The following is a 45,338-nucleotide window of genomic DNA, read 5'->3' as shown; positions in this document are numbered from 1 at the left end:
CGCCAACTGATCAAAACCAGTCGGCCGACTAAATCCCCGGGATGAAGGGGTCCTTTTTGCACGCCGATCACCCCACGAAGGGGGTGCCTATTGCACGCTGATCCTCACCCTTGAAGCGAAGTATCCGGCGCTGGAGCGGGATCACGACGCATGGCACGACGACGAGGCTCGTGTTGCGCGGGACGATCTGATGACGCTGGCGCGCTTCTGCCGGGATATGAGGGTGGTGAACGGACCAGGCTGGATGGCCGGGCCGGATGCATCGGGTGATTTCAAACCTGAGGAGCGGGCCGAGTATCAACCCGTGATCGAGCAGCGGCGCGACCGCCTTGTGAATCGGCTCAAGGAAATGGAACGGGCATGAGGAACGCGCTGATCGTCTTTCTGGTCGCGATGCTGATCTGGTTCGGTGTCACGATCGTCCGGCTGGAGAACTACCGCTACGCTGCCAGCCTCGGGATGTGCGATCAATACATAGGGCTGTCGCTGCATCGACGGGATGCCTGCCTAAACGGCAAAGAGACGCGGACGAACTGGGTCTACAATCTGCTCTATGGGTTGCGGTTGATTTGAACGGGTAACAGGGCGGCAAGGTGATAGCGGCAAGCGGGTGCGATGACGGTGGCTGTATCTCTGGAGGGTCGAGATGCTCTGTTTCGTATCCCCTGGCTGGAGGGCATCAGCCGCAACGGTTACACTCACATGAACGAACGGCCGAAGTCGGGGCGCTGAAAAGGCGCTTCAAATGACCGCAAGGGGGTGACGGCTGACCGGCAGCTTCTACGTCGTCCACAGTGCCTCATGGACGTGAATGAGCGTCGGCTTCCGGGGACGGAAAATTCGACCCGGAATGACGACAAATGGGCGCACATTTGCCGGTCGGAAAACATCAATTTCGGTCGCTAGCCGCGCGCTCTGGCGCTGATGCTGTGAAAATCGGCACCGAGTGGATACGCCGCCGTAGGCCGTGCTCAACAATCAATCACTGTAGGATCGGCCAGGCGTCTGACAACCGCCGCAAAAGTGTTTTCCGTCAGGAGTTGCCTTGGCCCTTGGGCGCTTCCGGATTTTCGCGTCGCTGCAATTCGTTCTCGACCGCCTCGCGGATGAACAAGGCGAGCCTGCGGTTGCCAACAAGCGCCTCGATACGACGGATCGTGTCGGTAGTTAGCCTGATCGTCGTCGGCTTCATTCCAAGTGGCGGGCGTCCCATCGACTTGTCGCTATCGGGTAGAATCTCAATTTCCAAATCAAACCTATTGACGCCACCGTTTATTTGAATATACGCCATCGTTTAATGATTAAACGATGGCGTATATGATGCACCGGCCTTTCTCGAAGTGCTAGTGCGCGACCGGCATCGCGAATCATGTGGGAGTGCCGGGACCGTTCCGTATCCGCCCCGGCATATCTCGCCCTCTTGCAATGGATGCGGAACGGAGGTGCATATGCTTGTCTCCAAATCCCGCCGCGCCCTGCTGCGCGGATTGGCTTTCGCGCCGGTTGCCGCGTCGGCGATCGCCTCACCCTGGGGTGGCGCACTGGGGGCGCTTCACCAACAGTATGAAGACGAACCCGCGACACTGGAGCGGACGAAAGAGGGCCGAAGCATGAGCCGCTTCCGCTATCACAATGCGGAACGGTGGATGACTACGCTGGAAGCGGATTTCCTCACCGAGCCCCGACTTACAAAGGAAGCGCTGCATCAGGCTGGTTTCGTGACCCAGCAAGCCCTGTGCGCCTATCTACTGGACATGGGCTTTGCCGATGGGTGGAACGCCAGCCACATCAAGCAGGACATCGCCAAGGCACTTGCCTACTCCAATGCGTGCGGCTTTGGCCATGACTGCGCTGACATGGCGCGGCTGGCTGCGGTTCTCTCGCCCTATTGGAAATGGGGCTATCACTACGCTGATTGGGAGGAAAACCGGCCCCGCACGGGCGGCTTCATTCACGCCACGATCACGCCCCTTGTGCGTACCTTGGTGGATCGCGTGCATGATCTGACGGGCCACCCGCGCCCGAAGGGTTGGCAACGTCGCCGACGGGAGGCGCGGTCATGATGCTGCGCACCGACGCCGATCATCTGCCCGCGCCGATCCGGGAGGAACTTCTTCACGTCACGACTATCCTGTTCGAGGCATTCGAGGAGACGACCAAGGGCCGATGCACTGAACATTTCCGGACGGGCCGCATCCTTACCCTGATCCTGCACGGTCCCCATGCTGAAAAAGATTGGGAAGATGTTGCGCCGGGGGAAGCGTTCCGCCTGCTGGCGATCGTCAACTACCCACGCCTTGCCCGCAGCGAACGCGATTGGCGACTGGTGCGTGATCGGCTTCGTCGCGCATGGGAGCATGGCGAAATTACCCGTCCGGTTCGGCTATCTGTGGAGAGCCTTGAGCGGATGAACGGCGCTCTTGTTGAAGGCGTCCCGCATTTCGTCACCATCGCCGAACAGGGAATCGGACTCTACCAGATGGTGGGCTTGCAGTTGAAAGAGCCGCGCCGCCTGCCAGCGCGAGAACGGGCTATCCGGGGTGTGGCTGAGTTTATCCGGTGGCATAATCTCGGAACCGGATTTCTGGCTGGCGCGGCTTTCTATCGGAACCGGGGCGATGCGCCGATGGCGGCGCTGATGTTGCATCAGGCGTGCGAGCATTTCTATCTGTCCGTCTTGTGGTCGATCAGCCTGCACGCGCCGCGCACCCATGCGTTGGATGAACTGCGAGAGGCAGCGGAAGCGCTTGACCCGCGCCTGTGTTCGGCATGGCCGCGCGACAGTCGGTTCGAGCGCCGCGCGTTCGGCTGCATCCGCCGCGCCTATGTCGAAGCGCGCTATGGGCGATCCTACCGCATTTCGGGCGAGGAACTGGCATGGGCATTCGCGCGGGTAGAGATATTGCAGGAACGGGCAGCGTCCGCCGTTGCGGAACATCAAGCCTCACTGGCAGCAAGCCTGCCAGCGCCGATGCTTCCGCCACCCGCCGGGCTGACGGCAGCGATAGCCCTTTACCGGCCCGCTCGCCGCGCAAACATGCTACAACGGACATGGCGGATCGTGCGACTTGCCGCCCCGCCGCAGGGCCGATGGAATCCGCTCGTTCGAGTTCGCCGGTTCTGGCGCTCCGAAAGGCTCATGGACTGGGTTGACCATCTGCCCTTGGCGATTGTCTGCCTGTGCTTCTTCATAGCTGGCGCGGAGGCAACGCTATGGCGTTTAAGGTCCGCGCAAGCCGTCCGCTCCGGACCCGCCGACCTGTCCGCCGTGCTGGACTTCGACGTGCGCGCGGACACGGTGCTTGGCGCGGTGATGGACGTTGCGCAAAGGGCGGGATACCGGGTCAAGGCCAATGAAGACATTTGGACTATGCGGTGGACCGGGGCCTATCGCGCCAAGGCGACGACCTTCGACGCGCTGGCGGACGTTCTCTATGGCTCCGGCCTGTGCCCTGCGATCCGCGAGAGCGTTATCACCGTGCGCTATTGCGACAAGAGCAGCCCGCCCATGGCGGCGATGGTCGAGTATCAGGCACAACCGGACAGCAATGTGCGCTTGTCGGTTTCGCGCTAACCGCCGTCCTGTTCCGCCTCAAACGCCCGCTTGCCTTTGCGCTTCCAGAGGGCAAGCGCGTTGGCGCGTTCTTCACCGCGTAATCTGTCGGCAACGGTGAGAAACGCGCCGTAAAGCGTGGCGCGATCATCATCAGTCAGATCGACTAGCCCCGCCTTAATGACGAGGCCGCCCAGTTCGATTAGGTGCCGCGTGCGTTCGCGGCGTGCGACAGCCCAGTCCCGCATGTCGGTTCGTGCCCTTTGTGCCTCAAGCCGATGTCGCGCCGCCGTCGAGCGGGAGAGTGCCGCTCTGCTGGCCAGAAGGTCCGCCCGCAGACTTTGCGCCTTTGCCGAGAAAGAAGCCTGCGCCCGCCTTGCGCCAGCCCTCCTTTGTAGCGGCGTCTTTCACCGTGACGACATGGAGCAGCGCCCCGGCCAGTATATCGGCTTCAAGTGCGTCGGCCCCGGTCGCCGTCACCAGTTCGCCAAGTTGCCTCACACGCCGTTCCTTGAGCGCCTTTGCCTTGTCGGCGAGGGCTTTGAGTTCCGAATCAAAATCGCGGGGTTTGCGCATCGCAAAGTCTCCATTGAGTGTCGATGGCCCTATGATAAGATGATCCAGCCCGCCGCGCAGTAGAGTCGCCGGGACAGCCTGACACCGCCTAGTCCCGTCCGAGAAATTTTCGAGAAGGGCGCGCTTATACGTCGTGCCGACGTGCGCTTGAGATAGTAAATGGACGATCGTTATGGCGATCTTCCATTTCTCCGTCCAGGTCGTTGGCCGCGCGCAAGGGCGCAGCGCCGTCGCGGCGGCGGCTTATCGTGCTGGCGAACGCTTGCACGACGAGCGCCTCGACCGCGACCATGACTTCACGAACAAGGCGGGCGTCGTCCACTCGGAAATCCTCCTGCCCGAAGGTGCGCCCGAACGCTTCTCGGAGCGCGCGACCCTCTGGAACGAGGTCGAGGCGACCGAGAAGCGCAAGGACGCGCAGCTTGCCCGCGAAGTCGAGTTCGCCATTCCGCGCGAGATGACGCAGGCGCAGGGCATCGCGCTGGCACAGGATTTCGTCCGCGCCGAGTTTGTCGATCGCGGCATGATCGCGGACCTGAATGTGCATTGGGATATCGGCGCGGATAAGCTGGCGAAGCCCCATGCCCATGTCATGCTCACCATGCGGGAGGTAGGCGAGGAAGGTTTCGGGCAGAAGGTCCGCGACTGGAACCGCACGGAATTGGTGGAGCAATGGCGTGAGCGCTGGGCGGATCATGTCAACGCCCGTCTTGCCGAACTGGATATTGATGCCCGCATAGATCACCGATCTTTCGAGGCGCAGGGCATCGACCTTGAGCCGCAAGACAAGATCGGCCCCGCCGCATCGCGCATGGGCGAGCGAGGGCTGGAGTCCGAGCGGATCGAAAATCACCGTGAGATCGCGCAGCGCAATGGCGATCGGATCATCGCTGATCCTTCCGTGGCGCTCAATGCGATCACTCACCATCAGGCGACGTTCACGACGCGCGATCTTGCGATGTTCGTCCACCGGCACAGCGACGGCAAGGATCAGCATGACCGCGCGATGGGCGCCGTGCGCGCCTCGCCCGACATGATCGCCCTGGGCAAGGACGGGCGCGGCGATGATCGGTTTACCAGTCGCGACATGATCGAAACCGAGCAGCGGTTGCAGCGCGCCAGCGAATTGATGGCGGAGCGCGAACGGCATCGCACGAACGAGAAGGCGCGCGAGGCGGCGTTGATCAGCGCGGAAGGGCGCGGATTGTTGTTGTCGGGGGAGCAGCGCGCGGCGTTCGAGCATGTGAACGGTAATCGGGATTTGAGCATCGTCGTGGGCTACGCAGGCACCGGCAAGAGCGCGATGCTGGGCGTGGCGCGGGAGGCGTGGGAGCGATCAGGATTCGAGGTGCGCGGCGTGGCGCTGTCAGGCATCGCGGCGGAGGGGCTGGAGAACGGCTCCGGCATCGCCTCGCGCACCATCGCCAGCATGGAATATGGCTGGGCGCAGGGCCGCGACCTTCTGACCGCCCGCGACGTGCTGGTGATCGATGAGGCGGGCATGGTCGGCACGCGCCAGATGGAGCGCGTGCTATCCCATGCAGCCGACGCCGGGGCCAAGGTCGTGCTGGTCGGCGACGCCGAGCAGTTGCAGGCGATCGAAGCGGGCGCGGCGTTTCGCGCGATCCATGAACGGCATGGCGGCGTCGAGATCACCGAAATCCGCCGCCAGCATGAGGACTGGCAGAAGGACGCGACCCGCCACCTTGCGACCGGCAGGACCGGCGAAGCGATCCGGGCCTATGCCGATCACGGCATGCTCCATGCCGCCGAAACCCGCGAGCAGGCACGCGCGGACCTGATCGACCGTTGGGACGCGGCGCGGCAGGCCGAACCCGACAAAACGCGGATGATCTTTACCCACACCAATGACGAGGTGCGCACGCTCAACGAGATGGCGCGCGATAGGCGGCGCGAGGCGGGCGAACTGGGCGACGACGCCCGCGTGAAGACCGCGAACGGCGACCGGGACTTTGCATCCGGGGATCGCGTCATGTTCCGGCGCAACGAGCGCAGCATGGAAGTGAAGAACGGTACGCTGGGGACCATCGAGCGGGTGAACCAGCAGAGCATGACCGTGCGCACCGATGACGGGCGTTCTGTGTCGTTCGACCTCAAGGACTATCGCGACCTCGACCATGGCTATGCCGCCACGATCCATAAGACGCAGGCCGTCAGCGTCGATCGCACCCATGCGCTCGCCACGCCGGGAATGGATCGGCACGGAACCTATGTCGTCCTCACCCGCCACCGCGACGGCGTGGACTTCCATTATGGGCGGGACGACTTCAACGACGAGTCCCGGCTTGTCCGCACCCTGTCCCGCGAACGCGCCAAGGACATGGCTAGCGATTACGAGCGCCGCGACCCCGCACAGCAATTCGCTGAGCGGCGCGGTATAAGCTTTGGCGAGCGCGTTGCAGGGATCGTCAGACCCGTGGTGGAGAAGGCACGCGGCATCTTCGACGGCTTGCGCCTCTCACTGCCCGGTCAGGATCGCGGGCCGCCGCCCACGCCCGAACGGGGCATGTTCGATGGCCTAGACCTTGGCCGTTTCGTTTCCGCGCCGGTCCATGATCCAGCCCGACAACAGCAGCGCGAGCATGACCCGCAGCCTATGCGCGCGGGCTTGCGCGGCGCTGTCGAGCGCTACGCCAAGGCCGTGGACGCTATCCGGCAGACCCGGGCGCAGGGCATAGATGCCATGCCTCACCAGCGCGAGGCGCTGAAGAAGGCGCGTGAAGCCCTCGACGCGATCCGGCCTGAAGGTTCGACCGATCTGACCAGCGCGTTCCGCAACGGCCCGGAACTTATCCGCGAGGCGGCGAAAGGGCGCGGTCATGACGCTGTGCGGGCGATGCAGGCGGAGGCGGAAATTCGCATCGACCCCTTCCAGCGCGCCGACAGGTTCGTGGAGGGCTGGCAGCAGTTGCAGCGCCAGCATCAGGAGCTTGTGCGCGACGGCAATTTCCGGGCGGCGAAGACCACGGCGCAGCACATGGGCGACATGGCGAAAAGCCTTGAGCGCGACGCCCAGCTTGAATCTGTGCTGGGCCTCCGTAGCCGCGAGCTTGGCCTTGAGGTCGGTCAGGACATGGGCCGCAGCATCGGCCGCGACCTCGCCGCTTCCATCCCCTTCGATCATGGCCGCGACATCAGCCGTGGCATGGAACGCTAGAACAAGGAGAAGTGCATATGGACGAACAATCCCTGTTGAACGGGCCGGAACCCCAACCGCCGACCGGCACGGCGGCGGAGGCGTTCGCGCACCTGGCGGCGCGTGTGGAGGCGCTGGAGCAGCGGCTTGACGGGCGTCTGGCGGTGATCGCCCGCGCGCTTGAGCATATCGCCGTCGAGAGGCAGAGCATCGAGGTTCCCGACTACAATCCCACGCTCACCAAGATCAACGCCGCCATGGCCGAGTTCGCCAGGCATATGAAGGCGTTTTCGCAGTCCGAAGCGCTCAGCATGACCCCGGAGAGCATGGCGGAACGGATCATAGTAGCGGCGGAAGCAGTACGCGAAACAGACAAGGCATCCATCAAGCAGGCGCAGGCGCTTCTGCGCGAGGCCCATGCCGACCAGGCGCGGGCCATCGGTGCTGTCCGCACCAAGGACCGGCAACGCCGGCACTTGGTCTATACCGGCATAGGCACGGCGTTGGCCGTCTCTGTCCTCTGGCTGGCCTATCCGGGATGGGCGGCGAGCCTTGCACCCCAAAGCTGGCACTGGCCCGAACGGGTCGCGGCCCGCACGATGGGGGAGCCATCGCCGTGGGAAGCGGGCATTCGCCTGATGCAGGCCGGCAACCCGGAAGATTGGCAAGCCATCGTAGACGCCGCCGACATGGCGCGCGAGACGGGCGCAGCCAGGCAGCCAGGCAGCCATGCGGGCAATGCAACTGGAAGCGGAAATCCGCATCGACCCGTTCCAGCGTGCCGACCGCTTCATAGAGGGCTGGCAGCAATTGCATCGCGCCCATGGGAAACTGGTGCGCGACGGCAATTTCCGGGCTGCGAAAACCACCGCGCAGCACATGGCGGACATGGCAAAGAGCCTTGAGCGCGACGCCCAGCTTGAATCCGTGCTGGGGCTACGCAGCCGCGAGCTTGGCCTTGAGATCGGCGAGGGTCTCGGCCGCAGCATCGGCCGCGACCTCGCCGCTTCCATCCCCTTCGATCATGGCCGCGACATCAGCCGCGGCATGGAACGCTAGACGAGGAGAGTAGATCATGGACGACCATAGCCTGCCCAACGAGCCGGAATCCGCTCGCAGGCCGGAACGGCGGCAGAGGTGTTCGCGCACCTGGTGGCGCGCGTGGAGACGATGGACGGGCGGCTTGATGGGCGCTTGGCGGTTATCGCCCGCGCCCTTGAGCATATCGCCGTCGAGAAGCAGAGCATCGAGGTTCCCGACTACAACCCGACGCTTGGCCGGATCAATGCCACGTTGGCCGACCTCGCCAAGCGCATAAAGGCGGTCGAGCAATCGGAGGCGTTGCGGATTACGCCGGAGAGCATGGCCGAACGGATCGCGGCGGCGGCGGAAGCGGCGCGCGAGGCCGACAGGATCGCCCTTAAGGAATTGCGGGAGCTTAACCGGCAGACAATTGCCGCCATGAACAGGGTTATCGGCAAGGTTCGCACTAGGCAGGAACAGCGGTGGCATATCCTCTATGCCATCGGCGGCACAATCCTCACCATATCGCTCCTGTGGCTGGTCCATCCGGGATGGGCAGCGAACATCGGCCCGCAAAGCTGGCTCTGGCCCGAACGGGTCGCGCGCCGAACGATGGGCGAGCCGACGCTATGGGATGCGGGCATTCGCATGATGCGAGCTGGAAACCCGGAAGGTTGGCAGGCCATCATTGACGCCGCCGATATGCGTCAGACGAACCGTGACGCAATCGCCGTGTGCGAGATGGCAGCGGAAAAGGCGAAGGAGCCGGTGCGATGCACGATCAAGGTAGGGCGTTAGCCAGTGGAGCGTTTGCTGATAAGCCGCGAAGTTGACCGCCCGCTACGACGCTATTGGGGAGCGTGCACCCGATGGCTTCGCTATACGCCAAGCGGAGACATGGAACCTTTGTCCGAGCTTGTCGTGCAATCGATCAGTTCGCCTAGGTTTTTCGCGCACTCGAATTTAGGCGGTGACAGACACGACACTGCGGTAGCGATCATTACATTCCCGAGTCCAGCCGATAGATGACGAAGAAGGCCAGCCGAGTTTCGACCAACGGGACTGCGAAAGCTCGAAGCCTGTGCGTGGGAATCAGCGATGATCCAGCCCCTGAAGAATCGCTTCTTCCTGCCACTATCACAATTACTTAGCCAAAATATAACGAAGTGCGATCTAGGTTTTTTCGAATTGACCGGAGCGATCATTTGCATAAGCTCCTCTTGCCGCATTCTAGGCGGCGGTCAGATGAGGAGTTGCTAGATGAAACCCGACATCGAACCCAAAGAAGCGTCGTCCGAACAGGCAGAGCGGACCCTCGCCACGCGAACGGCAAGGGAACTGGATTTTAATGAGCTCTGCGAGATTGCCGGTGGGGCAACCTGCTCTACAATCCTCTCCCCTGGCGACCAATGTGACGATTGGGCGCAGCCCTAATCATTCGGAGGGTTCACGACGAGCAGTCGTGAACCCTCTCTTATTCCTCCAATCGGACCGGATGACCATGGTATCCAGAATACGCCTATGGATTGCGATAGCAGTTCTATCAATGGGAAACGAAGGTCTTGCCGCCGTCGACACACCATCAAGGTCATCCGATTGCGAAGAAAACTTTTGCTTCATGGAGCATTTTTACAATTCAGACCCTTTAAGGATTAAGCGCGAACTTGAAGAGCGCAAGAAGATCGCGACTGAAAATGCCATAAGATCATTAAGGTCGTCTGATATTTCGGTTACTGATTTGAAACCCGGTTGTTATGCGGATAGCGAATGCGTTCGCTTGATGTACGCAGACAGGATTTACGACATATACCCGAGTTGGGCAGAGTTACAGTCTGATAACTCAGTCATTAATCTGTATTTTAAGGGATACATGGATGCGGTTGAAGGATTGGAGGCAACCTTTCCAGCAGATCGGAAATTAAAGACGGATAGTTATTTGGACAGACTTGTAGCTCCGGAGCAAATCCTCCGAAACCTGTTTGGAAAAGGAGATCTCTCGGCGGAAACGGGACTCACGCCGAAACAGGTCAAACTCATTAGGACGAAGCTCTTTCTTGAGATTGATAAGAGAGATGCAAAAAATAGAACAGAATTGGATGATTTGATAAAAAGGGTAGGCTTTCCCAAGCAAAGTGAATTTGGTTTTGATGCCGTCAAGAATGCATTCCTTGTTGTCCAGCATTCCAGCGACATAGAGTATCAATATAAAAAGCTGCTGGACATCGAGAAGAATGTCAAAATTGGCGAGTTCCCCGAGCGCTTATACGCCCTTCTTTTTGACAGAGTTCAGCTTGCTCTGACCGGTAAGCAGCGATACGGGACACAATTTTTGTGTCGGGCAGGCAAATACGTCGTCGCCCCGCTTGAGTCACCCGGTACGGTTGACGAGATACGGTCAAAGGCAGGCCTTGGTTCGCTGAGCCAGTATGCCGCTCAGCTACCGCCAGGGTGCTGAATATCGGCATGCGATCCCTCTATAGAGACGAGTATGTAGCCGCTCGCGCCGACGGTTATTCCGGCCAACCTTTGGTCGTCACAAGTGCCGGAAGTTGGAGGGGCACGCTGGCCGTTTGCGGGGTCGCTCTTCTGGCAGCAGCAATTGCATTGATGTTGGACGTCCCAAACACCATCCAGGCTGACGCCTACATTGATGCAATGAGCACCGAGACCCCCATCAAGACAATCAAATCCGGTCAAATATCGAGTATGCGCGTTAGGACTGGCCAGCGCGTTCAGAAGGGCGAGGTCATAGCTGAGATCGACCATATCCTGACCACTCCCGGGGCCGGGCATGACCTGGAGCATACGATCGGCGTGCAACGCGCTCTATATCAACGGATCGAGAACGAAACTCAGCAGAAATCGCAATTACAGCGCGAAGAGATTCGCTCGCAGATCGAACAGATCGAAGCTGCAATACCCTTACTATCAAAAAAAATCGCCCTTCAGGATGAACTGATATCAGTCCTTTCATCGTCGTTGAAGAGATTTGAGGGCCTGACAGAACGAGGATTTGTCACAAAAACGGAACTGGAGAGAAGGCGTTCCGAGTTACTACAGCAGCAGCAAAACCGACTTTCGATTAGCTCAGAATTATCCGATCGCAAAGCTGAACTGGAGCAACTTTCGATCAAGCTCGATCAAGCACAAGTCGATACCTCGATTTCGACAGCAGAGATTTCCCGGCAAATTTCTGACCTCAACAATCGCGAAATTCTTGGAAGTTATGAGAGGCATAGCAAGATAACTTCCCCATCATCTGGAGTTGTATTGCAAGCAATTCATAATGTTGGAGAAACAATCGACTCTGGATCTGTAATAGCTGTTATTGGTCAAGACAATAATGAACTATATATAAGAACATTTTTGCCTCCTACGGCAAAAGGAATAGTAATGGAAGGAAATTCCGTTAATATACGCATAGATTCACTTAAAAGGACGCGATATATACCGATAAGAGGAACCGTTTTGAGTTTAAGTAATATGATTCCTCGCGACGATCTTCCGTTTTCGCCTCTTAGTGCCGATCAGAACAGCCTGATTTGTACTATTAAGCTATCCGAGAATTCTAGAAATATCTTGCGAAAATACAATAAGTTCCATGCCGGAATAACCGGAAATGTTACAATATTCTCCGACAGAAAGAGTTTATTTAGTACTATCTTGGATAAGTTTTTGAAGGCCTCCTCCTGAATGCTTGGAATTTCTGCGCCTCGGCAACCGCCAGTCATTTTGCAGGCGGAAGTTACCGAATGCGGCCTAGCCTGTTTGGCGATGATGGCGTCATATTATGGCCACCAAATGGACATGGCGTCTCTCCGGCGTCTTCATAGCGTCTCGTTGAGAGGGCTGAACCTGCTCAGCCTGATCCGCATTGCTTCCGATCTTAAGCTGGATTCGCGTCCGCTGAGGGTTGAACTTGACCAGTTGCAGGAAATTAGACTTCCCGCGATAATTCACTGGGATTCCAAACATTTTGTTGTCCTATGTCATATTGAGCAGGGGAAAGCCCGGCGATACATCATCAATGACCCAGCCGTTGGACGCTCCATCCTTTCTGAAAGCGATTTTTCTCGCCATTTCACTGGTATTGCGATCGAAATTACACCGTCCCCTGAATTTACGAGAAAGAAGGATGTCGAGAAGGTAAGATTCTGGGAAATCATCCGATTTGGTGATATTTTTACATCTCCATCCCTACAGGTCCTGCTACTGTCCGTATTTTTTCAATTATTTATACTTTCTGTACCAGTAATATTTTCGATAATTATCGACAGCGTTATACCATCCGGCGTCATAAATACATTTCTCTATCTTTCCGCTGCAATTTGTTTGCTGATTTTGATATCGTCTGTCCTGTTTTTTCTAAGAGCAAAGACCATATCCGATTTAACGCATGTGGTCAGCTTGGAGATGTCCACCAAGGTGGTGAGGCATATGTTTTCCTTGCCACTCTCCTGGTTCGAAAAGCGCTACGCAGGAGATATCATCTCTCGCTTTAGTTCCGCTAATTCCATAGCGGATATATTGATGAGAACATCTGTAACTTTCGTCGTCGATGGACTTACCGCTTTCTTATGTCTCATAGCCCTTCTTGCCTTATCAATTAAGGCATTCATTTTTATTGCGGCTATGTTGGCAATTTATATTTCTATACAGATTCTACTTTACGTTAGAATTCGTCGTGCGACTCAAGAGGGGATTATCGCTCAAGCCATCGATCAAAGCATGATCTTGGAAACGATAAGAGGATTCTCGGCTATTAAAGCGCATGGCAACGAAATTGGCAGGTATAGAAAATGGAAGAACTTGAAAATATCGACCGTAAATCGAGGAATTTTGCTTGGTCGTCTAAATGCATTTCGTCAAACGTTCAGCAGAACATTTTCAGATTTAATTGGTGCTATCTGTGTATTAGGAATAGCATATGAGGCAATACTCGGACAAAGGTCGATAGGTGTCCTGTTCGTTACCCTATCGTATCAACAGATATTTTTTCAAAGCATGGTTAGGTTTACGGATGTCTGCTTCGACCTGAAACTAGTTGACCTTCACTTGGAGCGTTTGGCCGATATCTTGCTCTCAGAACCAGAGATTTCGCAAGAGGGTGTTGAACACGCCAGATATGAAGGCAATATTCGGCTGAAAGACATCCATTACGCCTATGGTGCGGGCGAAGGAGAGGTCCTGCGTGGGACGACAATGGAGATCAAGAAGGGGGAGACGGTGGCAATCATCGGAGCCTCGGGGGCAGGAAAAACGACGCTGTTGAAGATCATGGCGGGTCTTCTTCCTCCGGCTTCAGGGGAAATTTGGACAGATGGGTCAACCTTGTCCCCCCGGTCCCTTTCGGCTTGGCGCGCGTCCGTAAGCTATGTCGCGCAGGATGATGTACTTTATACCGGCACGATTGCTGAGAACATTGCGTTCTTCGATGAGCAGATCGACATGGAGCGGGTGAAGGATGCTGCCAAGGCCGCTATCATTCACGAACTGATTATGACCATGCCAATGCGCTACGAAAGTTTCGTGGGAGACATGGGCACGGCCCTTTCAGGCGGGCAAAAGGCGCGGGTGATCCTAGCACGATCTTTGTACAGAAACCCTTCCGTCTTATTTATTGACGAGGGCACTGCTCATTTAGATCAAGAAACCGAGAAGCTGGTCAACGAATCAATCGAGCGCTTGGGCATAACTCGGGTAATCGTAGCGCATCGACCGAGCACGATCATTTCTGCACAACGCATTTTTCGCTTGGAAAATGGCCTCCTATCAGAGGTTTCCACAAAAGATTTTTTACATGCTGAGGTCGATCATGAATCAAATTCTGATATTGACTCAAAGAAATGATCTTCACGCGGCGTGCGTCGCAGCCGCCCTTCAGCAGGCTGGGCATAATTTTTCTCTCCTTCGCGGTGCGGAAGTGCCGTCCTTGTGCACAGCAACCATCCGGATCGACGGCATGCGGGGCAGTAGAACCTCGTTCTCCTCCCAGGAGGGGGGATCGATAGAGGGCAGCTTTGACGTGGTTTGGAACCGGCGCCGCCGAAATCCCATGCTGGCGGAGGGTATTCTGCATCCAAGCGATGAAAGTTTCGCTCGCGCCGAATGGGCTTCATTTGGAAATGCTTTGTGGCCGTTCTTGGCGCAATCAGGCTTGTGGATTAACCCGATAAAGGCCCAAGAAGCCGCGAGTTCAAAATTGCTTCAATTGAGTGTCGCCATTGGCTTGGGTCATAAAGTACCGAATACTCTCGTGACAAACGATCCGCGAGAGATTCGTGATTTTCTTCACCGTCATCCCAATGCCATCTATAAACCTTTCAGGGGAATAGGAGAATGGATCGATGGCCGCTCGGTCGCCTATGAAACTACGAAAATAGATGTCAATGACCTCCCATCCGATACCGTTCAGAAGAACACGATCGGAATATTTCAGGATTATGTTGAAAAGAGTTTTGAGGTTAGGATTCTTATATTTGGACCATATTGCTTCTCACTGAGGATCAATTCATCAGCTACGAAAAATCCCTTGGTGGATTGGCGTAACTATCGACATGGAACAGTTGATATGGAAGCAACTGAAATTCCGGATAGCGTTTATGCCTTCTGCAAGAAATTTATGGACAAACTTGATCTAAAATTCGGAGCTTTCGATTTCATAGTCAATCACGATCATGAATGGGTGTTTCTAGAAGTGAATGAATCTGGCCAATTCCTATTTATGGAGATGGCGGATCAATCACTCAACATTCTCTCGGCGTTTTGTCATTTCCTCTCAAATCCCTATGCAACCGAAAAAGAAATAGAACGTCACGCATCGTATGCAGATATTCTTAAAAGTGAGAGATATAAAGAATTCATTTGATTATCGTTAAATTTATTTACTGAAGTTGTTGTAGTAAAAAGCGAAATTTCGAGTTTATTATAGATGAAACGACGTTCCATTTTAGTCAAGTCATCAATTCGCAATTGAAACAACTATGGGTTGGCTGACGGTCTAGCGCATGCTGCACCGATCCTTCAACGCACTGGTGCGTCCTCCCTCAGATTGCTATCTCCAGCAAGTTACAACAAAGGTGGTCCTGGGAACGCTGGGCTCTCAGGCGATGGCGCGCTACGCTTGGGCAAGCGCCATGTTGAACTGCTGCGCCCCGCCGCACGAAACCTCAGCGTTGGCCTTCGGCCGCCCTTCGGGTCGCTGGGGTGACGGGATTTTCATGTCCCTTTCCCGGGAAACATCGTGCGAAACCGCCATTCCGTGTCCCACCTATCCCCGCCGCGGCATCCAAATCGCCGCGCCAACAAAACGCTTCCAATGTAGGATTTCATTTGCTTCAAACTGTCGGATGACAGTCCCCGACTCGCCCCAGATCATCATTCCATTCACGCCCGTGCCGCTCGCCCGGCAGCGGCATGATGGCTGGACGCGGCGCACGCAGCAGCGTTTCATCGACGCGCTTGGCGCGCTCGGTTCAGTGGGACAGGCGGCGCGCGCCGTCGGCATGACGCGGGCCAGCGCCTATCGGCTGCGCGCGCGCCCAGGCGCGGACAGTTTTGCCGCAGCCTGGGATCAGGCGCTCGACATTGGCCGCGCCCGGATGTTCGACGTCGCCATGACCCGCGCGCTCGACGGGCATACGACCATCCGCATCACGCGCGGCGGAGCCTTCACGCTGGAGCCGGGCGTCGCGCGCCATCTGGTGGCGGCGGCGATCCGGGACGCGCCGCCGCTGCCTGCATCAAAAGCGCCATAAGGTGACAGCGGCCTGGGCGTCTTGCGGTGCCTTTGTCACCTTAAGCCGCTTCTCCGCTTCAGTTGCGCAGCACCCATCCGCCATCGATATTGATCGTCTGCCCGGTGATCCACGCCCCTGCGGGCGAACAGAGCAGCAGCAGCGCGCCGACCAGTTCGTCGGGCTGGCCCTTCATCCGCAGCGGGATACGCATCTTCATCATGTCTACCAGCGGCCCTTCGTCCGGGGTCAGCATCTTGCCCGCGTCGCTCTGGGTCATGCCCGGCGCAATGGCGTTGACCGCGATGCCCTTGGGGCCAAGCTCGGTCGCCAGCGTCGTGGTCAGTCCCAGCATCGCGACCTTGCTGACGCCATAGGCGGTCTGCGCCGGAAAGGCGCCGGCCGACAACTGGTTGACGATGCGCCCGTTCCCGCTTTTTTCAAGAAGGGGCAGGGCGGCGCGGCAGCAATTGACCGCGCCCTGCAAGTTGACCTCCATCAGCCGTCGCCACGCGTCCACCGGCATGTCGAGCAGCGGGGTGCCGACCGATTCCACCATCAGCGCAGCATTATTCACCAATATGTCGACGCCCCCGAATTCCGCCTGTGCCGCCGCGACCATGGCAGCGACGGCTGCAAGATCGGTGATGTCCACCTGAACGGCGATCGCCTTGCCGCCCGCCGCGACGATCTCGTCGGCGACCAGATGGGCGCCCTCGCCATTGATGTCGGCGACAACCACGGCCGCCCCGGCCGCCGCCAGCCCCGTCGCATAGGCGCGGCCGATGTTATTGCCTCGGCCCCCGGCGCCGGTGACGATCGCCACCTTGCCGTCCAGCCGATAGTGTTCGATCGAAAATGTCATGTCGGGTCTTCCTGCTCAGGCTGGATTTCAGGCGATGGTGACGGTCTTGTAGTGCAGGAATTCGTCGATCCCGGCCTTCCCGCCTTCTTTGCCGAATCCGGAAATGCCGATGCCGCCAAAGGGCGTGTGGGCGTTGATCTGGGTCGCGCCGTTGACATAGACGCCGCCCGCATGAAGCCGTTCGGCCAGCCGATGCACGCGTTTCAGGTCATTGGACTGGATATAGGCCGCCAGCCCATATTCGCTGTTGTTGGCGATGGCGACCGCCTCGTCCTCGTCATGGAACTTCATGACGACCAGCGCCGGTCCGAAAATCTCGACCTGCGCAATCTCGCTGTCCGGGTCGGCATCGGCGATGATCGTCGGTTCGACATAATTGCCCTTGGCGAGATCCCCGCCGCAACGAGCGCCGCCCATGAGGAAACGGCCCGATCCTTTCGACCGCACCCGGTCGAACATGCCCAGCACCCGCTCGACCGCCGCGGCGTTGATCAGCGGGCCGACCTGCGTTCCTTCCTCGAACGGATTGCCGACCTTGTAGCGGCTGGCGATCGCCGTCAGCTTTTCGAGCACGGCGTCATAGATATCGGCATGGACCAGCAAGCGCGTCGGCAGCGCGCAGCCCTGGCCGGCCAATATGCCGATCGTCCAGAAGATAGCCCGTTCGCAGGCCGCGTCCACGTCCGCGTCCGGGAACAGAAGGCTGGCCGACTTCCCGCCCAGTTCCATGATCGACGGCTTGATCCGGTCGGCGCAGGCCGACATGATCTTGCGCGCAGTGGTCGGCCCCCCGGTGAAGGTGATGAGACCGACCTTGGAATGCCGCACCAGCGCTTCACCCGCCTCCGCCGTGCCCGGCAGGATCGACAGCACGCCGTCGGGCACGCCTGCTTCCTGTGCCAGCCGCGCGAACAGTTCGGGCGCGAAGGGCGTCAGTTCGGCCGGCTTGACGATCACGCAATTGCCCGCCGCCAGCGCCGGGCCGACCTTCATCCCCAGCGAGATCAGCGGCCCGTTCCAGGTGATGATGATGCCTACGATGCCGATCGGTTCGGGAACGGTGTAGGAAAATTCGCCGCGCGTATCGAGCGTGGAGATCATTTCGCCCGACAGCTTGTCGCACCAGCCCGCATAATAGCGGGTCCAGGCGACCGCTGTGCCGACGCTGCCGGTGCCCATCATCAGCGGCGTGCCGCCATCCAGCGCCGCCATCTTGCCGAATTCCTGCGCATTCGCCTCGATCAGGTCGGCCAGCCGGTTGAGGATGGCGCGCCGCTCTTCCGGCCGGGTGCGGCGCCATTGTTCGCGGACCGATTCGGCCTTGGCGACGGCGCGTTCGATTTCCGCCGGGCCGGCCAGCGGGATGCTCTTCTGCACGGCGCCGGTGACAGGGCTGATATGGTCATGGGTTCCGCCCGAACCGGACGAAAGGCTTTCGTGGCCGATGTGCAGGCTGACGTCGGGGGCTTCCAGATTCATGGCAATTCTCTCCTGGCGCATGACGATGGTCCACGTTCGATTCGGGACTCTCGCATAAGTAAACAGTGGTATACATGGCTTGTCAATTGCGCCTTGCCCTGACATCATCGCCCGCGATGGCAGACAAAAAACGAGATGCGGAAGCGACCCGCGAACGTATCCTGCTCGCGGCGCGGCAGATTTTTTCCCGCCATGGCTTCGGCGAAACCGGCGTGCGCGACATCGCCCGCCGTGCCGATGTCAGTCCGGGTCTCGTCAGCCGCTATTTCGGGTCTAAGGAGGGACTGTTCGAAGCCGCACTGGAATCGGTGTTCGACCATCGTGTGCTGACGGGCGTACCGCGCGAGAATTTCGGCCATGCCTTGCTGGAACGGCTGATCGAGCGCGACGAGAGCGGCGGCCATCCGCTCAACATGATGATGCTCTCGACCTCGGATCAGGGCGCGCGTGCGATCACCGAAAGGCTGGTACGCACAAAGCTCGCCGCCCCGCTTGCCCAATGGTTCGGCACCAGCGATGCGGAGGACCGGGCTGCCCGGCTGCTGTTGGTGACGGCCGGCCTCTTCCTTTACCGGTCGGTATTCCCGCTTGACCCGTTGACCGGCGAACTTAGTCCCGGCATCCGCGGCTGGCTGGAATCCGAATTGCAGGCAATTGTCGCGCCTTGACGCTTCGGCCTGTTCAAACATAGTTGACCTATATATCTATGTTGGTCCAAGGCGTGCAGACTCAGGAGCAGGGCGAAAGGCTGAAATATGGACATTGCAAGGCTTTTCGACATCAGCGGCAAAACCGCCCTCGTCACGGGCGGATCGGGCGGCATCGGCTATATGATCGCCACTGCGCTGGCGCAGGCAGGTTGCAAGGTCTTCATCTGCTCGCGCAAGGAGAAGGATATAGAGGCCGCCGCCGACCGCTTGCGCGCCTTTGGCGACGTGACTGCCATCGCCGCTGACGTTGGCAGCGAAGCGGGCGTGACCAAGGTGGCGGATGTCGTGAATGCGGCCGGCCCGCTGCACATTCTCGTCAATAATGCGGGCACGACCTGGGGTGCGCCGCTTGACCAGTTTCCCCGCGCCGGCTTCGAAAAGGTGCTCCAACTCAACCTGCTCGCCCCTTTCGAGATCACCAAGGCGCTGTTGCCCGCCCTGCGGGCCGCCGGTACGGCGGAGGATCCCGCGCGCGTCATCAACATCGCGTCGATCGACGGGATGCAGGTGCCGCTCTGGGAAAGCTATCCTTATTCGGCGACCAAGGCGGGCCTCATCCACATGGGCCGCCATATGGGCAAGTTTCTCGCGGGAGAGCATGTCAGCGTGAACACGATCGCACCGGGCTTCTTCCCTTCGAAGATGACCGCGTCGGTCGCCGATTTCGACAATGAAGCGGATATGGCTGCTGCCGCTTCGCCCCTCGGAGCGCGGATAGGCACGGCAGAGGATATTGGCGGCGCCGTGATCTACCTGTCGTCGCGAGCAGGCGCTTGGTTGTCGGGCGTCACCATCCCGGTCGGCGGCGGCCGCGGGACCATCGACAATTGAAGGAATGGGATCATGAGCAAGCCGATCGTCGTCACGGGGGCAGCGGGCATATTGGGAGCGGCCGTGGCCGCGCATCTGGCCAATCAGGGCCTCTCCGTCGTCGGGCTCGACCTGGCCGATAGCGCCGCCGATTTTCCTGGCATCTTCATCGGCGGCGTCGACTTGACCGATACGCAAGCGACCCACGCTGCGTTCGCCCATCCCGCGCTGTCATCCGGCATAGCCGGCCTTGCCAGCATCGCCGGCGGTTTCCGTTGGGAAACGGTGATGGAAGGCAGCCCGGACAGTTGGGATTTCCTCTACCGTATTAATGTCCGTACCGCACTGAATGCTGCCCGCGCCGCCGTGCCGCTGATGCCGGCGGGAGGCGCCATCGTCCATGTGGGGGCGGCCGCCACGGCAAGGGCCGCCATGGGCATGGGCGCATATACCGCGAGCAAGTCCGGCGTCGCCCGCCTCACCGAAGCGCTCGCCGAGGAGCATAAGGGGCAGGGCATTCGGGTCAACGCAGTGCTGCCTTCGATCATGGACACGCCCGCCAACCGCGCCGACATGGGGGATGCTGACGCTGGCAAATGGGTGACGCCGCTCGAACTCGCGCAGGTCGTCGCCTTCCTACTGTCCGATGCCGCTTCCGCGATCACTGGCGCCAGCCTGCCCGTCACCGGCCGCGTCTGATCGCGCGACGTCCACCATCCAACTGAAAGACCCGCCACCATGTCGATGCCCGCCCTGTTCAAGGATCGCCTGTCCATCCCGGTAATCGCGTCGCCGCTATTCATCATTTCGCAGCCGGACCTGGTGATCGCGCAATGTCGCGCGGGCGTGGTCGGCTCCTTCCCTTCGCTCAACGCGCGCCCTTCCGGCACATTCGAACAATGGTTGCAGAAGCTCAGCAGCGAGTTGACGGATAAGGACGCCCCTTTTGCCGTCAATCTGATCGTCCACAGCACCAATCCCCGGCTGGAGGAGGATCTGGCGCTCTGCGTTAAATATAAGGTGCCGATGGTCATCACCTCGCTCGGCGCGCGCACCGACGTGTTCGAGGCGATCCACAGCTATGGCGGTATCGTGTTCCACGATGTCATCGATAATGGCTTTGCGAAGAAGGCGGTGGAAAAGGGTGCCGACGCGCTGGTCGCCGTTGCGTCCGGGGCGGGCGGCCATGCCGGCACGCTCTCGCCCTTCGCCTTGATCCAGGAAATCCGCAGTTGGTGGGACGGTCCGCTCGCCCTGTCCGGATCAATCGCGACTGGCGATGCGATATTGGCGGCCCAGGCGATGGGCGCCGATCTTGCCTATATGGGCTCGGCCTTCATCGCGACGGAGGAGGCCAATGCGGACCCCGCCTACAAACAGATGATTGTCGACAGTTCCGGCGAGGATATCGTCTATTCCAATCTCTTCACCGGTATCCACGGCAATTATCTCAAGCCGTCCATCCTGCTGGCCGGGCTTGACCCCGACAACCTGCCCGAGTCCGACCCGTCGAAGATGAACTTCGCCGATCTGTCCGACGGCAAGAAAGCCTGGCGCGACATTTGGGGCTGCGGCCAGGGTATCGGCGCGGTCGACGCGGTCGTGCCCGCGGCCAAGCTGGTGGAAAAGCTCGCCGCACAATATGCGGCGGCAAAGGCCCGTATAGCGGGCTGACGCCCGGAAAATCGTTTCGAGGGAGAATGATATGGCGACCGTGGAAGCCAAGGAACAATATTCGCAGCGTGCGATGGAGATCGCCGCGCGAGTCGAAAAATTCGTCAGGAATGTCGTTGTTCCTTATGAAAGCGACACGCGCCGCAACAGCCATGGTCCGTCGGACGAACTGGTGGATGAACTGAAGGGCCTGGCGCGCGAGGCGGGCGTGCTCACGCCCCACATCCTGCCCGATGGTAGCCATCTGACCCAGCGGGAGACCGCGCTGGTCCTGCGCAAGTCGGGCCTGTCGATTCTTGGCCCGCTCGCTTGCAACACCACTGCGCCCGACGAGGGCAATATGTACCTGCTGGGCAAGGTCGGCAGTCCCGAACTTAAGGCGCGCTTCCTCAAGCCCCTGGTCGAAGGCAGGATGCGTTCGGCCTTTTTCATGACGGAACCGGCGAGCGAGGACGGCGCAGGATCGGACCCCTCGATGATGAAGACGACCTGCCGCCTAGACGGGAACCACTGGGTCGTGAACGGGTGCAAGAAGTTCATCACCGGCGCTGATGGCGCAGGTGTTGGTATCATCATGGCCAGGGCGCAGGGCGGAACCGCCGATGGTGGCGCCTGCATGTTCATGGTCGATCTGCCCGACCCGGCGATCAGGACGGTGCGCGTGCTCGACACGATCGACGATGCCATGCCCGGCGGCCATGCGGAAATCGAGATCGACAATCTGCGCATCCCCGCCGACCAGATGCTGGGGGAGCCGGGCGAAGGCTTCAAATATGCGCAGGTTCGCCTCAGCCCCGCGCGCCTTTCGCATTGTATGCGCTGGCATGGCGTCGCGACACGCGCGCACGAGATCGCGGTAGATTATGCCAACCGGCGCAAGGCGTTTTCCAAGCAGTTGATCGACCATGAAGGTGTCGGCTTCATGCTGGCGGAGAATATGATCGACCTCAAGCAGTCGGAACTGATGATCGACTGGTGCGCCGATGTGCTGGACACCGGAAGCCTGGGCACCGTGGAAAGCTCGATGACCAAGGTCGCCGTGTCTGAAGCGCTCAGTCGCGTCGCTGACCGCTGCGTGCAGGTGCTGGGCGGCACCGGCGTCACCCGAGACACGATGGTGGAAGCCTTCTACCGAGAGGTTCGCGCCTTCCGGATCTATGATGGCCCTACCGAAGTGCATAAATGGAGCCTGGCCAAGAAGATCAAGCGCGATTGGAAACATGCCCAGGGCGGCGATCTGGAAACGGCACCTGCAATGGAGGTACGATGAGCTTCGAGGACCAGAAGGGCACGAGCGCCGTCCGCGAACAGCATCGCTTCGACGAAGCGGCGCTCGCGGCGTGGATGCAGGACCATGTGGCAGGCTATCAGGGGCCGCTCATCGTAGAGCAGTTCAAGGGCGGCCAGTCCAACCCGACCTACAAGCTGATCACGCCCGGGCGCAGTTATGTCATGCGCCGCAAGCCGCCCGGCCAACTGGTCAAGGGCGCCCATGCGGTCGATCGCGAGGCGCGCGTCCTCGCGGCGCTCGAAAAGGCCGATTTTCCCGTCGCCCATGTCTATGGTCTGTGCACTGACGACAGCGTCATCGGCACTTGGTTCTTCATCATGGAGATGGTGGAGGGACGCATCATGTGGGATGCGACCTTCCCCGATGTCGATCGTGAGGAGCGCCCCGCCTATTTTGCGGCGATGAACGCCACCATCGCCGCCCTTCACAAGGTCGATTACAAGGCCGTTGGGCTGGAGGATTATGGTCGTCCCGGCAGCTACTTCGAACGGCAGATCGCCCGGTGGTCGAAGCAATATCTGGCGGACGAGGAAGCGGGCCGGAATCCGCATATGGACCGGCTGATCGAATGGCTCCCCACCGCCATCCCGGTAGGGGAGGAGGTTTCGGTCGTCCATGGGGATTTCCGCTCCGACAATATGATCTTTCACCCCAGCGAGCCGCGCATCACCGCCGTGCTGGACTGGGAGCTTTCGACGCTCGGTCATCCGCTTGCCGATTTTGCCTATCATGCGATGATGTACCGGATGCCGCCGCTGATCGTGCCGGGCTTGGCAGGCGCGGACCTCAAGGCGCTCAACATCCCCAGCGAAGAGGAATATCTCGCCGCCTATTGCCGCAACAGCGGCCGGGACTCCTTGCCAGGCTATGATTTCGCCATGGCATTCAACTTCTTCCGCTTCGCTGCGATCATCCATGGCATAAAGGGACGCTATCTGCGCGGTACCGCGGCCAATGCGGACGCGAAGAGCCGCGCCGACGCTTTTCCGGCACTGGCGGAACTGGCTTGGGACCAGGCGGTGCGCGCGGGCGCCTGAACGTACATCAGGCGATACGCTTGTCGTTCGTTTGCCAGTAGCGGTCGCGAATCTCGCGCTTGTAGAGCTTGCCGGTCTCGTGCCGCGGCAGTTCGCGCTCGAAATCCACTGATCGCGGGCATTTGATCGCACTCAATCTGGCGCGGCAATAAGCGATAAGCTCTTCGGCCAGAGCATCGCCGGCTTCCGTCCAGTCGCGCGGCTGGACCACCGCTTTCACCGCCTCGCCCATGTCCACGTCGGGTACGCCGATTACCGCGACGTCGGCAACCTTGGGATGGAAGCTCAATATATTCTCCGCTTCCTGCGGATAGATGTTCACCCCGCCCGAAATGATCATGAAGCTCTTGCGATCAGTCAGGAACAGATAGCCGTCGGCGTCGAGATAGCCGACATCGCCCAGCGTGGACCAGTCGGCGTGGAGCGGATTGCGCGCATCGGCCGTCTTCTGTTCGTCGTTGAGATATTTGAAGTCCCAGCCGCCCTCGAAATAGACGATCCCCTGCTCGCCGGTGGGCAGTTCATGGCCTGCCTCGTCGCAGATATGGATGGTCCCCCAATCCGCCCGGCCGACCGATCCTTTCTTGCGTAGCCATTCCTGCGACGTGATGAAGGTCGATCCATTGCCCTCCGACCCGCCATAATATTCGTAAATAATTGGTCCCAGCCAGTCGATCATCGCCTGCTTGACGTCGACCGGGCAGGGGGCGGCGGCATGGACGACATGGGTGAGGGAAGACAAATCATAACCCAGCCGTTGCCCATCTGGCACGCGCAACAGGCGCAGGAACATCGTCGGCACCATCTGGGTGGAGGTGACGCGATAGGTCTGGATCGCTTCGAGCGCGGCTTCGGGGGTGAACTTGCCCAGCATCACGACCGTCCCGCCCAGCCGCTGGACGGAGGTGGAAAAGGCAAGGGGAGCCGTGTGATAGATTGGCGCGGGGCTGAGGAAGACGGTGTTCGGCCCTACGCCATAGCGGCTTTTCTGTCGGTCGGCGAGCATATGCGGCTCGGTCGCCGGGCCGCCGGTCAGCGGCAGGCGGATTCCCTTGGGCCGTCCGGTCGTGCCGGATGAATAGACCATATGGAAGCCCGCGCTCTCGTCAGCGATCGGAGTGCCCGGGAAAGGCGCGATGGCATCGTGCCAATGGCTCAACCCCGACTTGTCGCTGTCGGCGGTCAGGATGGTCGCGAGTTTCGGACACAGGCCAGGTTGCTGTGCCAGCAGATCGTCGAGCGCAGCCATGCCCGCATCCGCAACCAACAACCGCGCCTCACAATCATTGAGGATATAGGCCGCTTCATCCGCCGTCAGCTTGGTGGAGATCGGTGTGATATAGAGGCCGGCACGCTGCGCTGCCCAGTAAATCTCGAAATAGCGCAGTGTATTGGGCAGCCAAATGGCGATCGTGTCGCCCGCGCCGATGCCAAGAGAGCGGAAATAATGGGCGCCCTGGTTGCCGACCGTTTCCAGCGCGCCATAGGTCAGCGTTTCGCCGGTTTCGGCCAATATGGCAGCAGGTCGGGCCGGTTCGGTGGCGGCGTGAAGGCGCGGATGCATCATGGCTCCTCAAAATAGCGCCCGCGCGCGCCTGGTGAGGCGAGCGCGCGGGCCATGGTGTCAGAATTTATAGCTGCCTGCGATGCCGTAGGAGATCGGCTGCGCCCAGGCGATGGCGTCGCGGGCCGAACTTTCCGAACGCGAATTTGCGTATGTGGCGTCGGTCAGGTTGCGTCCCCACAGCGTCAGGCGGACCTGTTCGTTCAGCGACCAGCTGATGTCGGCATCCAGCGTGAAATAGGATGGCTGGCGGATGCGCTCCTGGAAACTGTAGTTGATCTTGCTCGACCAATAAGGGCGCACGCCGAACGCCACCTCCCCGCCATTGTCGAGCGGGAAGCGGTAATTGGCCGCCGCGCTCAGTGTCAGTTCGGGCGCGCGCAGCATCTGGTTGCCGCTGGCGTCGACCAAGCTCTGCACATTGCCGCAGTTGCGATCAGGGCAAGGCGCACCGTTGAGAAGCGTAGCGGACGGCGTGAACGCCGGTGCGCCAGGGAAGCGGGTGAATTCGGCATGGGTATAGGCGATCGCCGCGCGCGCATCGAAATTGGCGGACGGGCGCCAGGCCGCATCCAGTTCGAACCCGTAGACCTCGGCTTTCGCCGCGTTGAACAGGCGTGATACCCCGGACGTATAGTCATAGGCCGTGACCTGAATGTCGTTATATTTGTACAGATACGCCGCCGCGTTGAAATCGAGCAGCCGGCTCGCGCTTTTGAAACCGACTTCATAGGCGTCGATCTTCTCCGGCAACACTGGAATGGTCGATGGGGACGAGATGTTGTAGAGGCCGCTCTTGAAGCCCTTGGAAAAGGTCGCATAGATGTTCGACCGATCACCCACGTCATAGCGCAGGCCGAAACGTGGCGTCCACGAATTGAAGGTCGCGGACGTATCGACCGTATAGGCTGCGCCGGGCAGCCCGCGCTTGAACCTGCGCTTTTCGCTGCTGTAACGCACCCCCGCGATGACCGAAACTCTGCCCAGGTCATAGGTGCCGTCAGCAAAGCCGGAAATGGAATCGCTGGTGATGCGCGCCTTGTAGAAAGGACGGCCGTTGAGGTTCCAGCTCTTCGATCCCGCCGCGTTCCAATAATAGAAGGCGCCTATGACCCACGAAAAATCGGCGCCGGGCGGCGACGTGAAATTGATTTCTTGGCTGAAGCTGTCGTTGAACTGGTCGTAGGTCGCATAGGATGCGGGCGCATAACTCGAATCCAGGTCTGTCTCGATATAGTCCTCTTCGGTTCGATAGCCTGAGATCAGGTTCAGCGTTGCGAAGTCGAATTTGATCGATCCGTTGAGCGCCACAGACTCGGTATTGGTGTCGATCCTGGTCGGCAGTTCCTGGCTGACATGGCGGCGATCGGTGGCGACGGGCAGGGAATTGGGGAAGTTGCGGCCTACTGTATTGCCGTTGAGCGAGGTATAGTTGAGGCCAGCCGGATCATTGGTTTCATTGTGCGATCCTGACAGGACGAACTTCACGTCGTCGCTGGGTTCGAACAGCAATTTGGACCGCAGGTCCAGGCTCGACTGCTCACCGCGCAGCGCATTGGTGCGAAGGTCGCGCACGAACCCGTCCGAACTGCGATAATAAGTGGAGAGATCCGCCGCCAGCGTATCGGTCAGCCCGGTGGTCACATAAGCGCTCAACTTATATTCGTTGAACCGCCCGTAGCTGGCGTTGATCTGGCCGGACAGATCATGACTGGGGTCGCGCGTCGTGATGAGGATCGCGCCGCCAGTGGCGTTGCGCCCGAACAGGGTGCCCTGCGGCCCCTTCAAAATCTGCACGGATTCCAGATTGGCCAGGTCGAACATCGCGCCGGTCTGGCTGGCGACATAGACCCCATCGACATATATGGCGACATTCGATTCCGCGCCTCCACCCTGCACGCTGGCGCCGATGCCGCGCACGGTGGGTTGCAGATATGCGCCGGTCTTGTTGATGATGACGCCCGGTGCCTGGCGCGTGAGGTCGTCCATGCCGTTGACGCCGGCGCGGGTCAGCTGCTCGCCGCTGATCGCTACGATGGATGCGGGCACGTCTACCAAACGCTCCTCGCGCCGCTGTGCGGTGACGATGATGTCGGTATAGCCATCGGATCGCACGTCTGCCTGTGACGTGGCGGATGTTTGGGCTTGGGCCGACATCGCGGCCGTCATGGCGATCATGGATGCTGCGCCGAACGCAGCACGACATACGCACTTCATCATCTCTCTCCCATCCTGTCTTCTTCGTCTTTTATGCCGTCGAGAAACTACAGCGCGGCACAATTGTCAATCGGATAGACACAAATCGATAGCGATATAAATGTGCGGGCTGGCAAAGCCTGGCGGCCCTTCCTAGAAGTAGGGTCATGACCGCCGACTATTCCTTGCTTCCCTCGCGCAACGTCGCGGACCAGATCGCCTCCACGCTGCGCAGCGAAATTGCCGCCGGCACCTGGGGCGTGGGGCAGATGCTGCCGGCCGAACATCAATTGATGGAGCGGTTCGGCGTGTCGCGCCCGTCCTGCCGCGAAGCCTTGCGCATCCTCCAATCGGAAGGATTGCTGGAAATCCAGCGCGGCAATCGGGGCGGCGCGCGGGTCGTTCCGCCCGATCCCAGCCGAATCGCCCTGTTCGCGGGCGTGTTCCTGCAAATGCGCAATGCGACGATCACCGAAGTTTTCGAGACGCGCATGACGATCGAACCTGCCGCGGTCCGCTCCTTCACCCGCCATGGCACCCGCGAGATACTGTCCCAACTCGCACAAAATGCCGCGTCGCAGCGTTTCATCGTCCATGACCGGCCGAGCTTCTACCAGCGCGGCCGCGATTTTCGCGAGTTGCTCGTGCGCAATTGCGGCAGCGAATCGCTGCGGCTCCTGTGTCTGGTGATCGGCGAGATTGCCGACATGCAGCTATCCGTCCTGTCTCGCGCGCTGCCGCACGATCCCGACCAGGAAAGCCGTTTCCTGACCGCAATCCGCATTAAGGAGGAAATGATCGCCCATATCGAGGCGGGCGACGGAGAGGCGGCAGCGCAAAGCTGGCACGGCTATCTGCGTTACTATCTCGACCGGCTCCATGAAATCACTCCGCCCGAAACCCGCACGATGAAGCCGTTTCCGCTCGACTGAAACCACGCCTTTACGCCATTGCGCACAAATCGCTTTCGGATTGCCGTCAAATCGCTACCGTATAGGGGTCAGGCCGCAAAAGGCCGGCGAGGAGAGGGCAGGTCATGAGCGGTACGGTGACGGCAGAAAATCGCGTGGGAAATGCTGCCACGCCCATGGACGATCACGGCTATCCCCGGCCGATCGTCGCCTGGACCAGCACCATAATCCTCATGTTGCTCTTTGCGACGGCCTATCTTGACCGGCAGATCATATCGCTGATGGTCAAGCCCATCCGCGCGGAATTCGGCGTCGGCGATTTCGAGGTCAGCCTGCTACAGGGGTTCGCCTTCGCCGTGCTTTACGCTCTGTGCGGCCTCCCGCTCGGCATGGCTGTCGATCGCTATCCGCGCCGCTGGATCGTCATGGGCGGCGTCCTCATCTGGTCCTGCGCCGCCATGGCGTCGGGTCTCGCCACCAGCTACAGTCATATATTGATCGCCCGCATTTTCGTGGGCGCGGGGGAGGCGGCTCTGGCGCCCGCCGCCTATTCCATCTTGTCGGACCTGTTCCCCAAGCGGCGTCTGACCTTCGCGCTGGGAGTCTTCATGATCGGCGCATTGCTTGGCGCGGAAGGCTCTCTGGCGATCGGTGGCTATATCCTGCACATGGCCGCCAACGGCATTGCCGTCCCCTTGCTTGGCCGGCTGGAGGCATGGCGGTTCGCCTTTGTTGTCACCGCGCTGCCAGGCTTCGTCCTCGCGGCGCTGGCCATCTTCATCCATGAACCTGAGCGCACGCGACCGGCCGGCGTGGGCGCGGGATGGGGCGACGTGTTCCGCTTCATGGCCAGTCGCAAGGCCTTCTATTTCTGCCAGATTCTCGGTTTCTCGCTGGTCATGGGGCTCGTCTATGCGCGGCTTGCCTGGAATCCGACTTTCCTCATCCGTTCCTTCGGCTGGAGCGTGCAGCAGGCGGGCTATGCGTTGGGCGCCTTCGGTCTGGTTACGGGCGTCGCGGCCCTGCTGATCGGCGGACGCATCGTCGACTGGATGTTCGCGCGTGGCCAGCGGGACGCGCATTTCCGCTATTATGTCGTGGGCGGCGTCGTAATGGGCCTGTTCGGTGTTGCAACCTATCTTGCGCCGAACCCGACCTTGTTCTTCGCCGGATCGCTGATCATCATCTTCCCGCTGAACATGGGCGCGATCGGCGCGTCGGCCGTGCAGGTCGCGACGCCGCCGCACCTGCGCGGGCGGATATCTGCGCTCTATCTGATGAGCGTGGCTCTGTTCGGAATGACCCTGGGGCCAGCGGTGGTCGGTTTCCTGACGCAGCATATATTCGCCACCGACGCGAGCATCGGTCTCGCGCTGGCCTGGACCTACGGCGTCCTTGGCCCGATCACCGCGCTGCTCTTTTTCATCGGCCTCGCGCCGATGCGCGAGGCCGTCGCGCGGGAAGGCGAATGGTAACGAATGCGCTTCGTCGATTTCTCCTTTTTCTCCCGATCATTCTTCCATATCAGAAACAGGAACCTGTTTAAGAAAGGGCGGTGAGGATGAGGATCGACGGCACTATGGCGGTGACTGGCGCAGGCGGCGGCATCGGCCTTGGCATCGCTGCAGAATCCGCGCGGCGGGGCTACAGGACATTGGCGCTCATCTATGAAGAGGCGCAGCGCGCCGATGTGGAGCAGGCGGTGCATGGTTTGCCCGGCGCGGTCGACGTTCAGGTGCTCGACATAACCCGGCCGGGCGATTTCGCCTTTCCAGATGATCTCGACGTGCTGGTCAACAATGCCGGCATCCGCCTCAAGAATCTTCCGATCGAACATATCCCGCTCGACGAATGGCGGCTCTATTTCGAAGTCAATTTTCTCGGCCATGTCGCCATGACACAGCGTGCCATCCCGATCATGCGCGCACGACACAAAGGATTGATCTGCAACATCAATTCCGGGTCGATCTATAATCCCATGCCCTTCCTCGCACCCTACCGCGCGACCAAGGGCGCGATGATGGCCTTTACCGAAACCTTGCGGGCTGAGGTGGAACAGTTCGGCATCTCCGTTCTGGAAATCCTGCCCGGCGCGGTCAAGACCGGTATCAACAAGGAGTCTGTTACGGTCCGTGTCGCACACGCGGTCGAATATCCTGCCTATGAAGCCATGGCGAAGCGTCAGCGCGAACTGTTCGCGGGCGATTTCACCATCTGGTCGATCGAGGATGCCGCCCGCTTCATCGTCGATGCGATGGAGGACAATAAGGGGCGGATGCGTCATGGGAGCGACCCCGGCAGCGACGCGATGGCCGTGTCCGGCTGGCGCCCCAATGGCGGTGAGGAGCAGATCGCCAATTTCATCGCGATGATCGACCCGACCAAGCAGCGATAAGGCGTCAGCGAGGCGAGGTGGGCTGGCCAACCTGTATAACTATGTTATGGCCAAAATCCATAAATCAGAGGAGCCCGTATGAGCCAATATGAGGATATCGCCCTTTCCGTCGCCGACCGTATCGGGACCCTGACCCTTAACCGGCCCGAAAAGGGCAATACGCTGCGCCCGCAGACTATGGAGGAAATCTGTCGGGGCATGGACGCGCTGACTGCCGACCCTGCCGTGTCTGTGATCGTACTGGCAGCGGCGGGCAAACATTTCTGCGCGGGCGCCGATTTTGCCTTTCTCGATGAACTCACCCGCACCCCGGCGCCGCAGATCAAGGCGCAGATCTACTCCCATTTCCAGGGCGCAGCCAAGCGCATCTACCATTGTCCAAAACCCACGGTTGCGTTGGTGCAGGGGGCCGCTGTCACCGTCGGCTGCGAATTGTCGCTCGCCTGCGACTTCCGCATTGTGGCGGACAATGCCTTCTTTCAGGAAAGCTGGATCAAACTGGGCATCATGCCGCCGCTGGGTGGCGTCTTTCTGTTGCCGCGGCTCGTCGGCCTTGGCCGTGCCACACAGATCGTGCTGCGCGGCCTGCCAGTCAAGGCGCTGGAGGCTGAGCGGATCGGTCTGGCGTCCGAACTGGTCGGGATCGACGCGCTGGCCGATCGCGGCCGGGAACTGGCGCTGGAACTCGCCGCCATCGCTCCCCTCGCCTATGCACAGGTGAAGGAAGCGCTGCATCGCGGGTTGGAGACATCCATGGAGGCGGAATGGTCCACCAACGTCCTCAACCAGGCGATCCTGCTGGGCACGGAGGATTTCAAGGAAGGGCTGGATGCGGTAAAGAGCAAGCGTGCGCCGGTATTCATCGGTAAATAATGTAGCGTGACGGAAGTCGGCTCCAGTCAGTCAATCCTGACTGGAGCGACTCCTATGCTTCAGAACGCCAGATAGAGTGAGGCCGACCCCAGCAGCACATTCTTGTATCCCGGTAGGAACGTCGGGTTGAACACATATTGCAGTGCGGGTGCGATACGGACGCCGGGGCCCAGATGGACTGCATAGGCACCCGATATGCCGACTTGGTGCCGGGCGGTGTCGATTCCGCGCAGCCCATAGGATGCGTGCAGGTCTTCGCTGAACCGATTGTAACTGACGGTCAGGTTTAAAGAATCGGTCGGCCTGGCGTTGAATGGGCCAACATAATAGGCCCGTATCTCGCCCGCATGGCTGAAAGCGCTGACTGATTTGCGCGCCGCGCTGTAGCTGGCGCCCAGATAAAGGCCTCGGAAGAACAATTGGTTGTCGGGCCGGGTCGCCTGATAATCAATCAGCGCGTAATAGGAATAATTATGGTCGCTGCCGCCCAGGAAGCGATCATAATCCGACATGTTGTAGAGATAGCCCGCCCGCGCCCAGAAGCTGCGCTGCGTGGGAGATGCTTTGCGCCGGATACCCACTTCGCCGATATAAAGAGCTTTGGCATTATGCTGATGCCAATCAAGGCCGATTCCGTTCGTTCGGATTTCTTCTGCAATTCCGCGGGGGTTGAGCGATCGCTGCACCCCGCCCAGCAGGTAAAGGCCCTTCTTGCCGTTGATCTGGACGTTGACGCCAGGCGTGGTGGCCGGTTCTGCGCTCAGGCCAGCCTGAACGGGCAGCAGCGAGACAAGCCCCGTCGTCAATGTCGGATTCCCGCCGGTGATAAGACCCGCGAAATGCAGATAATTCTGCAAGAAGCCCGCTTTCACCTCCACCGTATGATTGGCGAAGCCATGATAGATGGACAGCGTCTTGAAGGTGATCGAATTGCGGCCATTGGGGGCGAAGCTTGTTACCGAATAGCCGCCGCCGACCGTCAGCATCGTGTCGCCCAGGCCGATGTCGTCCAGCGTCTTGGTGACGTAGATGTTGAGCGCGTTGTTGCGCAGCGTAAATTTCTGGCCATTGTAGACCTGTGGATCGCTCGGCATACCGGTGGCGGTCAGAGATGTTTGAACTGACGAAGCCGACTGCATCTCGACCCCGATGCCGTGATCGGCCAGCGCGTCGCGAACGCCGCCGCGATTGCCCACGATAGTGTCGATGATGCCCGGGAACTGCGTTGTCAGCATGGGTTCGCGTAACTTGTCGAAGCGCGCATAGTCTTTGGGATTGCGTTTTGCCGGCCTGCCCGTTGGCGCAAGCGATGAGGATCCCGGTGATAAGGGCGATAATGGAGAGCCGGTCCTGTCCGATTGTTCAGGCTGTGTCGCACCCTTGTTCGGCATTGGATCGGCAGGACCATGCTGCGCGCTCTGGGCGCTGGCCGCGCCAGTCCAGCACAGGCTGCATGTGACAGCCAGAGCGCCCAACGACAGAGTTGAACGCGAAAGGCGGCTCATTCTAAGTAACGGCAATGCATACTCTCCCGACCCGAAAACAGGAACCTATTTATATAAGTTTGTCCCGTAGCGAGGGCGCAGGTTGAGCGCTAGTCCGATCATGGGCTGCAGATTGGGTGCGCAGCGATTTTTTGGGAAAATTGAGGCGGGTCACTGAATTTTGCGACGAATGGACCTTTCCGAAGGCAGATTATTCGCGGCCAAGTGGCTGACAAAATAGGCAGAAAACGAATCACGACCGGCGGTGCGGTCGTGCGTGGACCTTTGGGATTGTCCTCACCCAATGCCCTACCAAGTGCCGCCGTCCACGCGGAGCAGCGTGCCGGTGGTGTAACTTGATGCCGGACTGGCGAGGTAGAGCGCTGACGTTACCACCTCCTCGGGTCGACCGGGCCGGTTCAGGGCATTGCGTGCCGTCTCGCGAGCCTCGGGCGTCCAGGCATCGGCGATGTCGGTCAGGAATGGCCCGGCCGACAGCGTATTCACACGCACCTTGGGTGCATATTCATGCGCCATCGACAGCGTCATCGCGTTCAGAGCGGCCTTGGATGAGCCGTAGGGGATGATTCCCGGCAGCGGCATCACGCCCCCTGTCGATGATATGTTGATGATCGTGCCGCCATCGCCATCATACATCCGCTTGCCGATCTGGCTGGCAAGCCGGAACGGCCCCTTGAAATTCAGGTTCAGCACGCTGTCGAAAAGCTTTTCAGTCACTTCATGGCTGGGGCAATAGGGACTCATGCCCGCATTGTTGACCAAAATGTCGACCTTGCCGAACTGCGCATAGCTGCCCTCGATCAGAGCGTCGATATCGTCCCATCGCCCGCAATGCGCCGACCAGGCCAGCGCTTTGCGGCCTTTCGCCCGCACCTGCGCGGCCACTTCCTCGCACGCCTCCAGCTTGCGGCTGGCGATGATGAGGTCCGCGCCATGCTCGGCAAAGGCTAGCACCATCTCCCGTCCCAGTCCGCGGCTGCCGCCCGTGACCAGCGCGACCTTCCCGGTCAGGTCGAACAGCGGATCGCTCATGCCGCCACCTCCAGCGTCGAGTCGGCCAGGATGTCGGCATATCTGGCGCGCACCGCTGCCAGCCGGTCGGGAATGTGCTCGGTCGGGAACAGACCTTGGGACGGCCTGGCGTTGCGGGTATAGGCCTTGGCGACTTGCACCTTGTGCACCTCGGTTGGCCCGTCGGCCAGCGCCAGGCTGGGCAGGCTCATCCACATGGCCGACAGCACGGTTTCGTTCGTGACGCCATAGCTGCCGTGGATCTGGATCGCGCGCTGCACCACGTCATGGTAGATTTTGGCCATCTGTACCTTGCACATCGCGATCAGCGTGCGCGCAGCCCCATGCGGCTCGTTGTCGATCACCCAGGCCGTCTTCAGCACCAGCATCCGAAACTGCTCGATCTCGATCGCCGTGTCGGCGATCATGCCCTGCACGAACTGGTGATCGGCCAGAAGCTTGCCTTGCGTGCGGCGCGACACGACGCGCTCCTGCATCATCTCGAACGCACGCTGGCAGCGTCCGACCGTCCGCATGGCGTGATGGACGCGGCCGCCGCCTAGCCGCGCCTGCGCGACCTTGAAGCCGTCGCCCGGCGCACCAAGCATCGCGTCGAGCGGCACGCGCACCTGATTATAATGAATATAGCCGTGGATGCCGTGGCTGTCGTCCAGCGGGTCGTCGCCGATCGTGCCGACATTGCGGATGATTTCGATGCCAGGCGTTTCCGCCGGCACGACCAGCATCGACATGCGGCTGTGCGCTGGTGCGTCCGGGTCTGTCACCGCCATCACGATCAGGAACGATGCGTAGCGTGCGTTGGATGAGAACCATTTATAGCCCTCGATCACCCATTCGTCGCCATCGCGTGCCGCGCGGCACTCGAATTCCTTGGGGTCGGCCCCCGCCTGTGGCTCGGTCATCGAAAAGCAGGACACGATGTCGCCGTCGAGCAGTGGCTGTAGGTAACGCGCCTTTTGCTCGGGCGTGCCGAACATCGCCAAGATCTCGGCATTGCCGGTATCAGGCGCGGCGGTGCCGAAGATGGTCGGCGCCCAATAGGAGCGGCCGATAATCTCGTTCATATAGGCGAGCTTCATCTGACCATAGCCCTTGCCGCCCAGATGGGGGTCGAGATGGCAGGCCCACAGGCCCTGCGCCTTCACCTGGTCCTGCAACGGCGCAATGATGGCGCGCGCCTTGGCATTGCTTGTATCATAGGGGTCGCCATGATGCGGGAAGAGCAGGTCGATCGGTTCGCATTCGGTCTTCACGAAGTCGAGCATCCAGTCGAGCTTGGCTTGGAACGCGGGGTCTACGGTAAAATCCATGACTCTATCCTCTCAGATCCTATGGGGATGTCAGCCGATCCGGCGGATCAGGTCCGCGGCGTTGGCGAAGCTTTCGAGCACCAGGCGGGAAAAGAAGACGCCCGTCTCGTGGGACAATATGCCTGCCTGCGACTGCGCGACCTTATATTCCAGGATGCACCCGCCCTTGAACATGGCCAGGATCGCATAATAGTCGAAATCGGCCATGTCCCGACCCGTGCCAGCCGCATAATAGCGAGCCATTTCCTGCCGCGTCGGCCAGTTCTCGCTATTATAGAGCCGCTTGGAGGGCAGCACGTCCGGAACTGCCTCGTCCCGCATCGCGTTGGTGAAGGAGGCAAGGTCCAGCAGCGGATCGCCGATGGTCGACAGCTCCCAATCGATCAGCGCATTGAGACGGCAGGGCGGTCCGTCGGCGAACAGTGCGTTGGGCGTGCCGACATCGCCATGGATGATCCCGGCCTTGAAGGAGGAGGGGATGTTGGCGCGCAACCAGTCGCGCGTCAGTTCATATCCCGGCAACTCACGGCCAGGATAATCATAGAGTTCCTTGTAGCTCAGCAGTTGGCCTTCCCAGCGATCGACCTGCCGTTCCAGATAATTGTCCGGCTTGCCAAAGCCTTCGAGCCCGACCGCCTTGTAATCGACATTGGCAAGCGCCACGAGTCCGTCGACCATCGCATAAGCCACGCCATATTCGTAGGGTGCCCGGTCAAACGGCGCCTGGTGATAGATATGCTCGTCTATGATCGACGCGGCCCAGCCATCAACCTTGTCCATTATATAGAAGGGCGCGCCGATCACGTCGGTGTCGGCGCAGCTGCCCCGGCAGATCGGGTGCGGCACGGGTGTACCGTTGAGCGCGGTCAGCACGCGCGCCTCGCGCAGCACGCTCTTCTCGCTGCCGGGGGGCGCGATAACCGGCGGGCGGCGCAACACCATCGTCTCGCCGCCGCGCTCTAGGGACAGTATTACGTTGCTGGTGCCGCCATGGATCTTCCTTGCGGTCAGCGGGCCGTCGCCCAATTGCGGAATATGTTCGTCGAGCCAACCCGTCAGTTTGGGGATGTCGACCAGGCCAGTCAGATCATCGCTCATGCATCATCTCCCGCTTCGTCGCGTTCAGCCATCACGCGCAGATTTTCGTTCAGTCCCATGCGGATGGTGCGCAGGTCCGCGACCGCGCGCGCGATCAGCGCCGGGTCGATCCCCTCTGTCAGCAGCGTGGCGAGGCGCAATCCTTCCGCATCATCGCCTTCGCGCAGCGCCGTACCCTGCGGCGTGGGAATCAGCAGGCGCGCGCGCTTGTGATCGGGATTGTCCTGCCATTCGATCAGGCCCCGCGCCGCCAGTGCATCGGCGGCGCGCTGGATGACCTGGCGCGGATGCCCGAGCGACCTTCCTATCTGGGGCACCGTGGAGGGGCGCGGCGCATGGGTGACGGCGGTGAGCACCACATTCTCGACCTCCGTCAGGTCATGCGCTTCCCGAATGGAACGAAAGGCCAGATCGGTGCGCCCGCGCGCGCGGGCGATCTCGTCGACAAGCTGGATGAAAATTTCGCCGCGCTGTAACATGACATATAAATTCCATAATGGAACATAAGTGTCAAATGGAAATTATCGCCTCGCGTAAGGCTGGTACTGCCAAAAGAAAGACCCCCGAAGCGCAATCGCGCTTCGGGGGTCTGCTCGTCCGTGTGAAAGGCTGTGTTAGATGCGTTCGATGATGATTGCAGGGGCCATGCCGCCTGCGGCGCACATCGTGACCAGGCCGTAGCGGCCGCCCGTGCGCTCCAGTTCATCGAGAACGGTACCGATCAGGATGGCCCCCGTCGCGCCGATGGGATGGCCAAGCGCGATCGAACCGCCATTGACGTTCACCTTCGCGCGATCGAGGTCGAGGTCACGGATGAACTTCTCGGCGACTACCGCAAATGCCTCGTTGATCTCCCACAGGTCGATATCGTCCTTGGTGAGGCCCGCCTTGGCCAACACCTTTTTGGCGGCCGGTACCGGTGCATTAAGCATCAGGGTCGCGTCGTCGCCGACATTGGCGGTCGCGACGATCCGGGCGCGGGGTTTCAGGCCATGCGCTTCGGCATAATCCTTGGACGCCAGCAGCACGGCCGCAGCGCCATCCACCACGCCCGACGAATTGCCGGCGTGATGAAAATGCTCGATCGTGAGGTCGGGGAATTTCTGATTGATCAGGCTGCGCGGCGTATTGCCCTCCGCATCGATCGCCATGTCGGCGATGGCGGTGAAGGAAGGCTTGAGCGCAGCCAGGCCTTCGGCCGTGGTCTGCGGACGGGGAAATTCGTCCTTCGCCAGCACGACATGGCCTGCATCATCGATCACCGGCACCACCGACTTGTCGAAACGCCCTTCGGCCATGGCGCGTTCGGCCCGCTTCTGGCTTTCCAGACCCAGCGCGTCGAGTGCCTCGCGGCTGATGCCCTCCATACTGGCGATGGCATCGCCGCACACGCCCTGGTGCGACTGGGGATGGACCGCCTGAAGCCGCGCATTGCCCGAGCCCATGCCCAGTGGCATGATGCCTGCGGCCATTTCTTCCTGCGCCATGGTCGCCGTGAGCGACATCATTTCGGTGCCCCCGGCGACGACCAGATCCTCCATCCCGGCCATGATCTGGGCTGCGGCTATGCTCACGGCCGTGATGCCGCCGCCGCAGAAGCGATCCAGCGTCATGCCGCTAGCTTTGGGGTCGTAGCCTGCATCCAGCGCCGCCATGCGGCCCATGTCGCCGCCCTGCTTGCCCTTCTGGGTCGACGTGGACCAGATCACGTCATCGACGTCGGCCGTGTTCAGCTGGTTGCGCTCCGCGATCGCCTTGAGAACGGTCGCGGCCAGATGCTGGGGGTGCATGTGGGCGAGCGCGCCCTTTCCGACCTTGCCTATTCCGCGCGGGGTACGGACGGCGTCGATGATATAGGCTTCGGACACATTCTTCTCCTGGGTTGCACAATGGCTCGCTGCCTGCCAAGGCAGTAACTCGATTCACCTCGCCTACTTAGTTGATGATGTGATGCAAAGCAAAAATTTCCTATGCCGTCGTGGAGTCGACTGTCTGCGGCGATCGAGCCGGCCGATCACCTCTGCCGCGCAAGACGAATATGGGAGGATTCTGTGTCCGACAATCGCCCCGTCATTCTGATCACCGGCGCCTGTGGCGGCATGGGCCAGGCCTGCGCCCGGCTGTTGGGCCATCGCTACCGTCTGGCTTTGACCGACATGGACCAGGCGAGGCTGGATATCCTTGCCGACACGCTGGCGGACGAAGGGCATGAGGTCTTGGTGCGGATCGCGGGCGATATGGGTGACATAACCGTTCCCGCGACAATCGTGCGTGCCGCGCGCGCGGAGGGGCGGCTGGCGGGCGTCGTTCATGCCGCCGGGCTTTCCCCGGCGCTCGCGCCCTGGGACAAGATCCTCATGGCCAATCTGGTCGCAACCGAACGGCTGTTGCAGGCGATTGAAACCGAAGACGGTCCGCTGGTCGCGGTCCTCATCGCATCGATCGCCGGGCATGGCGCGCTGGCCGATCCGCGACCCGACATCGATCGACTTTTCGATGAAGCGCCCTTGTCCACAGACCTGCTGCAACGAGCCGCACCGCTGTTGCAGCAGATGGTGCGGGTAGGGGACCGCTATGGCGCCGGGTCGCCCGCCTATAATTATAGCAAGGCGGCGGTCATCCGCATGTGCGAGCGTCGCGCCGCCGCCTGGGCAAGGGTCGGAAGGCGGATCGTCTCAATCTCGCCGGGGACGATGCGGACCCCCATGGGAGTCAAGGAGGCAGCGGACAATCCCGCCGCCCGTGCGGCGATCGTCGCCACGCCGTTCGGTATGGGGTCGGTGCTGCATATCGCCAATGCCGTGGATTTCCTGCTGTCGGAGCGCGCCGGCTTCATCACTGGCACAGACCTGCGTATCGACGGCGGGCTGGTGCCTGCCATTCGCCAGACGAGAGCCGCCGAGGGGTAAGGATCGACAGCCCGTTCTTGATCCCAACCTTCGTCCATCTTCATCCATCATCGCCGTGAGGAATCCCGTGTCCAAAGCCTTGTTCGAACTGCGCGCCACTCATAATTCCCATCGCTTCCATCTGCCGGTGACGATGGACCTGTGCGTTGGCCTGCCAGAACGTCGTTTCCTCTTTGGCGGAGTGGGGCTGGCGGCTGCGATCGACGCGATGCAGCGAACGAGTGGCCGCCCGGTCATTTGGGCGACCGCCCATTATCTTTCCTTTGCGCGACCGGGATCGACGGTTGACCTGGACGTCTGGATCCCTGTCGCGGGCAACCAGACCAGCCAGGCCCAGGTGCTCGAACATATAGAAGACGGCAAGATCATAAGTGTCATCGCGGCGCTGGGCGCGCGGGATAGCGCAATTTCCGATCAATGGGTGCCGATGCCCCGGGTCGCCCCGCCTGGGGACTGCCCGGCGGTCGAAAGCTGGCGCGCGGGTGAAGATGGCCTGCAAAGCCGGTTCGAGGTGCGGCTCGCCCATGGGCGGTACCCGGATGGGCAGCGGCCCGAAGGCCGTAGCGATGATGGTCGGGTCGCCTTCTGGATCCGCTCTAACGAGGGGTTGCTGGCCGACCCGTTGCTGCTGGCGGTTGTCGCGGACTATATCTCCGTCGCGATCGGCAATGCGATCGGCGCCTTTGCCGGCGGCAACAGCCTGGACAACACCATCCGCTATGCGCGGATAGAACCGGCTGAATGGATATTGTGCGACATCCGTATCGAATCGATCCACCATGGTGTGGTTCACGGCACCATGCACCTGTTCGACGAGACCGGGCTCTTGATGGCGACTGCCAGTCAGTCGCTGATCCTGCGGATGCACGAGACGCCGGAGCAACTTGCCGCGCGCCGGGCAGGCACTGCACCGTCCACGCCTCCCGCATAACCATTCGGGCATGAAGTCCCGCCGATCGTCTTTGGAATAGAGTTGCCTCTTTTTATCGGTCGATATAGCGCAGTGCAGCATAAGCAGGATGAAATGACGAATGTTGGATCAAGAGAACCACTTGCCGTCAGACGGCGTCGGGATGGACGATGCAACGCCGATCGCCGTCGATGGCTGGCGGCCGCTGGACCGTGTTGCTGTCACGGGGTTTGAAACTGCGCTACCCCCGCTCGACGTGCGGGCCGTGCCCGGCGGCGCCGAGATGCGCGTCCAGCCCCATACCGGTTGCGCCAACGTGATGGGCTCGCTGCACGGCGGCTTTCTCTCGGCGATCGCGGAACAATCGCTGTTCCTGCCTCTTTACCTGCATGGCCGGTGCAGCCGTGGCGGCATCGTCGTCATCGACTTCACGCTCAGTTTCCTTGCCAGCGGCGACATCGCCACGCCGATCGTCGCCCGGCTCGAACTGCTGCGTGAAACAGGGCGCATGGCGTTTGTGAGGGGCACATTGTGGCAGGGCGACGTCGCCATCACCGCCTACAGCGGCACGGTGCGCAAGCTCGACAAGCGGTAGCCGGCGAGGGGCGCTATCGCTTTCCGAAAGTGGCGCCGACCCGGTTCGCAAAATCCGGCCCTACGCCTGGGCTGGCGACTATCTCATGGGCCAGTCCCGCCTCCAGCGTCATGCCATCGGATGCGTTGAGCAGTGCCTTGTTGCCGCGATGGCTGTGCCAGGACAATGCCATGATATCGCGGGTCAGCCGTTCCAGTTCGGCCTCGAACATGTCATCCGCCACGCATAGGTTGACCAAGCCCATCGCTTCGGCCTGACGCCCGTCATATTCGCGTGCAGTAAACATCATCTCGCGGGCCTTGTGCTGGCCTACCCGGCGCGGCAGGCGCTGGGTCATGCCCCATCCGGGCACCAGTGCCCATTTGCCGTGAGTGTCAGCAAAACGCGAGGATTGCGTCGCCAGGATGATGTCCGCCGCCAGCACCAGTTCCAGCCCGCCAGTGAAGCAGGGGCCGTGCACCGCCGCGATGACGGGTTGGGGCAGGTTCGCCAGCCGCGTGATCGTTGCTGCCTGAAAGAAGCGGCGCGGTGGCTTCTGCTGCTTGCCAAGGTCCGCACCCGCGCTGAAGACTGGCCCCGCCGCGCGCAGCACCACCGCGCCGATCCGGTCGGTTTCTCCCTCCAGATCGCCCAGGTGAGCGTCGAGCGCCGCGAACATGGCGACGTTGAGCGCGTTGCGCTTGTCCGGGCGATTGAGCGTCAACGTAGCGACGCCATCGGCATCGCTCCGTAGGACGAGCATTGAGTCATCGGTCATGCCCTCTCTATCTCGCCATCCGTTGCGCTTGTCCATCACAGATATATAACCTAGTTGACAATGATGGGCGAATGGGGCCACGCCGCTGCGACAAGGCGGATGAGGAGGTGCGGTTGGGCAAGCTGGACGGACGAGTGGCCATCGTGACCGGTGGAGGGCGGGGCATCGGTCGTGCCGCGGCGGAACTGTTCGCAAGCGAGGGCGCGCAGGTCGTCGTAGCGACGCGGTCGGCCGGACCAGGACAGGACGTCGTTGACGCTATTACCGAAACCGGCGGCACCGCCGTCCTTGACACGCTCGACATGGGCGATCGCCAGGCGGTGCGGGCGATGGTGATGCGCGCCGGGGATCGCTTCGGCCGGATCGACATCATTCTGCACAATGCCGCCTATCTCATGCCAGCGAGCCTCGCCGACATGCCCGACGATGTGCTCGACAGCATGTTCGACGTCGGTATCAAGGCCGCCTTCTGGCTGACGAAGGATGCGCTCCCCTGGCTGGCCAAAAGTCCGGCGGGCCGCATCCTCGTCACCTCCTCGGTCGCTGGTAATCGCAAGTCGCTGCCTGGCCGCGTCCATTATGGATCGGCCAAAATGGCCGTGACGGGGTTCGTCAGGGGCGCGGCGCTGGAATTGGCGCGTAGGGGCATCACCGTGAACGCGATCGAGCCGGGCCTCACGCGCACTCACGCGCTTGAGTGCAACGCTACCGAAGAACAGATCGCCGCCATGGGCGCGCAGGTTCCTGTTGGCCGCCCCGGTACACCACAGGAGATTGCGGCCGGATTCCTGTTTCTGGCGTCGGACGAGGCTGCCTACACCACCGGGCAGACATTGACGATGGATGGCGGCGCATCGCTCGGCGATCCGCACGGCCTTCTGAGTGAACGGGAGGACTGATTTCCATGGTCATGAAACGCAATCATTATACGCCCGAACAGGAGCAGTTTCGCGACGCCTTCCGCCGCTTTCTGGAGCGGGAAGTCGTGCCGCATTCGCCCCGCTTCCGCGAACAGGGCATGATCGACCGGGATGTCTATCGCAAAGCGGGGGAGGGCGGTTTCCTCTGCTACTGGGTGGAGGAGGCCTATGGCGGCCTCGGCCTCGCCGATTTCCGCTACGACCAGCTTATGTATGAGGAAGTGACCAGGAGCCATGAGACCGGGCTCTGGATGGGGGCGCTCAACCGTAACTCGCCCCCCTATATCGCCAAATATGGCACCGAGGCCCAGAAGCATCACTTCCTTCCCAAACTCGTGTCGGGCGAGATGATCTGCGCCATCGCCATGACGGAGCCGGACGCGGGCAGCGACATCGCCGGCTTCAAGACCCATGCCCGGCCACGCGGCGATGGCAGCTGGGTTCTGAACGGACAGAAGACCTATATTTCCTACGGCCTGACCGCCGACTTGTTCGTGGTGGCGGCGAAGACCGATCCTTCCAATCCGCGCCAGCTTGGCCTGTTCCTGGTCGAAAAGGGGATGCCCGGCTTCCGTCCTGGCCGCAAGCTGGAGAAACTTGGCTTCCTGAGCCAGGACACGTCCGAACTCTTTTTCGAGGATGTCGAACTGTCGCCGCAGCATGTGATCGGCGATCCGGCGCGCGGGTTCGACTATATGCGCGGTGGACTCGCGGAGGAGCGGATCACCACCGCCGCCCAATCCCTTCCCAACGCGCAGGAAGCCATCCGTCTCGCGGTCGACTTCACCACCGGGCGCAAGGCGTTCGGCCAGCGCATTGCCGACTTTCAGAACACGAAGTTCAAGCTGGCGGAACTACGCGCCGATGTCGATTGCGCCCAGGCCTTTCTCGACCATTGCGTCGACCTGTTCAACGCGGGCGAACTGGACCCGGCGACGGCCGCCGCCTGCAAGCTCAAATGCACCGAAGTACAGGCAAGGGCCGTCGATGAATCGCTGCAACTTCATGGATCTGCCGGTTACATGCAGGAATATCCGATCTGCCGGCTCTATGCCGACGCGCGCATCTCGCGGATTTTCGCGGGCACGTCCGAAGTCATGAAGATCGTCATCGCGAAAGACATGCTGGGCTGACCGGCGCATCATCAGGGAGAATATCATATGGACGTGAATGGACTTTCGGCCGTCGTCACCGGTGGCGCTTCGGGCCTCGGCGCCGCCACGGCGCGCGCGCTGGCGGCCAAGGGGGCCAGGGTCGCGATCTTTGACCTCAATGTGGAAGCGGGCGAAGCGATCGCTCGCGAAATCAGCGGCGTCTACTGTGAAGTCAACGTCACGTCCGACGACTCGGTCGATGCCGGTTTCGCCAAGGCGCGCGCCGCGATCGGACAGGAGCGTATCCTCATCAACTGCGCGGGCATCGGCCCCGCTGCAAAGACCGTCAGCCGTTCGCGCGAGGACGGGTCGATCAAACATTATCCGATGGCGCAGTTCACCACGATCATCCAGGTCAACCTGATCGGCACGTTCCGTTGTATCGCCAAGTCGGCGGCGGGCATGGTGGCGCTCGACCCGCTAGGATCGGGCGAGCGAGGCGCGATCGTCAACACAGCGTCGGTCGCGGCGGAGGATGGCCAGGTCGGCCAGGCTGCCTATTCCGCGTCGAAGGGCGGCATAGTTGGCATGACCCTGCCGATCGCCCGCGACCTGATGGGCGAGGCGATCCGGGTCAACACTATCCTGCCGGGTATTTTCGAAACCCCGCTGATGCTGGGTATGCCGCAAAATGTCATCGACAGCTTGGGTGCGTCGGTGCCGTTCCCCAAGCGCCTGGGCAAGCCTTCTGAATATGCAATGCTCGCGCTTCAGCTCATCGAAAATCCCTATTTCAATGGTGAGGATATCCGCCTCGACGGCGCGATCCGCATGGCGCCGCGCTGAATGGCGGGCGGGGCGGTGCATCGGCCGCCCCGCCGTCCATCATTCCCCTGTCTTGTAGCGCACGAAGAGTTGCGGATTGCGCTCGTGCGTGAAGATGCGGTGATGCGAATTGGGATATTGCATCGGCGTCTGGCTCGCCCGGTCGAGTGCTTCCATTTCTTCGTCTAGAAGCGACCATTGTGTCGCCGCCAGATTGTCCGCCAGTTGCGCGTCGGTGCGCGCGCCCACCAGCACGGCGGACACGCCCGGACGACGCAGCAGCCAGTTCAGTGCGACCTGGCTGTGGCTCACACCGCCCCGCGCCGCGACGATCGCGTCGATGGCGTCCAGCACGGCGGCGCCTGTCGGCGTCTCATAGGCCTTGAGCCGGCCGCTCTGTTGCAGTCGCGTTGGCGCGCCGGTATCGCCCCGGAACTTGCCGGACAGGAAGCCCTGCGCCAGCGGACTCCATATCAGCGCCCCCACGCCCTGATCCACGCCGCAGGGCAGCAGTTCCTGCTCGGCATCGCGCA

The 45,338-nt window shown here is 60.8% G+C and carries 45 protein-coding genes (1 of these 45 only partly in view); 30 read left to right on the top strand and 15 right to left on the bottom strand.

Annotated features, from left to right (window positions below; all coding sequences use genetic code 11):
* Window positions 1–190: 190 nt before the first annotated feature.
* A complete protein-coding gene (locus tag A7Q26_RS25410) occupies window positions 191–364 on the top strand; it encodes a hypothetical protein (RefSeq protein ID WP_157102645.1) in 174 nt (57 codons plus the stop codon).
* A complete protein-coding gene (locus A7Q26_RS20555; protein ID WP_066863734.1) occupies window positions 361–573 on the top strand; it encodes a hypothetical protein in 213 nt (70 codons plus the stop codon). Before A7Q26_RS25410 ends, A7Q26_RS20555 begins: the two co-directional genes overlap by 4 nt.
* 460 nt (window positions 574–1,033) lie before the next feature.
* On the opposite strand, the gene A7Q26_RS20550 is transcribed toward A7Q26_RS20555, so the two are convergent.
* Window positions 1,034–1,291 carry a hypothetical protein gene (locus A7Q26_RS20550; RefSeq protein WP_084439245.1) on the bottom strand — a complete coding sequence of 86 codons (258 nt, stop codon included), beginning with the start codon at window positions 1,289–1,291 and terminating at the stop codon, window positions 1,034–1,036.
* A gap of 319 nt (window positions 1,292–1,610) precedes the next feature.
* Between A7Q26_RS20550 and A7Q26_RS20545 the strand changes: the two genes are divergently transcribed.
* Window positions 1,611–2,063, top strand: a complete 453-nt coding sequence (locus tag A7Q26_RS20545) for a hypothetical protein (RefSeq protein WP_232313882.1) — start codon at window positions 1,611–1,613, stop codon at window positions 2,061–2,063.
* The gene (locus A7Q26_RS20540) at window positions 2,060–3,574 is read left to right on the top strand and encodes a HEPN domain-containing protein (RefSeq protein ID WP_066863729.1); all 1,515 of its coding nucleotides are present in this window, start codon (window positions 2,060–2,062) and stop codon (window positions 3,572–3,574) included. The genes A7Q26_RS20545 and A7Q26_RS20540 overlap by 4 nt, the downstream gene beginning before the upstream one ends.
* On the opposite strand, the gene A7Q26_RS20535 is transcribed toward A7Q26_RS20540, so the two are convergent.
* Together A7Q26_RS20535 and A7Q26_RS20530 are read right to left on the bottom strand one after the other, a co-directional pair.
* Entirely contained in the window at window positions 3,571–3,801 is a 231-nt protein-coding gene (locus A7Q26_RS20535; RefSeq protein WP_037517066.1) for a conjugal transfer protein TraD, read from the bottom strand. The genes A7Q26_RS20540 and A7Q26_RS20535 overlap by 4 nt on opposite strands.
* 22 nt (window positions 3,802–3,823) lie before the next feature.
* Window positions 3,824–4,129: a conjugal transfer protein TraD gene (locus A7Q26_RS20530; RefSeq protein WP_066863726.1), complete on the bottom strand. Its 306-nt coding sequence runs from the start codon at window positions 4,127–4,129 to the stop codon at window positions 3,824–3,826.
* Between the two features lie 172 nt (window positions 4,130–4,301).
* Here A7Q26_RS20530 and traA point away from each other — a divergent pair, with 172 nt between their 5' ends.
* The 10 genes from traA (at window position 4,302) to A7Q26_RS20495 (ending at window position 16,066) form a co-directional block, all read left to right on the top strand.
* Window positions 4,302–7,307 (top strand): Ti-type conjugative transfer relaxase TraA, encoded by a 3,006-nt coding sequence (gene traA, locus A7Q26_RS20525; RefSeq protein ID WP_066863723.1) that lies wholly within the window; start codon window positions 4,302–4,304, stop codon window positions 7,305–7,307.
* Window positions 7,308–7,324: 17 nt separating this feature from the next.
* Window positions 7,325–8,191, top strand: coding sequence for a DUF6118 family protein (locus A7Q26_RS26080; protein WP_066863720.1), 867 nt, complete (start codon window positions 7,325–7,327; stop codon window positions 8,189–8,191).
* Entirely contained in the window at window positions 8,175–8,345 is a 171-nt protein-coding gene (locus A7Q26_RS26260; protein WP_332308782.1) for a hypothetical protein, read from the top strand. Before A7Q26_RS26080 ends, A7Q26_RS26260 begins: the two co-directional genes overlap by 17 nt.
* A gap of 78 nt (window positions 8,346–8,423) precedes the next feature.
* The gene (locus tag A7Q26_RS20510) at window positions 8,424–9,107 is read left to right on the top strand and encodes a DUF6118 family protein (protein WP_232313881.1); all 684 of its coding nucleotides are present in this window, start codon (window positions 8,424–8,426) and stop codon (window positions 9,105–9,107) included.
* Between the two features lie 462 nt (window positions 9,108–9,569).
* Window positions 9,570–9,743 (top strand): hypothetical protein, encoded by a 174-nt coding sequence (locus tag A7Q26_RS25400; protein WP_157102644.1) that lies wholly within the window; start codon window positions 9,570–9,572, stop codon window positions 9,741–9,743.
* A gap of 112 nt (window positions 9,744–9,855) precedes the next feature.
* Window positions 9,856–10,764 (top strand): DUF6624 domain-containing protein, encoded by a 909-nt coding sequence (locus A7Q26_RS20505; protein WP_198163009.1) that lies wholly within the window; start codon window positions 9,856–9,858, stop codon window positions 10,762–10,764.
* An 8-nt stretch (window positions 10,765–10,772) separates the two neighbouring features.
* The gene (locus A7Q26_RS24905; protein ID WP_084439244.1) at window positions 10,773–12,002 is read left to right on the top strand and encodes an HlyD family secretion protein; all 1,230 of its coding nucleotides are present in this window, start codon (window positions 10,773–10,775) and stop codon (window positions 12,000–12,002) included.
* Window positions 12,003–14,159: a peptidase domain-containing ABC transporter gene (locus A7Q26_RS20500; RefSeq protein WP_084439243.1), complete on the top strand. Its 2,157-nt coding sequence runs from the start codon at window positions 12,003–12,005 to the stop codon at window positions 14,157–14,159.
* On the top strand, window positions 14,125–15,177 hold the full coding sequence (locus A7Q26_RS25395) for a hypothetical protein (protein ID WP_198163008.1): 1,053 nt from the start codon (window positions 14,125–14,127) through the stop codon (window positions 15,175–15,177). The genes A7Q26_RS20500 and A7Q26_RS25395 overlap by 35 nt, the downstream gene beginning before the upstream one ends.
* Window positions 15,178–15,658: 481 nt before the next feature.
* A complete protein-coding gene (locus A7Q26_RS20495; protein ID WP_066863706.1) occupies window positions 15,659–16,066 on the top strand; it encodes a hypothetical protein in 408 nt (135 codons plus the stop codon).
* A gap of 58 nt (window positions 16,067–16,124) precedes the next feature.
* Here the strand turns inward: A7Q26_RS20495 and A7Q26_RS20490 are convergent, their stop codons facing one another.
* Complete coding sequence (locus A7Q26_RS20490) at window positions 16,125–16,910, bottom strand: SDR family oxidoreductase (RefSeq protein ID WP_066863701.1); 786 nt, start codon at window positions 16,908–16,910, stop codon at window positions 16,125–16,127.
* Window positions 16,911–16,937: 27 nt separating this feature from the next.
* Window positions 16,938–18,389, bottom strand: coding sequence for an aldehyde dehydrogenase family protein (locus tag A7Q26_RS20485; protein ID WP_066863699.1), 1,452 nt, complete (start codon window positions 18,387–18,389; stop codon window positions 16,938–16,940).
* A gap of 116 nt (window positions 18,390–18,505) precedes the next feature.
* Here A7Q26_RS20485 and A7Q26_RS20480 point away from each other — a divergent pair, with 116 nt between their 5' ends.
* From A7Q26_RS20480 to A7Q26_RS20455, 6 genes are all read left to right on the top strand, one after another.
* Window positions 18,506–19,057: a TetR/AcrR family transcriptional regulator gene (locus tag A7Q26_RS20480; protein WP_198163007.1), complete on the top strand. Its 552-nt coding sequence runs from the start codon at window positions 18,506–18,508 to the stop codon at window positions 19,055–19,057.
* 87 nt (window positions 19,058–19,144) lie between these two features.
* Window positions 19,145–19,930 carry an SDR family NAD(P)-dependent oxidoreductase gene (locus A7Q26_RS20475; RefSeq protein WP_066863695.1) on the top strand — a complete coding sequence of 262 codons (786 nt, stop codon included), beginning with the start codon at window positions 19,145–19,147 and terminating at the stop codon, window positions 19,928–19,930.
* Window positions 19,931–19,942: 12 nt separating this feature from the next.
* Complete coding sequence (locus tag A7Q26_RS20470; RefSeq protein WP_066863692.1) at window positions 19,943–20,608, top strand: SDR family oxidoreductase; 666 nt, start codon at window positions 19,943–19,945, stop codon at window positions 20,606–20,608.
* A 39-nt stretch (window positions 20,609–20,647) separates the two neighbouring features.
* Window positions 20,648–21,583 (top strand): NAD(P)H-dependent flavin oxidoreductase, encoded by a 936-nt coding sequence (locus A7Q26_RS20465; protein WP_066863687.1) that lies wholly within the window; start codon window positions 20,648–20,650, stop codon window positions 21,581–21,583.
* Window positions 21,584–21,614: 31 nt separating this feature from the next.
* Window positions 21,615–22,853 carry an acyl-CoA dehydrogenase family protein gene (locus tag A7Q26_RS20460; RefSeq protein WP_066863684.1) on the top strand — a complete coding sequence of 413 codons (1,239 nt, stop codon included), beginning with the start codon at window positions 21,615–21,617 and terminating at the stop codon, window positions 22,851–22,853.
* Complete coding sequence (locus A7Q26_RS20455) at window positions 22,850–23,911, top strand: phosphotransferase (RefSeq protein ID WP_066863681.1); 1,062 nt, start codon at window positions 22,850–22,852, stop codon at window positions 23,909–23,911. The genes A7Q26_RS20460 and A7Q26_RS20455 overlap by 4 nt, the downstream gene beginning before the upstream one ends.
* Window positions 23,912–23,918: 7 nt before the next feature.
* Here A7Q26_RS20455 and A7Q26_RS20450 read toward each other — a convergent pair whose 3' ends face one another.
* Together A7Q26_RS20450 and A7Q26_RS20445 are read right to left on the bottom strand one after the other, a co-directional pair.
* On the bottom strand, window positions 23,919–25,478 hold the full coding sequence (locus A7Q26_RS20450) for an acyl-CoA synthetase (protein WP_066863677.1): 1,560 nt from the start codon (window positions 25,476–25,478) through the stop codon (window positions 23,919–23,921).
* A 57-nt stretch (window positions 25,479–25,535) separates the two neighbouring features.
* Complete coding sequence (locus A7Q26_RS20445) at window positions 25,536–27,653, bottom strand: TonB-dependent receptor (protein ID WP_066863676.1); 2,118 nt, start codon at window positions 27,651–27,653, stop codon at window positions 25,536–25,538.
* Window positions 27,654–27,838: 185 nt separating this feature from the next.
* Here A7Q26_RS20445 and A7Q26_RS20440 point away from each other — a divergent pair, with 185 nt between their 5' ends.
* From A7Q26_RS20440 to A7Q26_RS20425, 4 genes are all read left to right on the top strand, one after another.
* Window positions 27,839–28,603 carry a FadR/GntR family transcriptional regulator gene (locus tag A7Q26_RS20440; protein WP_066863673.1) on the top strand — a complete coding sequence of 255 codons (765 nt, stop codon included), beginning with the start codon at window positions 27,839–27,841 and terminating at the stop codon, window positions 28,601–28,603.
* A gap of 104 nt (window positions 28,604–28,707) precedes the next feature.
* Window positions 28,708–30,057 carry an MFS transporter gene (locus A7Q26_RS20435; RefSeq protein WP_066863670.1) on the top strand — a complete coding sequence of 450 codons (1,350 nt, stop codon included), beginning with the start codon at window positions 28,708–28,710 and terminating at the stop codon, window positions 30,055–30,057.
* Between the two features lie 86 nt (window positions 30,058–30,143).
* Window positions 30,144–30,977: an SDR family NAD(P)-dependent oxidoreductase gene (locus A7Q26_RS20430; protein ID WP_084439241.1), complete on the top strand. Its 834-nt coding sequence runs from the start codon at window positions 30,144–30,146 to the stop codon at window positions 30,975–30,977.
* Window positions 30,978–31,055: 78 nt separating this feature from the next.
* Window positions 31,056–31,850 (top strand): enoyl-CoA hydratase/isomerase family protein, encoded by a 795-nt coding sequence (locus A7Q26_RS20425; RefSeq protein ID WP_066863664.1) that lies wholly within the window; start codon window positions 31,056–31,058, stop codon window positions 31,848–31,850.
* A 59-nt stretch (window positions 31,851–31,909) separates the two neighbouring features.
* Here the strand turns inward: A7Q26_RS20425 and A7Q26_RS20420 are convergent, their stop codons facing one another.
* From A7Q26_RS20420 to A7Q26_RS20395, 6 genes are all read right to left on the bottom strand, one after another.
* Window positions 31,910–33,085 (bottom strand): carbohydrate porin, encoded by a 1,176-nt coding sequence (locus A7Q26_RS20420; protein WP_066863661.1) that lies wholly within the window; start codon window positions 33,083–33,085, stop codon window positions 31,910–31,912.
* A 558-nt stretch (window positions 33,086–33,643) separates the two neighbouring features.
* A complete protein-coding gene (locus A7Q26_RS20415) occupies window positions 33,644–34,387 on the bottom strand; it encodes an SDR family NAD(P)-dependent oxidoreductase (protein ID WP_066863658.1) in 744 nt (247 codons plus the stop codon).
* On the bottom strand, window positions 34,384–35,697 hold the full coding sequence (locus A7Q26_RS20410; protein WP_066863655.1) for an acyl-CoA dehydrogenase family protein: 1,314 nt from the start codon (window positions 35,695–35,697) through the stop codon (window positions 34,384–34,386). The genes A7Q26_RS20415 and A7Q26_RS20410 overlap by 4 nt, the downstream gene beginning before the upstream one ends.
* A 30-nt stretch (window positions 35,698–35,727) precedes the next feature.
* A complete protein-coding gene (locus A7Q26_RS20405; RefSeq protein WP_066863652.1) occupies window positions 35,728–36,795 on the bottom strand; it encodes a phosphotransferase family protein in 1,068 nt (355 codons plus the stop codon).
* Window positions 36,792–37,274: a MarR family winged helix-turn-helix transcriptional regulator gene (locus A7Q26_RS20400; protein ID WP_066863649.1), complete on the bottom strand. Its 483-nt coding sequence runs from the start codon at window positions 37,272–37,274 to the stop codon at window positions 36,792–36,794. The genes A7Q26_RS20405 and A7Q26_RS20400 overlap by 4 nt, the downstream gene beginning before the upstream one ends.
* Window positions 37,275–37,409: 135 nt before the next feature.
* Complete coding sequence (locus A7Q26_RS20395) at window positions 37,410–38,663, bottom strand: acetyl-CoA C-acetyltransferase (protein ID WP_066863647.1); 1,254 nt, start codon at window positions 38,661–38,663, stop codon at window positions 37,410–37,412.
* A gap of 183 nt (window positions 38,664–38,846) precedes the next feature.
* Here A7Q26_RS20395 and A7Q26_RS20390 point away from each other — a divergent pair, with 183 nt between their 5' ends.
* From A7Q26_RS20390 to A7Q26_RS20380, 3 genes are all read left to right on the top strand, one after another.
* On the top strand, window positions 38,847–39,704 hold the full coding sequence (locus tag A7Q26_RS20390) for an SDR family oxidoreductase (protein ID WP_066863645.1): 858 nt from the start codon (window positions 38,847–38,849) through the stop codon (window positions 39,702–39,704).
* A 67-nt stretch (window positions 39,705–39,771) separates the two neighbouring features.
* The gene (locus A7Q26_RS20385; RefSeq protein WP_066863642.1) at window positions 39,772–40,635 is read left to right on the top strand and encodes an acyl-CoA thioesterase; all 864 of its coding nucleotides are present in this window, start codon (window positions 39,772–39,774) and stop codon (window positions 40,633–40,635) included.
* Between the two features lie 142 nt (window positions 40,636–40,777).
* The gene (locus tag A7Q26_RS20380) at window positions 40,778–41,209 is read left to right on the top strand and encodes a PaaI family thioesterase (RefSeq protein WP_066863639.1); all 432 of its coding nucleotides are present in this window, start codon (window positions 40,778–40,780) and stop codon (window positions 41,207–41,209) included.
* A gap of 13 nt (window positions 41,210–41,222) precedes the next feature.
* Here A7Q26_RS20380 and A7Q26_RS20375 read toward each other — a convergent pair whose 3' ends face one another.
* Window positions 41,223–41,966, bottom strand: a complete 744-nt coding sequence (locus A7Q26_RS20375) for an enoyl-CoA hydratase/isomerase family protein (RefSeq protein WP_066863636.1) — start codon at window positions 41,964–41,966, stop codon at window positions 41,223–41,225.
* A gap of 71 nt (window positions 41,967–42,037) precedes the next feature.
* Between A7Q26_RS20375 and A7Q26_RS20370 the strand changes: the two genes are divergently transcribed.
* Genes A7Q26_RS20370 through A7Q26_RS20360 form a run of 3 tightly spaced genes read left to right on the top strand, consistent with a single transcriptional unit; the run spans window position 42,038 to window position 44,826 of the window.
* Window positions 42,038–42,865 carry an SDR family oxidoreductase gene (locus A7Q26_RS20370; RefSeq protein WP_066863633.1) on the top strand — a complete coding sequence of 276 codons (828 nt, stop codon included), beginning with the start codon at window positions 42,038–42,040 and terminating at the stop codon, window positions 42,863–42,865.
* A gap of 5 nt (window positions 42,866–42,870) precedes the next feature.
* Entirely contained in the window at window positions 42,871–44,019 is a 1,149-nt protein-coding gene (locus A7Q26_RS20365; RefSeq protein ID WP_228221265.1) for an acyl-CoA dehydrogenase family protein, read from the top strand.
* Between the two features lie 27 nt (window positions 44,020–44,046).
* A complete protein-coding gene (locus A7Q26_RS20360) occupies window positions 44,047–44,826 on the top strand; it encodes an SDR family NAD(P)-dependent oxidoreductase (RefSeq protein WP_066863630.1) in 780 nt (259 codons plus the stop codon).
* Between the two features lie 39 nt (window positions 44,827–44,865).
* Here the strand turns inward: A7Q26_RS20360 and A7Q26_RS20355 are convergent, their stop codons facing one another.
* A protein-coding gene (locus A7Q26_RS20355) for an aldo/keto reductase (RefSeq protein WP_066863627.1) crosses the window boundary here: on the bottom strand, window positions 44,866–45,338 show its 3' portion. Its footprint extends 571 nt past the window's final position; only the last 473 of its 1,044 coding nucleotides appear in the window; the start codon falls outside the window, past its right edge; the stop codon is at window positions 44,866–44,868.

The organism is Sphingobium sp. TCM1 (assembly GCF_001650725.1).
Classification (GTDB): domain Bacteria; phylum Pseudomonadota; class Alphaproteobacteria; order Sphingomonadales; family Sphingomonadaceae; genus Sphingobium.
The sequence above is the reverse complement of the archived record's forward strand: the minus strand, read 5'-3'. Positions and strand labels throughout refer to the sequence as shown.

Excerpts from the sequence above, each read along its gene's own strand:
- A7Q26_RS25400 (WP_157102644.1), top strand. The coding sequence starts at position 9,570 with ATGAAACCCGACATCGAACCCAAAGAAGCGTCGTCCGAACAGGCAGAG.
- A7Q26_RS20450 (WP_066863677.1), bottom strand. The coding sequence starts at position 25,478 with ATGATGCATCCGCGCCTTCACGCCGCCACCGAACCGGCCCGACCTGCT.
- A7Q26_RS20360 (WP_066863630.1), top strand. The coding sequence starts at position 44,047 with ATGGACGTGAATGGACTTTCGGCCGTCGTCACCGGTGGCGCTTCGGGC.
- A7Q26_RS20410 (WP_066863655.1), bottom strand. The coding sequence starts at position 35,697 with ATGGATTTTACCGTAGACCCCGCGTTCCAAGCCAAGCTCGACTGGATG.
- A7Q26_RS20380 (WP_066863639.1), top strand. The coding sequence starts at position 40,778 with ATGGACGATGCAACGCCGATCGCCGTCGATGGCTGGCGGCCGCTGGAC.
- A7Q26_RS20550 (WP_084439245.1), bottom strand. The coding sequence starts at position 1,291 with ATGGCGTATATTCAAATAAACGGTGGCGTCAATAGGTTTGATTTGGAA.
- A7Q26_RS20375 (WP_066863636.1), bottom strand. The coding sequence starts at position 41,966 with ATGACCGATGACTCAATGCTCGTCCTACGGAGCGATGCCGATGGCGTC.
- A7Q26_RS20465 (WP_066863687.1), top strand. The coding sequence starts at position 20,648 with ATGTCGATGCCCGCCCTGTTCAAGGATCGCCTGTCCATCCCGGTAATC.
- A7Q26_RS20535 (WP_037517066.1), bottom strand. The coding sequence starts at position 3,801 with ATGCGGGACTGGGCTGTCGCACGCCGCGAACGCACGCGGCACCTAATC.
- A7Q26_RS20400 (WP_066863649.1), bottom strand. The coding sequence starts at position 37,274 with ATGTTACAGCGCGGCGAAATTTTCATCCAGCTTGTCGACGAGATCGCC.
- traA (WP_066863723.1), top strand. The coding sequence starts at position 4,302 with ATGGCGATCTTCCATTTCTCCGTCCAGGTCGTTGGCCGCGCGCAAGGG.
- A7Q26_RS20365 (WP_228221265.1), top strand. The coding sequence starts at position 42,871 with ATGGTCATGAAACGCAATCATTATACGCCCGAACAGGAGCAGTTTCGC.
- A7Q26_RS20440 (WP_066863673.1), top strand. The coding sequence starts at position 27,839 with ATGACCGCCGACTATTCCTTGCTTCCCTCGCGCAACGTCGCGGACCAG.
- A7Q26_RS20495 (WP_066863706.1), top strand. The coding sequence starts at position 15,659 with ATGACAGTCCCCGACTCGCCCCAGATCATCATTCCATTCACGCCCGTG.
- A7Q26_RS24905 (WP_084439244.1), top strand. The coding sequence starts at position 10,773 with ATGCGATCCCTCTATAGAGACGAGTATGTAGCCGCTCGCGCCGACGGT.
- A7Q26_RS20480 (WP_198163007.1), top strand. The coding sequence starts at position 18,506 with ATGGCAGACAAAAAACGAGATGCGGAAGCGACCCGCGAACGTATCCTG.
- A7Q26_RS25395 (WP_198163008.1), top strand. The coding sequence starts at position 14,125 with ATGAATCAAATTCTGATATTGACTCAAAGAAATGATCTTCACGCGGCG.
- A7Q26_RS20485 (WP_066863699.1), bottom strand. The coding sequence starts at position 18,389 with ATGAATCTGGAAGCCCCCGACGTCAGCCTGCACATCGGCCACGAAAGC.
- A7Q26_RS20460 (WP_066863684.1), top strand. The coding sequence starts at position 21,615 with ATGGCGACCGTGGAAGCCAAGGAACAATATTCGCAGCGTGCGATGGAG.
- A7Q26_RS20430 (WP_084439241.1), top strand. The coding sequence starts at position 30,144 with ATGAGGATCGACGGCACTATGGCGGTGACTGGCGCAGGCGGCGGCATC.
- A7Q26_RS20405 (WP_066863652.1), bottom strand. The coding sequence starts at position 36,795 with ATGAGCGATGATCTGACTGGCCTGGTCGACATCCCCAAACTGACGGGT.
- A7Q26_RS20505 (WP_198163009.1), top strand. The coding sequence starts at position 9,856 with ATGGGAAACGAAGGTCTTGCCGCCGTCGACACACCATCAAGGTCATCC.
- A7Q26_RS20540 (WP_066863729.1), top strand. The coding sequence starts at position 2,060 with ATGATGCTGCGCACCGACGCCGATCATCTGCCCGCGCCGATCCGGGAG.
- A7Q26_RS26260 (WP_332308782.1), top strand. The coding sequence starts at position 8,175 with ATGGCAAAGAGCCTTGAGCGCGACGCCCAGCTTGAATCCGTGCTGGGG.
- A7Q26_RS20500 (WP_084439243.1), top strand. The coding sequence starts at position 12,003 with ATGCTTGGAATTTCTGCGCCTCGGCAACCGCCAGTCATTTTGCAGGCG.
- A7Q26_RS20420 (WP_066863661.1), bottom strand. The coding sequence starts at position 33,085 with ATGCTGACAACGCAGTTCCCGGGCATCATCGACACTATCGTGGGCAAT.
- A7Q26_RS20445 (WP_066863676.1), bottom strand. The coding sequence starts at position 27,653 with ATGATCGCCATGACGGCCGCGATGTCGGCCCAAGCCCAAACATCCGCC.
- A7Q26_RS26080 (WP_066863720.1), top strand. The coding sequence starts at position 7,325 with ATGGACGAACAATCCCTGTTGAACGGGCCGGAACCCCAACCGCCGACC.
- A7Q26_RS20455 (WP_066863681.1), top strand. The coding sequence starts at position 22,850 with ATGAGCTTCGAGGACCAGAAGGGCACGAGCGCCGTCCGCGAACAGCAT.
- A7Q26_RS20370 (WP_066863633.1), top strand. The coding sequence starts at position 42,038 with ATGGGGCCACGCCGCTGCGACAAGGCGGATGAGGAGGTGCGGTTGGGC.
- A7Q26_RS20530 (WP_066863726.1), bottom strand. The coding sequence starts at position 4,129 with ATGCGCAAACCCCGCGATTTTGATTCGGAACTCAAAGCCCTCGCCGAC.
- A7Q26_RS20415 (WP_066863658.1), bottom strand. The coding sequence starts at position 34,387 with ATGAGCGATCCGCTGTTCGACCTGACCGGGAAGGTCGCGCTGGTCACG.
- A7Q26_RS20470 (WP_066863692.1), top strand. The coding sequence starts at position 19,943 with ATGAGCAAGCCGATCGTCGTCACGGGGGCAGCGGGCATATTGGGAGCG.
- A7Q26_RS20425 (WP_066863664.1), top strand. The coding sequence starts at position 31,056 with ATGAGCCAATATGAGGATATCGCCCTTTCCGTCGCCGACCGTATCGGG.
- A7Q26_RS20555 (WP_066863734.1), top strand. The coding sequence starts at position 361 with ATGAGGAACGCGCTGATCGTCTTTCTGGTCGCGATGCTGATCTGGTTC.
- A7Q26_RS20435 (WP_066863670.1), top strand. The coding sequence starts at position 28,708 with ATGAGCGGTACGGTGACGGCAGAAAATCGCGTGGGAAATGCTGCCACG.
- A7Q26_RS25410 (WP_157102645.1), top strand. The coding sequence starts at position 191 with ATGACGCTGGCGCGCTTCTGCCGGGATATGAGGGTGGTGAACGGACCA.
- A7Q26_RS20475 (WP_066863695.1), top strand. The coding sequence starts at position 19,145 with ATGGACATTGCAAGGCTTTTCGACATCAGCGGCAAAACCGCCCTCGTC.
- A7Q26_RS20490 (WP_066863701.1), bottom strand. The coding sequence starts at position 16,910 with ATGACATTTTCGATCGAACACTATCGGCTGGACGGCAAGGTGGCGATC.
- A7Q26_RS20545 (WP_232313882.1), top strand. The coding sequence starts at position 1,611 with ATGAGCCGCTTCCGCTATCACAATGCGGAACGGTGGATGACTACGCTG.